Raw genomic sequence first — 56769 nt, 5'->3', positions numbered from 1 at the left:
CGTTCTGGGCCTGTTGACGGCGACCTTTGCCATGCCTCTGCTGGGCTTGCTGGGCGCGCATGGCGAGGCGCAGGAGCATGCCGCCACGTTCCTGCACATCGTGTCACCGGCGCTGCCGCTTGTGTGTCTTGGGATGGCGCTTTCATCGCTGCTGCGGGCAGTGGGAGATGCCAAACGCTCGATGCGGGTGACGCTGACGGGGGCGGCTGTGTCCGCGTGTCTGGACCCGATCATGATTTTCGGGCTGCATCTGGGACTTGAGGGGGCAGCGATCAGCACGGTTCTGGCGCGGCTGGCCATTACGGCAAGCGGATTTCTGAATCTTCGGGGCCATGCCATGCTGGAATGGCCACAGCGTTCCGCTTTCGGGCCGTCCACGCGGCTGATTGGCGGGATTGCGGTTCCGGCGATTGCGACCAATCTGGCGACCCCGACGGGCGCGCTGTTCGTGACGCATGCGATGGCGCGGTTCGGGCTTAATGCCGTTTCGGGACAGGCGACCATTGACCGGATCGTACCGGTAGCATTTTCGCTGGTTTTCGCACTGACGGGGTCGGTCGGGCCGATCATGGCGCAGAACCTTGGCGCACGGCAGATCCATCGCGTGCAGGAGGCGCTTCTGGCGGCGCTGAAGCTGACGGCGCTATGTGTGGGCGTGACATGGCTGGTTCTGGCGGGGGCGCACACTTATATCATCCAGCTTTTTGAGCTTCAGGGTGTGGGCGTGGACATCGTGCGGCTGTTCTGCTGCTGGCTGGTGCTGAGTTACATGTTCGTCGGATTGCTGTTTGTGGCCAATACGGCCTTCAACAATCTGGGGCACCCGTTCTATTCCACGGGTTTCAACTGGGGCCGGGCGACGCTGGGGACCATTCCGTTCGTCTGGATCGGGTCGGCTTATGGGCCGGTCGGGATACTGGTCGGGCAGTCGCTGGGCGTGGTGCTGTTTGGTAGTCTCGCGGTCGTGACGGCATTCCGGGTGATCCGGAAGCTGGAGCCAGGGATTATAGAGCCGTCATCAGGCGTGCCGCCGCGTCTCTGAAAGTCAGCATTCTGACCCGCATGCGCAGCGGCGGAACGCGTGTTTAGCGAGTGGAGAGCGCGCTCTGCTTGGCGGCTTTGAGGTTTCCCTTGGCGACTTTACGTGCCTTGAGGCGTTCGAGACGCTCTTTCATCGCCATTTTTTCGTAGCGGATGCGCTGACGGATCCAGTTCAGCATACCTGATGCTGTCAGGACCGCGATGCCGACGAAAGTCCAGCGATCGAGCGGCTGTTTGAAGAGGAAGTAGCTCAGCGCGACACCCCAGGCCATCTGGCTGTATTGCGGCAGGGCGACGCGGTTAGCCGGTGCTCTGGCGGTTGCGAGCATCATGCAGAGTTGTCCGAGGGCGGCCAGGGAGCCGTAGCCGAACAGGTAGAACCAGATCTTTGTGCTGGAGGGCCATGTGGCGTGGGCGAGCATGAGGAGACCGTTGCCGACCAGCGCGCCCATCAGGCTGGACCCGAAGAGCGACAGGCGCACGGTTTCCTTGCTGGCGATCCGGTAGGCGATCACGCTGCCCGCATTGGCACAGGCTGCCAGAAGCGCGCAGAGATGGCCCAGATTGAGCGGGCGCACTCCCGGACGCAGCACGATCAGAACGCCCGCAAAGCCCAAAGCGACCGCAAGCCATGCCCAGAACGTCACTTTCTCCTTGAGCAGCACGACGGAGAGGATCGTGACGAACAGCGGCATCAGGAAGGTGATCGACAGGGCCTCGGGCATCGAGAGCAGCATGAAAGCTTCGACGCTGGCAGCCGTGGCGACGAAGACGCAGACAGCCCGCAGCAGCCACATGCCGCGAAGCTTCGGGCGCACGATGTCGAGGTAGGACTCGTTTGATTTGCGGATGAAGGGAAGAACGAGGAACCCGAACACCCCGCCAAAAAATGCAACCTCGAAGGGATCGAGACTCCCGTCCAGCAGTTTGGAGAAAGCGTCGCTGATGGCGAATGCGGAGTATGCTCCGAAGGCCAGCGCCATTCCGGAGAAGAGGGTTTTGGTGTCCATAAGGCTCGGGGACTCTGACGGGAGAGAGAAGGAATCGTGCCGAAAAAATAACCCTGTGCCCTCTGAACGCATAACAGAGCGTTCGGGCCTAAAAAGGGCATCGGTAATTGCGGTCAGGCTTCTTAGAAGAAGTATTATGGAAATTCAAACCTGTTTTCGGGACTTCGAATATTTTCTTTGACAATTACGGTATAGATTGAATTATAACATAATTTTATTTATTAATAACAATTATGTTGTTATTAATGCGGAACAGGGAGCGATTGAGTCAGGTTGAAGAAATCGACTCTGGTGTTCCTGTTCGTTATAGAGGCCGCACTCTTTCAATGTGATTTTCAGGGAAACGGTCTGTGCAGTGCGAATGGCGGAGGTCTTACGACAGGCTGGTTCCGATGTTGATTAAAGAACATTTCGGAGATCCGGGTGTGATGACCCGGCAGTTTCCCTACATGAAATCGACGTTCCTCTGGAAAGGGGATGATTTCATTCTCACGCCCGAAGCACTCGCCAATCCGAAAAACAAGTATCATGGGCTTGAGCGTCTGGCGCTGGAGCATCATGAGGCCGGAGACTGGCGACTGGCCGGGGAATACTGGCTGATTGCGGCGGGCTGGCGCCGGAACCTGATGGACCCCGAAAACGAGCGACATGTGGAAGCGCTGCAGTTCGCCCTGCGCCATGTCGAATATGACAGGGCGCTGGCGGACTGGAAAAAGAAGAAGCTCAGCCGCAACGCCATGCCCTATCCCAGCCAGTTTGGACTCTCTGACGACTGAAATCGGGATCTATGCACTAAAAACCTGCTGATAGAAGGCGAGTTCCCGTTGCAGGGCGTCTTCTATGGTTTCGCGGGCGCGGAAGCCATGAGCTTCCTCCGGATAGACGTGCAGGGCGGAATGTTCGAGTTTTGTACGCATGGACTCCGCCTGTGACAGGGGGACGACCTTATCTGCACCGCCATGCAGGAACAGGACAGGAACGGTAATGCTATCGGCCTGCGTGATGGGGGAACGTTTCAGATACACGGCCTCATCTTCGGGATAGGGGCCGATCAGCCCGTCCAGATAGCGGGCTTCGAATTTGTGGGTTTCTTCGGCGAGAGCACGCAGGTCCGTGACGCCGTAGAGGGAGGTTCCGGCGGCGAAGAGGTCCGACTGTGCGAGGGCGCCGAGGACCGTCAGGCCGCCGGCGCTGCTGCCGCGGATGACGCAGCGGGCGGGGTCGGCGAGGCCGCGATCGAGCACGGCCTGCACGCCGGCGAGGCAGTCTTCGATATCCGCGACACCCCATTGTCCGTCCAGTGCTTCGCGGTAAGCGCGGCCAAAGCCGGTTGAGCCGCGATAATTGACGTCGAGGACGGCAAAACCTCGCGACGTCCACCACTGCACTTTAAAGGCGAAGGACGGATTGGCGCGGCCGGTCGGACCGCCATGCGCCATGACGACGAGCGGGGGTTTTTCGCCGTCCCGCAGGGCGCTGGTGCTGCTGGCGGGGGCGTAGAACAGGGCGTGGGCCAAGGCATGAGCTTCTGCACCATTTGCAGTTGGGAAACTCAGGGGGGTGGGGGTTGCGATATCGGCTTTCGTGACACCGTGCGGGAGGGTGACGCTGATGCGAAAGCGGTCGCAGGCTTCGCCGGGGCGGCCGAAGGCGATGGCGGCGGGGGCATCGGCCGGGGCGTCGATCCATGCGAACTGCCCGTTTCCGAGAGGTTCGGGGACGTTGACGGGCGTGCCGAGCGCAAGGTCGGTCCAGTGTCCGTTGTCTTCCAGCAGGACATGGTTGAGGCCGTGGCGGATGCCGATGGCCAGCAGACGGTTTCCGGGCAAGGGCGCCATACTACGCTGTCCGAACACCCAGTGCGGCAGGCCGATTTCGGCGTTGGCGCCTTCGAGGGAATGGGGGTGCCAGCCTGTCTCGTCATGGGAAAAGCGGATGGGGGTCCAGCAGCCCGAGGCGTCGGACGTGGCGTAGAGCATGCCGTCGGCGGACCAGCAGGGTTCGATGATGCTGCAGGGTTCGGGTCCGGTCAGGTCGGTGACGGGGCCGAGTGTGCCGGTTGTGCGATCGAAGGGGGCGACGGAAAGGGTCGTGGCGGTCCAGGGCATGGCCGGGTCGTTCCAGCTGAACCAGGCCAGAAAGTTTCCATCGGGTGAGGGCCGGGGGGCGGCGTAGAAATCCGCGCCTTCGGCCAGCACGGTTTCGCGTCCGTCAGCCTGCACATGGACCAGCGTTGCGACGGGCACGCCGATGCCGTGGCTTTCGCGCACGCAGAACACGGCATCGGCAGCCAGATCGAATGTCAGGTCGGCGTAGCGGTGTTCGGGACTTTCACCCGCCGTAGCCCATTGCGTGGCGCTCGTGCCGTCGCTGAACCAGATGCCGCCGCGTTTGCGATCGCTGAAAACGACCTGCGGGGCGCTGTCTTTGGCATTGTCTTTCAGGCGCACGTCCCATGCGCCGCCGCCATATTCGTGCACACGGGTACCGACCGAGTATTCCGCCGGGATCAGGTCGCGGAGGATTCCTTCAGGGTCGCGGGCCGTGATGACGGAGCGGCCCTGTTCGTCCGGGCGACTTTCAAGCCAAAAGATCCACTCCCCAGCAGTGCGCAGTTCGGAGAAGGACAGCGTGCGTCCGGCCACGAGTTCGGGTGTGGCCCAGGACGGCCAATGTCCCGACAAGGCTGCGGAAGATGAGGGGGAAGGGGGCGTCATTTTTCATCCTGTCTCCGATGCCGTAGTATCGTAGCCGGTGGCACTCTCTTCCGCCACAGCTTGAACAGGACCAGGACACTGTTTCATCTCAGTCATTTTCTCGATCACATGCTGGTGCAGTATGGCTATGGCGTCGTCGGCATCACCGTCATGTTCGAGAGCATGGGACTTCCACTTCCGGCGGAGAGCGTCATTATCGCCGCTTCGCTTTATGCAGGCAGCACCCATCATCTTGAAATCCGCTGGATCGCGCTGGCAGCCGTGCTTGGCGCCATTATGGGCGACAATATCGGCTATCTGATCGGCCATCACTTCGGTTACGGCATTTTGAAAAAGCACGGTCAGAAAGTTGGTCTGACTGAAGAGCGGCTGATGCTGGGGCGGTATCTGTTCCGCAGGCATGGTGGGATCGTCGTGTTTCTGGGGCGTTTCGTCGCGGTGCTGCGCGTGTTCGTCGCATTGCTGGCGGGAGCGAACCGGATGCCCTGGCATTCGTTCCTGTTCTTCAATGCGCTCGGTGGCATCTGCTGGGCCGGTGGCTATGCCTTTGTGACCTATGAGCTTGGCAAGCAGATCGAGAAGATCACCGGGCCGGTCGGGATCGCCATGGCAGTCGTGGGGGTCTGCTGTCTGATCGGGGGGCTCGTTTTTCTCAAGAAGAACGAGAAGCGCCTGACGGATGAGGCGCTCCGGCAGGCCGAGGAAGACGAAAAGCGTGAGGAATCGCGTATGGACAAGAAACCGAGCTGACACAGACTGGAAGGACAGACGTCATGACACAGCCCTCCGCTCCCGCATGGTCTACGGACTCTCTTGACCGTCTGGACGGAAAGACGGCGCTCATCACCGGATCGACCGGAGGGCTGGGGTTCGAAGTCGCCTGCGGGCTGGCGAAGCAGGGTGCTGCGATCGTGCTGAGCGGTCGCAGTCATGACAAAGGACAGGCGGCGCTGGCACGGCTTCAGGAGCGCGTGCCGTTCGTCAAATCGCGGTTTGAACTGCTGGATCTGGCGTCTCTGGCCGGGATCGAGGCCTTTGCCTCCGCGATGCGCAGCCGGAGCGAGCCAATCCATCTTCTGGCGAACAATGCCGGGGTTATGGGGCCTGCGACGCGTCTGACGACGAAAGACGGGTTCGAATTGCAGTTCGGGACAAACCATCTCGGGCATTTCGCTCTGACCGGGCGGCTGCTGCCGTTACTGGCGGCGGGGAATGCGACGGTCATGACCGTGGCGTCTCTGGCGGCGCTGAAGGGCGAAATCCCGTTCGGTGATCTGAATGCGCGCCATTCCTACAATCCGATGGTGCGGTATCGTCAGAGCAAGTTGTCCAACCTGCTGTTTGCGCTCGAACTGAACCGCCGGGCCGCGAAAGCGCCCTGGCCCATCCATTCGCGTGCGGCGCATCCTGGCTGGGCGGCGAGTGATATTGTCGCGAATAACGGCAGTCTGGACCGGTCCGCCAACACAGCCGCGCGGTTCATGCGGAGTCTGGCGCGCAGTATCGCCGGGCCGGTGTTCCATGCGATGGGGCAGACGGTCGAGGAGGGGGCGTGGCCACTGCTCTATGCTCTTGCCAGTCCGCAGGCGCATGACGGCAGCTATTATGGTCCGCAGGGGCCGGGAGAACGCCGTGGCGTGCCGGGGATCGCGGGGCTGCCGGCTCTGGCGCATGTACCCGAACTGGCCGCGCGTCTGTGGACCGTCTCGGAACAGATGACCGGCGTAAAATACTGTCTGATCTGAAAGTGATAAAAGTTTTTGGGTGTCGCCTTTTTTCAAAAAGGTGACGGTCTTTTGAAGCTTTTTGGAAAAAGCTTCACCAAAAACTTTTATTCGGGATCTTTTTCAGGGGCGGACGATGATCATGATGACGATAACCATCATCAGGATGGTGGGGACTTCGTTGGCGATCCGGTAGAATTTTTCCGGATGCTGGTTGCGGTCTTCGGCGAAACCGCGACGCCATGTGCCGCAGGCACCGTGGAATCCGGCGAGACCGAAGACGCAGATGAGCTTTGTCCACCACCAGCCTGCGTTCCAGTCGATCAGTCCGGGAATGGAGGCCAGAGCACCGCCTGCGAGGAATGTCACGATCATGGCGGGCGTCATAATCTGGCGCAGGAGTTTGCGCTCCATGACCTTGAACCGCTCGCTCTCGGCAGACCCCGGTACCACCTGACAGTGATAGACATACAGGCGTGGGAGATAGAACGTCCCGGCCATCCAGGCGATGAACGCCATGATGTGTAGGGACAGTATCCAGCTCTGATAGGTCGCGAGAAAGTCGGTCATGCGTGTGTCTGGCTTTCAAGCGTCCGGCGCAACAGCGGTACCAACTCGTCCAGATGGGCGATGCGAACCGAGCCTTCGACGGGCCAGAAGGGCGGTGCGGGCATGTCTTCCGGGCGAAGAAGCACACAGGCCATGCCAGCCTTCCAGGCGGCTTCTGCTCCAGTATCGCTGTCTTCGATCACGACACAGCTTTCTGGCAGGACGCCCTCTACTTTTGCCGCGTACAGATAGACGTCCGGGGCGGGCTTGGGGCAGCCCATATCGTTGGCGGAGTGGACGCGGTTTTCGGGGAAATACTGCGACATCCCGGTTTTTTCGAACTTGGCTTCCATCTCACGGACGGAAGAATTCGAACCAACGCGAACCGGCAGTCCCAAAGACCGCACGCCTGCCAGCATTTCGGGCGCGCCGCTTACGGGTTCTGCGATTTTCTGCATCATCTGTACGAGATTTTCGCGTAGCATGACTGCCGTTTCTGCCGGTAGGGCATGACCGATTTCGTGTTCGAGTTCGGTTACGATCTGCGGCAGGGCCATGCCTGCGAAACGCTGATGCGCCTCTTCGTCGGAGATGGACATGCCTTTGGATCGGGCGAATTCCGCCGTGGCCCGGCAGGACGGACCTTCGCTGTCCACGAGCACGCCGTCACAGTCGAAAATGACCAGTTTCAGCTGGCCTGCTGGATCCAGAGCGGTTGTCATACGGACCGTACCGCCTCGACGAGGGCTGCCACGTTTTCAGGGGGCGTATGCTGCATGACGCCGTGTCCGAGATTGAAAACATGGGGTTTTCCGCGCATGGCGTCGCGGATGGCCTGGGCTTCACGGATCATTGTCTCACCGCCGGAGAACAGGATCATCGGGTCCATGTTGCCCTGAAGGGTGAGGCCCGGAACGGCTTCAGACAGGAGTTCGGAAATCTGGGCCGGGTCGGCGACCGTGTCGAGCGCCAGCGTGTTGATGCCGGTTTTCTGCGCGTATTCGCGGACCATGATGCCGCCGAGGCGCGGAAAGCCGATGAGCGGGGTGTTGGGGTGACGGGCGCGGATGTACGCGACGATCTGGCGCGTCGGTTCGATCACGTAGCGGCGGAATGCTGAAGGAGGCAGGATTCCGGCCCAGGAATCGAACAGCATCACGGCTTCCGCACCGGCTTCGATCTGGCCGCAGAGCATCTCGGCGGTACTCGAAGTCAGAGTGTCGATCAGGCGATCGAACAGGGCCGGGTTGATCTGCATCATGCGGCGGGTTTCGGCAAAATCCCGCGATCCACCGCCCTCGACCATGTAGCAGGCGACCGTGAACGGGCTGCCTGCGAAGCCCAGAAGGGTTGTGACGTCGGGAAGCTCTTTGGCGAGGCGGGACAAGGTCTCGCGCACGGGTGCGACGGCGTCCTGTACGCGCTTGGGATCGAGCCGGGCGAGATCAGCTTCGGAGCGAATGGCACCAAGGACCGGGCCGCGGCCTTCGATGAAGTCCAGAGACTGACCCATGGCCCAGGGCAGGATCAGGATATCGGAAAACAGGATCGCGCCGTCCATGCCGTAGCGACGGATTGGCTGGATCGTCAGCTCGGTGGCCATGTCCGGGGTCATGCACCGGGTCAGGAAGTCGGCCTTGTCGCGCATGGCGCGGAATTCGGGGAGATAGCGGCCTGCCTGACGCATGAGCCAGACCGGAGGCGGCCAGACGGCTTCACCACGGAGAGCCCGCAAAAGCGGTTTTGATGAGGGTGAGGAAGATGCGTTTTCCGAAATCATGCCGCCCACTAATCATAAAAGAAAAAAGAAAGAAATGCTGGAGGTTAAGATGATCCCTGTGGATACCGGGGTACCCGGCTTTCTGAAAATGTACCCCGTCTTGTTCACACTGTGTACAACTCTGAGGGCCGCAGTCTGCAAGGGAGTCGTTGATTCTATCCCGAATTGCCCACAGAGAGGCTGTGTACAACCCCCAGTTCCGGCTGGTGTACCGTACAATCCACGGTACTCGGTACTCCTTTCGGGAGGGCAGGTACTATCCCCATGTACCCCAGTACTGACGCAATGCCTTCACAGGGTTTCTTGCAGTACTCGTCCTTCTTTCCGCAGTCGATAGTACGGAGTCGTACATCATGATGTCTTTCAGTACTTCCCTGATTCTTGCCAGCGGGTCGTCAGCCCGGCGTATGTTGCTCGAAAATGCAGGTCTGACGGTGCAGGCCAGACCGGTCGATCTCGATGAGGAAGCGCTGCGGCGATCCTGTGAGGTACAGGGACAGACGCTTTCGGAAACGGCGATCGCTCTGGCAGATGCAAAAGCCAATCTCGCGACACGCGATGTGGGTTTCGAGGATCTGACTGTGGCTGCGGACCAGATTCTCGATCTGGACGGGGTGGCCTTTGCCAAGCCGGGTTCTGTGGCGGAGGCAGGGGAGCATCTGCGCCTGCTGCGGGGGCGGACGCATGTTCTGCGCACGGCGGTGGTTCTCTATAAGGGGGACGAGAAAATCTGGGAGCATCTGGCATCGCCGCGTTTGACGATGCGGGAGTTTTCGGAGGCATTTCTTGAGGCCTATCTGAAGCGGGAAGGGGCTGCCATCTTGTCCTGTGTGGGCGCGTATCGGCTGGAAGGCCCCGGAATACAGCTTTTTTCGGCTGTCGAAGGGGCACAGGATGCCGTTCTGGGGCTGCCGCTGCTTCCGTTATTGGAGGAACTGCGGAGGCTGAAGGCGATTTCTGCGTGAAAACTGCTGTCGAAATCTGTTTTTCAGGCTTGTCAGGGCGAAATCATGACGATATACCGCCCTCATCCGGCTCCGTCCCAAAGGGGCCGCAGATGAAACATGTGGGGCCATAGCTCAGTTGGGAGAGCGCCTGAATGGCATTCAGGAGGTCGTCGGTTCGATCCCGATTGGCTCCACCAGTTTCCTTCTCTCCTAAAAATATGAAATTTCCGGTCCGGCTCTGCTGTGGTTGATCTATGTCTGTTGACGCGGACGTTCAGCTCTCATACGGCAGTCAAATGCAGACCGGAACGCCTCACACTTCTTTGCCGACCCTCATGAATGCTGAGCAGCAGGCCCCTTGGGGCAGCTGGCTGACGCGGACGGTATTGCCGTTCTGGAGCGATGTGGGGTTTGATCGCACACGCGGTCTGTATCACGAGCGTCTGACATTTTCCGGAGAGCCTCTGGTTCTGGAAGCGTCGCGGCTGATGGTGCAGGCGCGGCAGATTTCGACATTCTGTCGGGCGGCGCTGGATGGGCTGCATGAGGCGTCCGAGCAGGCGCTGATGTGTCTGGAAAAGGTCGAGCGGCTTTATCGCCATCGGGACGGGCAGGCGGGGTGGATCTTTTCCGTCGCACCGGACGGAACGCCGGTCGGGACGAAACGGGACCTCTATGCGCATGCCTTCATTCTGTTTGCCTATGGCTGGGCGTATCGCCTGAGTGGCAATCCGGATTTTCTGGCAGTGGCGCGGCAGACGGTGCTGGAACTGCATCAGATTTTCCGGGCGGAGCATGGCGGCTTTCTGGACGAGGTGCCGCTGACGGGAGCGGTCCGGCATCAGAATCCGCATATGCATCTGCTTGAGGCGTTTCTGGTGCTGTTCGAGGTTTCGGGAGACAGCTTTTATCTGGACGAAGCGCGCTCTCTGGTGCGTCTGGCGCTGGGGAAATTTATCCAGCCCGGATCGGGGGCGCTTCTTGAAGATTTCATGACAGACTGGCGCCCGACGGCTCCTGTGGGGAGCAACCGGGTAGAACCGGGGCATCTCTTTGAATGGGCTTGGCTGCTGGGAGAGTATCTGCGTCTTGAGCCGGGAACGCCGGACGCCGGGGCGATTGGCCGGGCGGCGGACGGGTTGTTCGCGTTCGGAATAGCGCATGGCGTGGGGCGTGTCGGAGAGGGCGCTGTCGTGTGGGATGCCGTGACGGAGAGAGGGCAGACCGTTGAAAATGCAACGCGGATCTGGCCGCAGACCGAGCTTTGCCGCCTACTTGTCTGTCGGAATGAGAGGCCGGATATTCTGCGGGGGCTGACGGAACATTTCTTTGGAACGTTTAGTCCCGATCAGAAGAGCGCTTTGTGGGTGGATCGCTTCGACGCCTTTGGAAACGTGACAGTCTCGGACGTTCCGGCCAGTTCGCTCTACCATATTTATGGTGCGGCGCGGGAGTTCTGCGGACGTTAGACGGGTGAACCCGCTGCCATCCTATGTTAGCGTCACTTTCGGTAAACATGTCGGCAGCGACGGTGACTTCTGACAGGTGCTGCCCTGAGCGTCTTCTGAAGGAGAAATAGGATGCGTTACTCGAACGGTCTCTTCGCGGGTCTTGTGGCCGCTGCTCTTGTTGCGTCCTCGGCCCATGCCCAGTCCATTCCGGGTGTTGGCAGTGCGGGTAATGCCATGAGCGGCATGTCGGGCATGAGTGGCATGACCGGGGGCACCGGTATCATGGGCAGCATGCTGCCGAATGTGTCTTCCGCCAGCACGGGCAATGTTGCGGGTGTTCTGAGCTATTGTGTGCAGAACAACTATCTGAGCGGCAGCAGCGCCACTTCAGCCCTGAGCAGCCTGACGGGCAAACAGGACGTGACGTCCTCCAGCGATTATGCCGCCGGACAGCAGGGGCAGCTTCTGACAGGGGGCAGCAATCCGCTGTCGCTGTCGAGCCTCAAGGGCCAGTTGAAGCAGAAAGTATGCAGCATGATTCTTAGTCGCGCGCAGAATCTTCTCTGATCTGATGAGGATGTCCCGGCCTGTCATGGTTCAGCCGTGGCAGTCCGGGATGTTTCTGGAAAAAGGATAACTGGATCAGTGAAATATCTCGTTACGGGTGGGGCCGGGTTTGTCGGAAGTCATCTGGCACAGGCTCTGGTGGATGGCGGACATGAGGTTGTCGTTCTCGACAATCTGAGCACGGGCCATCGGGCCGCCGTGCCGCAGGGCGCGCAGTTCATTCATGTCGATCTGGCGGATGCAGAGGCGACGGACCGGGCGGTGGCTTCGGGGCAGTGGGATGCGGTTTTGCATTTTGCGGCGCTGTCGCTTGTGGGCGAAAGCATGAGCCAGCCTTTCCTCTATCTGCGCCGGAATTACATCACGGCTCTGAACCTGATCGAGGCCTGCACGCGGCATGGCGTAAAGCGCTTTGTGTTCTCTTCGACGGCGGCGCTGTTTGGTGGCGATGACCGCCCGCCGCTGATTTCGGCGGATGCGCCGGTGGATCCGGGATCGCCTTATGGCGAGAGCAAATATCTGATCGAGCGGGCGCTGGTCTGGGCGGACCGGATCTGCGGCATGAAGAGCGCGTGCCTGCGTTATTTCAATGCGGCGGGTGCGGATGCACAGGGACGTCTGGGTGAGGATCACCGGCCGGAGACGCATCTCATTCCGTTGACGATCGACGCGGCGCTGGGACGTCGGGCCGGGCTGAAGCTGTTCGGGAATGACTATCCGACGCGCGATGGCACCTGTGTGCGCGACTATATCCATGTGACGGATCTGGCCGATGCACATATCCGCGCGATGGGGCAGCTCGATGAGCGGTCCGTGACGTATAATCTGGGCAATGGTCTGGGCTTTACCAATCTGGAAGTCGTCCAGAGTGTCGAGCGCGTCAGCGGCCGGAAAGTGCCCTGGGAATGGGCGCCGCGCCGTGGGGGAGACCCGGCGGTTCTGGTGGCGGATTCTTCGCAGATCCGCAAGGAAACGGGTTGGGACCCGAAGTTCAGCCAGCTTGATGATATCGTCGAGACGGCCCTGCGCTGGCGTGTGGACCATCCCGACGGATATGGCGCTGCTTAAAGGGGTTTGACCAGATCGGCCACAAGGCCACCGGTGGCGGTCAGGGCGTCCTGCGGGGACAGTTCGATCAGGAGGCCCTGGCTTCCGCCGTTGATGACGACGGGGGGGCCGTCCATGCCGCATTGTTCGAAGGCCGTGGGGACAGCGCTGCGTTGTCCGAAGGGGCTCACGCCGCCGATGCGGTAGCCGGTGCGCTGTTCGGCGTCGGGGCGGGAGAGCATCTTGGCTTTTCGCCCTCCGAAGGCCTGTGCCACGCGGGCGAAATCCAGTTCGCGATCCGCGGGCAGCACCACACAGACGGGGCGTCCGTCGATCTGCACCATCAGGGTCTTGAGGACGTGATCCGGCGACAGGCCCAGCGCTGCGGCGGCGGCCACGCCAAGTTTTCCTGCTGAGGGGTCATACTCATAGACATGGCGTTCATAGGAAATGCCGAGAGCGTCCAGTGTCAGGGTCGCGGATGTGTCCTGCACGTGTCCTCCTGTCCTTTGCGGTCATCACGAGGGGTTCAGGATGGCAGGCAGGCGCTTCCGATGCTAGGGTCGAGGCATGATTCACCCTGTGGTCTGTTCATAATCATGGCTGGCGGTCTGCTGGCCTGCATGCTGGCTTCGGCTTTGCATTACCATCTGCCGCCGCGCATCCTGCCTGCAATCCAGCGGGTCGAGGGCGGGACGATGGGGCATGTCAGCACCAATACGGACGGTTCGGTAGATATCGGGCTCATGCAGATCAATTCGCGCTGGATTTTGCCGATCGCGTCCATGACCCATCAGCCGGTGTCGCAGGTTGCGGCGCGTCTGGCGCTGGAGCCGTGTTTCAATATCGCAGCGGCGGCGATGATCCTGCGCAGGGCGCTGAATGAGGAGCATGGCAATCTGATGAAGGCGATCGGGGATTACCATTCCCGCACGCTGCCGCTCAATCTGGATTACCAGCGCAAGGTTGTGGCCGCGGCGGCGGCACTTTATCTGCGTCAGGGATAAGACGATCCGGTGAGGATGGTCAGGCTGTAAATGTTACTTTATAACACCTGAGCCTTGACCCCTGCCCTGAGGACCATGATGCGTTTTTTTCCAGCTTTGTTGCTGGCTGCACTGATTTCAGGATCTGTAGCCGTCGCTCAGGCCGAGCCGTCGCCCGCTCCCGTGCGTGTGGTGTGCGTTGAAGCAGCCTGGTGCGATTTGGCGGCGCAGATTGGGGGGGCGGATGTGCAGACGCAGGCCCTTCTGGCGACACCGGGAATCGATCCGCATGATCTGACGCCCTCGCCCTCTATGGCGCGCGCTATGGCGGGGGCGACCATCGCGGTCGTGAATGGTGCGACCTATGACGACTGGGCGCTTCCCTTTACGGCTTCCGTGCCGGAGCGGATCGTGGTGGCGTCTCTGGCGGGGTGGCGGCCCGGCGATAATCCGCATCTCTTTCTCGATCCGGCGGCGGTGGGGAAAGTCGCACAGGTCTTTGCGGACAGGCTGTCGCATCAGCCGGGAATTTCCGCACCAGCCTTGGCGGAGAGGCTGGCGATATTCCGGAAGGAACTGGACGGCGTGACGGATCGTCTGGCGGCGATGAAGGCGCGTCATGAGGCCGTGCCTGTGGCGGCGGTGGAGCCGGTTGGGGAAACGTTGCTTCGGGATGCGGGGCTGGCTGTGCTGGATGAGAATTTTGCGCTTGCGATCATGAACCATGCGGAGCCGTCTCCGCGCGATGTGGCGCAGGTCGATATGTTGATTGACGGGCGTAAGGTGCGGATGCTGATGACCAATCCGGCGATTCATTCGCCGCAGATCGACCGGTTGGTGGATCGGGCGCAGGCTGTGGGCTTGCCGGTCGTGGCGATTGGGGAGACTTTGCCACCAGGCCAGTCCTGGCAGGGCTGGGTTCATGGCATTCTTCAGACGGTGGAGCAGGCGCTGGGTGATGGCGGAAAATAAGCGGGTCTGCTGTCAGCCGGAGCGCGGGCTGGCTCTGCGGGACGTGACGCTGACGGCGGGATCGACTTGTGTGTTGCGGGATGCATCCCTGACGGTGCCGCTTTCGGGCATCACGCTTCTGTCGGGGCGGAACGGTGCGGGGAAGTCCACGCTGCTGCGGGCCATGCTGGGTCTGATTCCGCTTCAAGGTGGCGAAATCCTGACGCATGGTCTGCCTCCGACACAGGCTCGGCAGCATATCGGTTACATGCCGCAGAGTGTGACGGATGCGGCGCTGCTGCTTCCGGCGGTCAGTCATGTGCGGGCGGCGGTGGACGGTGTGCGTTGGGGACTCCCGTTGCGTCTGCGGGCTCGGCGGGAGGAAGCGGACCGGCTTCTGGCGCTGACGGGGGCTGCGTCATTTGCGCACCGTCCTCTGGGATTGCTGTCCGGCGGGGAGCGTCAGCGGGTTGGGCTGGCGCAGGCTCTGACGGGCAGCCCGGATCTGCTGTTGCTGGATGAGCCGCTGGCGGCGCTTGATCAGGCGGGGCAGGAGCGGACGGTGCGTCTGTTGCGGGATTTGACGGATCGTCTGGGGATTGGGATTGTTCTGACGTCTCATGAAACCGAGGCACTGTCGGGAGCCGTGACGCGAGTTGTGCAGCTTGCGGACGGGGGGCTGCATGTTCGAGTTTGATTTCATGCGCCATGCCTTTGTGGGCGCGGCGGTTGTGTCTGTTCTGGCGGGGACGGTGGGCTGGTTCCTGATGTTGCGGCGTCAGGCGTTTGCCGCCCATGCGCTGTCACATATCGGATTTAGTGGGGCAGCCGGGGCGGTTTGGCTTGGCTTTCCGCCGCTTTCGGGAATGGTGGTGTTCAGTCTGATGGCGGGGTTCGTCATCGGGGCCGAGCGCGAAGGGGAGCGCGGCGTTCCCGCCCAGCGGGACAGTACGATCGGGCTTGTGCTCGCGGCCAGTCTTGGTCTTGGGGCATGGTTCCTGCACATGAGTAACCGGGGCTCCAGCCTTGCGACTACGCTGCTGTTCGGTGACGTTCTGGGCATTGACGTGCCGACGCTGGAGGCGTTGTGCGGGGTGGCCGTGCTGTGTCTTGGACTGCTGGCGTTTCTGGGGCGCAGGCTGCTGTTTGCCAGTCTGGCGCCGGAAGTGGCGCGGGCGCGGGGTGTTCCGGCGCGGCTAGTGTCGGTGGTGTTTATGGCCGTGGCGGCGCTGGCCTGTGCGGCCTGTGCGGAAGTGGCCGGGGCACTTCTGGCGTTCAGCCTGATGATCGGGCCTGCCGCGACAGCGCTGAAGCTCGGGCTGGGACCGCTCGCCGGGATTGCCGTTTCCGTCGGGCTGGCGCTGGGATTGTCGTGGGGTGGACTGATGCTGTCCTGGGTGACGGATGCGCCGGTTCCGTTCTGGATCGGGCTTGGGGCTGCCCTGTCCTATGCGCTGGCCGATCTGTGGCGGCGGTTCAGAAGTCCGTAGCGCTCGTCAGCTTGAAATGCACCAGAGCGATGAATGCAACCAGCATCACATGCATGATGATCAGCGCTTTCGTGCCAATAACGGGAACATCGTTGGTTGTATCGGGTGTCTGCATGACGTGTATCCTGAAGGGGTTATGAGGCGACAGTCAATCCTGAATGTATTTTGAGTGTATTTTTCGGCTGTTTTCTGCCGAACCTGAAAAACCAATCGTTTCGTGATATGTTATCCCCCTATGGAAAACGATACGAAAACAGTCCGAACCGGACGGGAGCATATTGATCCCGCGTCCATCGAAGTTTCTCCCAATGCCAAGCTGATGCTGATTCTGGCGGCTGTAGTCGCTGCGATCTGCGGCGGTTTGTATGGCTATGACACCGGCATCATCTCGGGCACGCTGCCTCTGATCGGGGATGATTTCCATCTGAATGCCACCATGAAGGAATGGGTGGCTTCCGCGATCCTTCTGGGGGCGATTTTCGGTGCCTTTGGTGCAGGAAGTCTGTCGGAGAAGTTCGGACGGCGGAACACCACCTGTCTGGTCAGTGGCGTGTTCGTGGCGGGAGCGACGGCCTGCTCGCTGGCGCCGGATGTCTGGAGCCTGATTGCGGCACGGTTTGTGCTGGGGCTGGCGGTTGGCGGTTCGACGCAGGTCGTGCCGATGTATATTTCCGAACTGGCGCCGCAGGAACGTCGCGGCACGCTGGTGACGCTGTTTAATGTGGCGATCGGTCTGGGCATTTTGATTGCCAACATCATCGGCTTTACCCAGCGTGTGGCCTGGGGCTGGCGCCCCATGGTGGGTATTGCGGCCATTCCGGCCGCGATCGTGTTCGTTTCCATGTTCTTCATGCCCAAGAGCCCGCGCTGGGTGGCAGAAAATGAGGGCATGAAGAGTGCCATCATCCAGCTTGGCCGCATTCGCACGACCAAGCGGGCCATCCGCCGGGAAGTCCAGACCATTCGCGAAAATGCTGAAGGGATCGAGCCGCAGAACCGGGGTTGGCGCGGTCTGTTCCAGCCGTGGGTGCGTCCTGCGCTTGTGGCGGCGCTTGGTGTTGCGTTCTTTACGCAGTGCGGCGGCCTGGAGATGATGATCTACTATACTCCGACCTTCCTGAATGATGCGGGTTTCGGCACGTCTTCCGCCCTTCTGGCGTCGCTGGGTGTGGCGGTGATTTACTGCATCATGACGTTTCTGGGCTGCATGTTCGTGGACCGGATCGGCCGTCGTCGTCTGATGCTCATTATGGGGCCGGGGGCTGCGCTGTCGCTCGTTGGGCTTGGCGTGATGTTCCTGAGCCATCCGGCTCCGGGCAGCACGGGGGCCTATCTGATCGTTGTGTTCCTGCTACTGTTCATGATGTTCAATTCCGGCGGGATTCAGGTGTGTGGCTGGCTGCTGGGGGCGGAAATGTTCCCGCTGTCGATGCGTGGACAGGCGACATCGCTTCATGCCGCGACGCTGTGGGGGGCTGATCTTCTGGTGACCAGCACGGCGCTGAGCATGGCGGAAGCCATCGGGCTGAGCTGGACGATGTGGTTCTATGCGTTCGTCAATCTGGCGTCCGTGATTTTCGTGTTCTTCTTCGTGCCGGAAACGGCGGGTGCCTCTCTGGAAGATATTGAAGAAGCGCTGGTTGAAAAGCGCTTTCGCCCCACCCGCGGGAATACGCGGATCGTGCAGAGCGAAGACGAGGACGTCGAAGTCGCTGCATGATACGCTCTCCCCTTCACGCAGAAGGGGAACCGACCATGACGGATGTTATCGCACAGAGGGTTGCTACCGCACGACGTGGCAGCAACCCTTCTGTTATCGGGCGGATGAAATCGGGCTGGCTGGTGATCGGGGAGACGCAGCCTCTGCCGGGATATTGTCAGCTCTTGGCCGACCCGGTTGTGCCGACGATCAATGACCTGCACGGCGAGGCACGGGCACAGTATCTGGCCGACATGGCGGCGGTCGGGGATGCGCTGCTGGCGATCACTGGCGCGGTGCGGATCAATTATGAGACGTGGTGCAATCTGGTGCCGTCCCTGCATACCCATATCGTGCCGCGCTATGCGTCCGAAGATCCCGAAAAAGCTACGCGCCCGGCGGGGACGGTCTATGATTACGACGCCGCACGTCCGTCCAGCCTGGAGCAGGATGGTGCGTTCATGGAGGCCATGCGCCGGTTTTTATTTCTGGCTCAGGATATAATAAACCTATGATCGTATCCGCTGAAAACACGTAAAGTTTTCTTTGTTGAGATAGTGAATCCAGGGGTTATTTTCTTGTTTTCTCAAGAAATGGTTATCTTTTCCAAGGCGATTGTTGGAGTAGATTTGCATACAGGTTTGATCTATTTAATAAAAACCACGCCGATTTTTTAAAGAAAGTTATTATGGCATATTATATAAAATCAGCAGAAGATGAATTCGTTATTAGATGCAACGAAGAATTTTCAAAAGATAAAAATCCAAAAAATCCGTTGCGTAAAATAATAATGCTTAAATTTAAGAAATTTCCGGCTTTAGGAATTATTTTTTCTCTGGAAAATTTTGATCCTGATATTGGAATTGAAAGTTTTACTAAATGTTTTAAGAAAGTTATTTCCATAGATGAAGCGTATTTAAGAGAAAGTATTGGAATAAATTTTTTAGAAACAGGAACTTATCTAAGATGTATACCGTCTAGTGAGACTGTTGATGATTTGGGGTTTCATTATTTAGGATGGGAAGAATTGAATGAATTATATTTTGATGAAAATAAATCTGATGAAAATATTAAATTAGTTTGCGAAGAAATTATAAAAGCATCTCACTTAGATGGAGATATTATTTTAAATTCAGATTTGGGTTGGGCAAGCTTTGTAAAGGATTTGTATATAATAAAGAATTTTATCAATTTAAACTTAGATATTTATCCACTTATTTTAAAAGAATATATTGTAAAGAATGAAAACTACCTAAGGATTATAAAGAAAAATATAGGAAATTCAATAAAAGAAGCAGTTTGTTTCTTAAAAAATCAAAAATCAGATAGTTTTGACATTGTTCCTGATCTTGGTGTTGGAATTCTCTCCGCTTCTTTAAGAAATTATATTGAAAGAGACAGAAATTCTCAAGTATTTGAGACAACTCCTATTGAGATCCCGGTGGGATTTATGTCTGCACATAAAGATGCGGTGATGGGGAGAAAGGGTCATGCTTTTTTGACCGGTGGTTCAAATAATTTGATTGAACAATATGATAATAAAAATGAAAAGGATCTAACGTCAGAAGCATGGTACTCCCTATTAAAAATAAGAAATAAAAAAGTAAGTAGTTTGAATTCAAAATTTATTCAAATAATAATACCAGAAAAAATATCTGTTTACCCTGATTTATTTCCGTTTGAAATTAGAACTCCAACAAATAATTTGTTTGAATTAGAAAAAAAACTTCATGAAGATGATTTTTACACGTCTATTTTGAGTACATTTTCTAGAAAAGACTTAAAAAATAAGGAAAATTTATATAAAAAGCTTGATACGCACCTTCAGCCAAGAGGAAGTTATGAAATATTCTCACACATATTGGGATTAATTTTTAATTTTATTTCTGGAGAAAAAGAATTTAATAAAGAAATGATTTTAAAAGGGGATTTGAGTGATCGAATTTTAGGTAATTTCATTTACGATAAATTCTATGAGACTGAAAATGATGAATTTATGTCTGACAGGATTAATGTGGAAACTTTCCATGGTGTTCCTGGAAAGCATACAGGACAATATTCAGTCTGGAACAATCCGTCAGCGCCTGTAAAAAAGAAAGTAATTGCTTTTGGAAATTCTTTTTTTGGAAACTGTCTTGACCAGGGATGTCTTGGGTGGTGGTTTTCCAACTATTTAGAAAATTTTTATTGCGTCTGGTCATCAAATATTGATTTTGATCTTGTGGAAAAAGAGAAACCCGATCTGGTTATCTGTCAGACGGCTGAAAGATTTATGAATATAGTCCCACAATATTAAAGTTAATCAAGATTTTATCTGGGAATATTACGGTCATTCCAGCCTCTCTCGGCTGAGAGCGTAGAAAATCTTATTGTCGTGTTGGTTGAGTTTCAATCATTCCTGGTCTGCAAATAGATACCAGAGCCGGAAGACAACATTCTCGGAAAATCTCTGGCGTTTGAGGTTCTGGTATCTGAACAGCAGGCTCAGGCGCGCAGGAAATGTTTGTGCCGCCGCGAGATCCTGCAGAAGACGCAGAGCTGGGGGAGACAGGTTTTCCGGCTGGCCCAGCAGATGTGTCACGTTGGTGTGGAAGATCGTCATGAAGGCCTTGGGGCCGCGGCGGCAGGCTGCCACGGCACGTCTGATGAAGGAGCCGGTTGCACCGACCGTATTCTGAGCGTGCTGCCGGTAGTAGCTGACGCAACGGTTGTCGAAAATGATCTCGCCGCCTGCGGCGGCTGTCAGGAGATAGGCCCACCAGTCATGCAGGATCGACGGCGGCGGAGAGTTGTTTCGCAGCAGCCTGTGTGTTGCGGCGTTCAGCAGAACCGTATGCCCTGTTGCGATGTTCTGTGTCAGGGAGGCCGGGAAGTCGGGTTTGCGTCGCAGGGTCGGGGATTTCTGGAGAATGGTGAGATTGGCATTCGTCAGATATTGCCGGGCACAATACAGGAGTGGTGTTCCGTTCGGGTATCGGCGGGCCGCGTCTTCGATTTCTTTCACGGCCCATTCGAGTTTCTGGTGTTCCCAGATGTCGTCCTGATCGGCGAAGGAGACATAAGGTGTGTCCGGGACGGCGTCGAGCAGATGGGCATAGGACCCGGCGACACCAAGGCGCTCATGCCGGTTTGCGATCTCGACGCATCGTCCCTGTCCGGGGCCTTCTGCAAAAGCGCGCATCCGGCTTTTGGAGCCGTCAGTGGAGGCATCGTCGCGCCAGTACAGGGTCCAGTCCGTATGGGTCTGGGCCAGGATGCTGGCGAGTTGCGCGTCCAGATAAACGGCACCGTTATATAATGACAGGAGGATGGCGACGTGGCGGGAAGGTTCGGCCCTTTTCTGTGTCATGTTTCGGCACCCGGGCTTAAGGCCGAAAGATGGAGAAAGGGAATCATTCGAACGCAACGCCAGAGAGAGACAGGCGGTTGCCCCCTGCCGGGAGAGGGCAACAGTCGGTCAGGCTTCAGAAAACAGCTTGTGAACGATACGCGTCACGCTGTGGCGCCAGTCTGGCATCTTTACGCCGAAAACGCGATGGAGCTTGTCATTGTCCATCCGGGAGTCCTGCGGACGCTTGGCGGGGGTAGGCCAGTCTTCGGTGCGGATGGCGTTGACCTGCGGCATGGTCTGGCCGTGTTTCGCGGCTTCTTCCAGAGCGGCGACGGCAAGGCCGTACCATGTGGTTTCGCCGGAGCCGCTGGCGTGGAAAATGCCCCTGTACTGCGGTTTCCAGCCATCGCGTTCGATCAGGGCGATGATGGCGAGAATGGCTTCGGCCAGATCGTCTGAACTGGTCGGATTGCCGCTCTGGTCTCCCACGACCTTAAGCACAGGGTTTTTGGCGCCTGCATTGATCATGGTGCGGACGAAATTTTTACCATGGGCCGAATAGACCCATGACGTGCGCAGGATGATACTTTTGATGTTCGCGGTCAGGACGGCCTGTTCGCCTTCGGCTTTGGTGCTGCCATAGACCGTCTCGGGAGAGGTGGCGTCGTCTTCGGTATAAGGCGCGCCCTTGTCGCCGGAGAAAACATAGTCCGTCGAGACGTGGATGAACGGAATGTCTGCCTGTGCACAGGCAGCAGCGAGTGCCGCCGGGCCGGAATTATTGGCGCGGGCAGCGCCCTCTTTTTCCGTTTCGGCCAGATCGACAGCCGTCCAGGCGGCAGCGTTTACGACGACGGAAGGTTTGTATTTTTCAACGGCGGCGGGGATCGTTTCCGGGTGGTCGAAATCAAATTCCGGCCGTCCGATACGGATGACGCGGCCATTGCCGAGCGTTTGGAGGGACGTGGCAAGCTGACCGTTGCCGCCTGTGACGAGAATGGGACCTGTGCCGGGCATGGTCATGCTCACTTTTCGTACTGGAACCAGCCTTTGGATTCCGAGAAATGCGGTGCGACCAGATCCTTGTCGGACAGGACGGCATCAGCTTCGGAAACGGGCCAGTCGATCTTCAGTTCCGGGCAGTTCCAGATGACCGCGCGTTCTGATGCCTTGCTGTAGAGCGCGGTGCATTTGTACTGGACTTCGGTATTTTCCTCGAGTGTCACGAAACCGTGCAGGAAGCCAGGCGGCACCCAGAGTTGGGACCAGTTTTCTGCGGACAGTTCAGCGGCTGCCCATTGGCCGTAGGTTGGCGATCCTGTGCGGACATCGACGGCGACGTCCCAGATAGCGCCGCGTGTGACGCGCACCAGTTTGCCCTGCGCATAGGGGGCCAACTGGCAGTGCAGGCCACGGACGACGCCTTTCTGGCGCGACAGGCTCTGGTTGTCCTGAACGAAGGGCAGGGTAATGCCAGCGTCGTTCATGCGATCAACATTGTAGGTCTCGGAGAAGAAGCCGCGATTGTCACCAAAACGGGGAGGCGTAACGAGAATGACCTCTGGAATGGAAAGACGTTCGACCTTCATGCTGAAATCCTGCCGTGAAAATTTCTAAAAAAGGGTTCCGGCCGCGTATTTCAGCGGACCAAGAACCCTGGGAACAAAATCAGCTGTTGGCCAGTTCCAGAAGCAGGCGGCCCAGTTCGGTTTTGCCCATCTTCTTGGCGTGATCGCGAAGCTGATCGGCATTGATGAACTTGTTGCGAAAGGCGACCTCGGCGGGAGAGCCGACCAGCATGCCTTGGCGGGACTGAATGGTCTGCACGAAAGTTCCGGCCTGCATCAGGCTGTCGGGCATACCGGCATCAAGCCAAGCGCAGCCGCGGCCCAGACGGTCCACCTGAAGCGTACCTTCTTCGAGATACATGCGGTTGAGGTCGGTGATTTCCAGTTCGCCCCGGGGGCTAGGCTTCACTTTTTTGGCGAAATCCACGACGCGGTGATCGTAGAAATACAGCCCCGTGATGGCCCAGTTGGAGTCTGGATGGGTCGGCTTTTCCTCGACCTTGAGGGCGAGGCCGCTCTCGTCGAAGGAGACCACGCCATAACGCTCAGGATCGCGGACCTGATAGGCGAAGACGGTGGCACCTTCGGGGCGGTTGGAGGCTGCGCGCAGCAGGACGCCGAGATGTTCGGAGAAAATCAGGTTATCGCCCAGCGCCAGCGCGCAGGGTGCACCCTGAATCCAGTCTTCGGCGATCAGGAAGGCCTGTGCCAGACCATCCGGGGAGGGCTGGACGCGATATTCGAAAGTCACGCCGAACTGCGAGCCGTCGCCTAGAAGACGCTGGAACTGGGGCATGTCATGGGGCGTCGTGATGATCATGATGTCCCGGATTCCCGCCAGCATCAGCGTGGAAAGGGGATAGTAGATCATCGGTTTGTCATAGACCGGCAGCAGCTGCTTGGAGGCTGCCATCGTCATCGGATACAGGCGTGTGCCCGAACCGCCGGCGAGGATGATGCCCTTCATGGGCTTGGTCTCGATGGTGCTCACTTGCTGGCTCCCAGTCTCTGGCCTGTGTAGCGCTTGGAGCGGATACCTTCCCACCAGGCGCGGTTGTCGAGATACCACTGGACCGTCTTGCGGATGCCGCTTTCGAAATCGTGCGTCGCTTTCCAGTCGAGTTCCTTCTCGGCGTGGGACGGGTCGATTTCGTAGCGGAAATCATGGCCGGGGCGGTCGGTGACGAAGCGGATCAGGCGTTCGCGCGGGCCAGCCGGGTCCGGCTGAAGCTCATCGAGGATGGCGCAGATCTTCTTGACGACTTCAAGATTTGTGCGGGGCTGGCGGGCGCCGATGGCATAGGTTTCGCCCGGTTTGCCGGTTTCGACCGCCTTGACCAGAGCTTCGGCGTGGTCTTCGACAAACAGCCAGTCGCGGACGTTTTCGCCTTTGCCGTAAACCGGAAGGTCGCGGCCTTCGATCGCATTGATCGTGACCAGCGGAATCAGCTTCTCGGGGAAGTGCCAGATGCCGTAATTGTTGGTGGTGTTGGTGACGAAGGTTGGCAGGCCGTAGGTATGGAACCAGGCGCGGACCAGATGGTCGGACGACGCCTTGGAGGCCGAATACGGGCTGCGGGGATCGTAGGGGGTTGTTTCGGTAAATGGCGGATCGTTCGGCTCCAGATGGCCGAAGACTTCGTCCGTGGAAATATGATGAAAGCGGAAGGCCTTCTTTTCAGCGTCTCCCAGCGTGTTCCAGTATTTGCGTGCCGCTTCGAGGAGGGAGTAGGTGCCGACGACGTTCGTCTGGATAAAAATGCCGGGGCCGTCGATTGAGCGGTCCACATGGCTTTCCGCCGCGAGATGCATGACGGCGTCGGGGCGATATTCCTCGAACAGGCGCTGCATTTCCACACCGTTCACGATGTTCGCACGCGCATGGGAGTAGCGGGGGTCGCCTGCGACTTCGCTGATGGTGTCTTCCGAGGCTGCATAAGTCATGCAGTCAACATTCAGGACCGAGTGGTCCGTGTTCCGGATCAGATGGCGTATAACGGCCGATCCTATGAAGCCGCAACCGCCTGTCAGCAAAATCCGCATTTGAACCTCTTGGTTAAAATCAGGGTCTGGACCCCTGCAGAGTCATTTGATCTTACAGTGTTGTTGGAACAGCGCAAATAACGCTGCGGGAGCTTCTGTAAAATCATGAAGATGATTTTCACGGACTGTTTTCGCCTCTCGCGCTGGCCGGGCTGATGGGCTAATCCCACAGTCGTGCGGAGGCAGGAGAGGCAGGCATGCTGGCTGATACTTTGACACGCTCTTTGACGGATGTTCTGGAGCGGCCCGATCTGCGGGTGATTGCGGATGGGCTGGTGCCGATTCTGGATGTGTCACTGCCGCTTCCGTTCCGGATCGAGGGAGAGTTGGTGCCGGGGCAGGCTTTCTGCCTGCGTACAGCGACGCTCAAGCTCGGCGGACTATGTCTTGAGGCCCCGCGCCTTGCGCCGACTTTCCTGCGGCATGCCATTGAACTTATGCGGTTGCTGGAGCCGGGCGCCAATCCGTTTCTGGCCAGCTTTGCTGCGGCGCGCGTGGCGGCGTTGTTTCATGCGCTGGATACTGGTGATGTTGCGCCGCTTCCGGCTTGGTTGGCCGTGTTTGCGGGCGACGTGCCTGACGCTCCGGCCCTTTTGCAGAGCTGGGAGACGCTGAGCGCGTTTTTGCCGGATCTGCCGCCTTTCACACAGTCTGAAGCCGAGCGTCTGCAAGGGGTTCTGAGCCGGTTGTGGCCCGTTCTGGCACCCGCCGAGAGCCTGATGAGCGGGGGCGGGGATTCCCGGCTGGCCGTTGATCCGCATACCGGGTTGAACCGGTATTCCAGCTCCCATCGTCCTCGGCCCTGGGCGATCACTTTTGGTTCATCGACGGCGTCTTCGCTGTCCGAACGCGGTTTTGGAGGGGCTGAATCCGCTCGACGCACCATGATGAGTGCGCTGCTTGCCAAGCAGGACCCGGATCTGGTTCAGGAAGGTGTCGTGCGCCGGGCTCGTGCGGCGATCGGGGCTCATTATGGTCTGCCGGAGGATGCGGTTCTGCTGTCGGCATCCGGGACGGACTGTGAACTGGCGGTTCTGGCGCTTGTGGCGGCGGGAACGCAGCGTCCGGTGACGTCCATTCTTCTGGCCCCGGATGAAACGGGCAGCGGGGTGCCTCTGGCGGCTTGCGGTCGACATTTTGCGACGGACAGTGCGTGCTCCACGCTAGTGGGCAAGGGCGAGGTGATCGAAGGATTTTCGCCGGAAACGCGGCTGATCGGTGTTGATATCCGTGCGGCTGACGGGACGGCGCGGCCTGTTGCGGAGATCAATGCGCAATGTGCGGCTCTTGTGCGACGCGAAGCTGCTGAGGGGCGTCATGTGCTGCTGCATCGGCTGGATCAGTCCAAGACCGGGCTTGCGGCACCGGACATGGATCTTGTCTGGGAATTGTGTACCGAGCTGGGCGATCAGCTCAGCGTCGTTATCGATGTCTGTCAGGCGCGCCTGAGTCCGTCGCGGGTGGCGGACTGGGTGGAACGAGGAATCATCGTCATGGTGACCGGCTCCAAGTTCTTTACGGGCCCACCTTTCTGTGGGGCCATTCTTCTCCCTCCTGAAATCCGCAATCGTTTACCGTCCCTGTCGCTTCCGAAGGGATTGCGGGCTTATGGCAACCGCGATGAGTGGCCGGAAGGCGCGGATGCGTCGGCGCTCAATAACGGTCACAATATCGGGCTGGCCCTGCGTTGGTATGCGGCGCTGGCCGAAATGGACGCGCTGTTTGCGCTGCCCGATCCGGTCATTCGCAGTCGTCTGACGCGGTTCATGACGGAGGCCGTTGCCATGGTGCGGGCCCGTCCTGTCCTGACTATGCTGCCCATGGGGACGCCTTTTGATGACGGGCGCTGGGATGCCGTTCCGACCATCCTGTCGTTTCTGGTGGAGGACCCGCATGCGCCCGGCCAGCCCCTTGCGCTGGAAGATGCGCGACGGCTGCATCGCTGGCTGAATGCGGATCTGTCGCCCTGGGTGGCGGAAGGAGAGGGCAGTTTGCTCTGTGTTCTGGGTCAGCCCGTCCCAGTGCCGCATCCGATGCTGGATGGACCGGCGGGCGCGCTGCGTCTGTGTGCGGGGGCGCGGCTGGTTTCGGGTGAGCCGTCGCATGAAGGGCTGGACGAGGAGCGCCGCTTACAGCGCGAATGCATGGATGCGCGCCGGGTGCTTGGAAAACTGGAACTGATCCTCAAACACTGGGATGTTCTGCTGGACGCGAACCCCGTCCCTCGTTACGCCCCATTAGCATGACCCAGACAGATAAAGCGGTCCCGCACGGGCATTTTCTCGATACGCCGGAACTGCCGAAGGGCGTGACCCGGTTCTGGATGATTCGCCACGCGGTCGTGGAAGCCAGTGCGCGCAAGACGATGTATGGGGCGCTCGATGTGCCACTGTGCCGGGAAGCAATGGCAAGCCAGCAGGGCGGCTATGCCACGCTGGCGCGACGTCTGCCGACTGATGCGCTGTGGTATAGTTCGCCGCTCCAGCGCGCGCGTGATACTGCAAGCGAGATCCGTAAGGCAGGGGCGTTTTCGCAGGATGTGACGATTGACGGCCGTTTCATCGAGCAGTCGATCGGGGAATGGCATGGAACGCCGCATACGGAGTTCATGTCTCTGCTGCGACTGCCACCCAATCCGTTCTGGTCCATTTCCGCGTGTGAACTGCCGCCGGGCGGAGAGAGCATGCTGGATGTCTGTGCGCGCGTGGCGCATGGTCTGGAGGATCTGGCGAACGCTCATGAAGGTGAAGACATGGTTGTCGTCAGCCATGGGGGAGCCATCCGCGCGGCTCTGGCGCATGCGCTGGGCGTGCATCCCGATACGGCACTGCGGTTTTCGATCCAGAACCTGTCCATTACCATTCTGGAGCGTATCGACTGCCTGTGGCGTGTCGTGACGGTTAACGAACTGCCAGATTTCCGGGGCTAAACTTACGCGGTAGTCTCTGGATTTCAGAGGCTGCCGAAAAGCACGAAAAGAGCCTTGGCGGGCTTCGGAAATTCAGCATGAAATTTTTGGGAAATAACCGGAGACGGGCATGGTGGGCACACAAGGGCTCGAACCTTGGACCCGCTGATTAAGAGTCAGCTGCTCTACCAACTGAGCTATGTGCCCATGGCCCGTCTACCGGTGGAGCGGCTTATAGCGGGATTCGGTGGGAAGCTGCAAGAGGTTTTTCTTCTTTTCTTCGTGGCTGGTCTGAAAAAGAAGAAAAACCTTATTTTTCAGTGTCTTATTTGCGGTTGAGGAGGCGCATGACGCTTTCGAACTGCTCCAGAGACGTATAGTCGATCTTCAGGGAGCCGCCTTTTTTGCCGTTATAGGAAATATGGACTTTCAGGCCGAGGCGGGAAGAGAGATCGTTTTCGATCTGGAGAATTTCCGCGTCCCGCGATTTTTTGGCCGGGGTCGTGGTTTCTTTGCCGCTGGTGAGCGCTTCTGTCTGGCGGACGTTCAGGCCGCGGGCGATAACGAGTTTGGCGGCAGCGACCGGATCGGGATGGGTCAGCAGGGCGCGGGCGTGACCGGCTGTGAGGTCGCCGTTGCGGACATGCGCGCGGACTTCCGGCGGCAGGTTCAGCAGGCGCATGGTGTTGGTGATGTGCGGGCGGGACTTGCCAACGGCGCCGGCCAGTTCTTCCTGCGTCAAGGTATAGTCCGTGACCAGACGTTGCAGGCCTTCGGCTTCTTCGATCGGGTTGAGATCCGCGCGCTGGAGGTTCTCGACCAGAGCAGCGGCCATCGCGTCCGTGTCGTCCAGTTCGCGGATATGGACGGGGACGCTGTGCAGGCCTGCGAGCTGTGAGGCGCGCCAGCGGCGCTCACCGGCAATGATCTGGTAATGACCCTGCTTTTCCGGATCGGGGCGGACGAGCAGGGGTTGCAGGACGCCGCGTGAGCGGATGGAATCGGCCAGTTCGGACAGGCGTTCGGGATTCATGTCCTGTCGTGGCTGGAAGGGGCTTGGGGCCAGAACATCCACGGGCAGGGAGGAATGCTGCTGCGGCTGGGCGTTTGCGCGTGTGGCGCGGGCCAGTTGCGGCGCCTGATCGCCCAGAAGGGCTGCGAGGCCGCGACCAAGACGCGGGGAACTGTCCTTTTTGGCCATCGCCGGTTACGCCTTTGTCTTGTTCTTGTTGCGTTTGATCAGTTCGTCCGCCAGCGCCAGATAGGCGATGGCTCCGGTGGACCTGGCGTCGTAATCCAGCACCGGGCTGCCGTGGCTCTGGGCTTCGGAAATGCGGATATTGCGCGGGATGATCGTTTCGAACACCTGATCGCCGAAGAAGCCGCGCGCATCCTGCGCCACGAGTTCGGACAGGTTGTTGCGTCGGTCATACATCGTCAGGATGATGCCTTCGAGATGCAGGTCTGCGTTGAAGGCGCGGCGGATGCGGTCGATGGTGCGGACGAGCTGGCTGATACCTTCGAGCGCAAAGAACTCGCATTGCAGCGGCACGATCACGCTGTCGGACGCGACCAGAGCGTTGAGCGTCAGCAGACCGAGGCTGGGCGGACAGTCGATCAGGATCGTGTCGTAATCGCCTTCAAGCGCATGCAGGGCATCGCGCAGACGGTATTCACGGCGCTCGTCCCCGATCATTTCAAGCTCTGCACCGGCCAGTTCGTTGTTGGCCGTAATGATCGAGAGATTCTCGAACGCGGTCGGCTGGGGCAGCGCATGAGGTTCGGCTTCAACCATCAGCGCGGCATAGGTACCGGTGTTGCGCTGGTCGTAGTCGATGCCCAAGCCGGTTGAGGCGTTGCCCTGCGGGTCCAGATCCACGAGCAGAACGCGCTGTCCCTGACGGGCGAGGCCTGCTGCCAGATTGATGGTGGTGGTGGTCTTGCCGACGCCTCCCTTCTGGTTGGTGACGGCAATGATCCGGGTGGTGGGGGATTCGGTTTTAGACGACACGCTTGAAATCACTGACCTTGATGATGGCTCCGCCGGGGTCGGTGCGGCTGGGAACAATGGTGTGGCTCATGTGCCAGTCGGCGCTGGCCTCGGTCAACTCGGCCTGCGCCTTCTGACCTTTCAGAAACAGGCAGAACCCGTCTTCTTTCAGCAATGGCCGTGCCCAGTCCAGGAGCCTGTTGAGGGGGGCCAGCGCCCGGGCCGTGATGATGTCGGCCGGAGGGGGGCTGGCGGCTTCGATACGTTTGGCAATGACCGTGACCTTCGCGTCGCAGATGCGTCCGGCTTCCCGCAAGAAGGCACATTTGCGCTGGTCCGATTCGATCAGGGTGACCGGGTTGCCTGTGGCGATGGCCAGAATGATGCCCGGAAAACCGCCGCCCGACCCCAGATCGGTGATGGTGGCCCCTTCGGGGATCAGCTCGGCAAGCTGGAGGCTGTCCTCGATATGGCGGGGCCAGAGCTGGGCAATGTCCCGCGGGCTGACGAGATTGATTTTCGCGTTCCACTGCACGAGCAGGTCGGCGAAGCGCTCCAGCCTTTCGTGTGTTTCACGTGAAACGGTGGTCATGACAGGGTCCTTACATGGGCCAGCAGGGCGACCAGCGCGGCAGGTGTAACCCCGCGCACGCGCTGTGCTGCGGCGAAACTGGTCGGGCGGGCCTGAGAAAAACGCTCGCGCATTTCGCTGCTCAGGCCACCGATGGCAGTGTAATTCAGATCGGCCGGAAGGGCGATGGCACTTTCCGATGCGAGCTGTCGAATTTCACGATCCTGCCGGTGAAGATAGCCGCCATAGCGGGCTTCGGTCTCGACATGACGGCGCACACGCAGCGGAAGTTCGGCGAACCACGGGGACAGCGCGTTCAGGATCGTATGGTCGCCGTTACTGGCAAGGACGTCCAGAACCGTGCGCCGACGACCATCCAGAGAGACTTCGAAACCGACATCGCGGAGGGCCTGCGGCAGGAAGGTTGTTCCGGCTGCGCGGGCCATGGCGGCGTCGAGTTCGGCTTTCTGGGCGGTGAAAGCGGCTTCGCGTTCGGGCAGAACGCAGCCTGCGGCGATGCCTTTGGGCGTCAGGCGTAGGTCAGCGTTGTCGGCGCGCAAGGTGAGGCGATACTCGGCGCGGGACGTGAACATGCGATAGGGTTCACTGATGCCGTGCAGCGTCAGGTCGTCGATCATGACACCGAGATAGGCGTCGCTGCGATCCAGCGTGAGGGCCTCGTTTCCAGCCGTGGCGCGGGCGGCGTTCAGGCCTGCGAGGAGGCCCTGTGCGCCGGCTTCTTCGTAGCCGGTCGTGCCGTTGATCTGTCCGGCAAGATACAGGCCCGGCAGGCGGCGCAGTTGCAGGGACGGCAGAAGCTCGCGCGGGTCCACGTAATCATATTCGACGGCATAGCCTGCGGTGACGATGCGGGCGTTTTCCAGACCGGGCATGGTGGCGATCATGGCGGCCTGCACGTCGGCGGGCAGGCTGGTGCTGATGCCGTTGGGATAGACCAGATCGCCACCCGGATTGCCGGGCAGGGCTTCGGGTTCGAGAAAGACCTGATGCGAACTGCGGTCGGCGAAGCGGACGACCTTGTCCTCGATGGACGGGCAGTAGCGGGGGCCGCGTCCGGCGATGGCGCCGCCATACATGGCCGAGCGGTGCAGGTTCTCGTTAATGATCCTGTGGGTCTCGGCGGTAGTCTGGGTAATGCGGCAGACGACTTGCGGGTTGGTGATGGCCGTCGTCATGGGGCTGAAGGCCTCGGGTTCGGCATCGCCGGGATCGGCCGGGAGGTTTTCCCAGTCGATGCTATCCTTGGCCAGACGGGGCGGTGTGCCGGTCTTGAGGCGGCCCATCTGGAGGCCGAGCGCATAAAGCCGTTCGCCCAGACGCTTGGCCGGAGCTTCGCCGATGCGACCGGCCTCCGTCTGGGTGTGACCGACATGGATGACGCCGCGCAGGAAGGTTCCGGCGGTTAGTACTACGGCGCCGCAGTGGAACGCGCGGCCGTCTTCGCAGATGACGCCTGTGATGTGGCCGTTCTCTTCGATCAGGTCTCCGGCAGCGCCTTCAAGGATCGTCAGATTGGGGGTAGCGGCGAGTAGATCCTGAATGGCGGCGCGATAGAGCGAACGGTCGGCCTGCGCGCGGGGGCCGTGAACGGCTGGACCCTTGGAACGGTTGAGCAGTTTGAAGTGGATGCCTGCGCGGTCTGCGGCTTTGCCCATCAGGCCGTCGAGCGCGTCGATTTCGCGCACAAGATGGCCTTTGCCGATCCCGCCGATGGCGGGGTTGCAGGACATAGCGCCGATCGTTTCCAGCCGATGGGTGAGCAGCAGGGTGCGCGCGCCGAAACGGGCCGATGCCGCTGCAGCTTCACATCCGGCATGACCGCCGCCGATCACGATGACGTCGAAATCGCTCACAACCTACTTCCCGATACAGAACTGCCCGAAAATCGCATCGAGCAGGGATTCAACATCTACACGTCCGGTCAAACGCCCGAGAGCCAGCATGGACAGCCGGAGTTCTTCGCCCCGCAGTTCCGGCCATGTCGCGGTCCGGGCATGGTCCAGATGGTTTGCGGCCTCCTGGATTCCGGCGCGGTGTCTGGCGCGGGTCAGAGGAGGCGCGGCCGAACCGGCCATGAGAGCGGACACCCGTTCGGACAGAACCTGACGCAGCGCATCAAGTCCTTCGCCGGACTGCGTGCTGATCCCTAACATGCGGGGCAAGGCTGGTGCGATGTCGATTTTCGTCCGGATGGGGATTTCCTGTCCGGAGAGGGTCTCAAGGCTCTCATCCGGGCCGATCAGATGCAGTACGACATCCGCCTGTTTCACGTGAAACAATGCGCGGCGGATGCCTTCGGCTTCGATTTCGTCTTCCGTCTCCCGCAGGCCCGCCGTGTCTATCAGGCGCAGGCGGACGCCATCCAGAATCCAGTCTAGCGCAATGGCATCGCGGGTCGTGCCGGCGCGATGCGTGACGATTGCGGCGTCTGTTCCGGATAACGCATTGAGAAGGCTGGACTTTCCGACGTTTGGCGACCCTGCGATCACGACGGTCAGGCCCTGACGCAGGAGTTCGCCGCGATTGTCCTGAAGGTGGGCGGACATTTCGGTGTGGAGCTTCGAGAGTTCCTCGACCAGTCCGTCTTCCACGTCCTGCGGCAGGTCTTCGTCCGGGAAGTCAATCAGGGCTTCCTGATGGGCGAGGACGAGGCGCAGGCGCTGCGCCCAGTCGTCATACAGGCGGCTCAGGGCGCCGTCAGCCTGACGCAGGGCCTGTTTGCGCTGGCTTTCGGTTTCAGAATCCACGAGATCGGCGATGGCTTCGGCCTGAAGCAGGTCCAGCCGTCCTTTCTGGACGGCGCGCCGGGTGAACTCGCCCGGTTCGGCAGGGCGGGCTCCGAGATCGGTCAGGGCGTCGGCGACGCGGGCGATGATGGCAGGACCGGCATGGAGGTGCAACTCGAAGCCGTCTTCCCCGGTATAGGACTTCGGGCCGGGGAGCCAGAGGGCGACGGCATGGTCGAGCACCTCTGCGTTATGGCGCAGGGTTCGCAGGCTGGCGCGGCGGGGTTCGGGGAGATGTCCGTTGCACAGCGCGCGCAGGATTGTATCGCTGCCGGGGCCGCTGGCGCGCATGATCGCGATGGCGGCGCGGGAGGGACCGGTTGCCAGTGCGAAAATGACCTGCGGGGTGTGGTCCGGGCGGGAGGAGCGCGTCATGGGGTTCTATGTAGTGCAGGAGGCCCCGTGGTGAAAATGGTTAGCTTGCAATGATGGGCGTGCGAGCATGAAAAAAGGGCGGATCGTTTCCGATCCGCCCCTTTTATTCAGACTGTCAGAGAGTGGGAAACGCTTACTGTGCGTTGTCCACGCCCGTGTGGGTCTGCGGAGAGAAGGTCCAGCCTTCGCCGTAAGGCTGCGGCATGTAGGCCATCCAGCCCCTGCTGGAGACGTTCCAGCCAGCCGTGGAGACCGGTGCTCCCGTCGTACGCAACTTCTGCATATCGGCAGCGGATACGGTTCCCGGTGCCTTGTTGCCCCAGCCCTTGCGCATGAAGTTCACGACATCGGCCATCTGCTGGTCGGTGAGGTGGTTCTTGAAGCCGGGCATGGCAATGGCGGACGGTGCCGTGTTGGTCGGGGGCAGGATGCCACCGAAGGCCACGACATTGGCGAGCGACGTCGGATCATCCGTCAGGACGACCGGGTTGCCAGCCAGCGGCGGGAACATGCGGTTGACGCCCGTACCATCGTTCATGTGGCAAAGGGCGCAGTTGTGCAGATAGACTTCCGCACCGGCGTTGCCCTGAGCACCCTTGTCCAGCAGGGCGGTCGTCTGACCGTCATCCTGGCCGAGGTTATTGCCTTCCGGAACGGCCGGCATGCTCTTCAGGTACTTGGCCGTGGCGCGCAGGTCGTCGTCTGTCCAGTGCTGCGTGCTGTAGGCCACCACGTCGGCCATGCCACCGAAGACGGCGGAGTGGTCGATACGGCCGCTCTTGAGGAAGGTGACGATGTCATCTTCAGACCAGCGACCCAGGCCTGTGTCGCTGTTGCTGCGCAGGCTCGGGGCGATCCAGTTGTCGATCGGTGCACCGCCGGACAGATAGACGTTGCCGCCGCTCGTTCCGTAAGCCTTGAGCTGCATTGCGAAGCCGCGGGGCGTATGACATTCGCCGCAATGGCCCGGACCGTCGACGAGGTATTCGCCGCGTGCGACTTCCGGATCACTGATGCTCTTGTCTTCGCCCGGCGTCATGCTCGGAACGAACATGGCGCGCCACAGGGCCAGCGGCCAGCGCATGGAGAGCGGCCAGCTGATGTCCGGTGCCTTGTTGGCAAGGGCGACCGGCTTCACGCCATGCATGAAGTAGGCATACATCGAGCGGATGTCGTCGTCGGACAGACGCGCGAATTCAGGATAGGGCATTGCCGGGTAAAGCGTTGCACCATCCTTGCGGATGCCCTTGCGGATGGCCTTCGTGAAGTCCTCAAGGGTGTAGCTGCCGATCCCGTGTTCCGGGTCCGGCGTGATGTTGGTCGAATAGATCGTGCCGATCGGGCTCTTGATTTCCAGACCGCCCGCATAGGGCTGTCCGTGCAGAGCCGTATGGCAGGCGATGCAGTCTGACAGGCGGGCGACATATTCGCCACGCTTGATCAGGGCTTCATCAGCGTCCTGGGCATGGGCGGCGCCGAACGACACCGCCATGAGGCCGATTGCGGCCGCGAATTTCCATCCCTGTTTCATCTCAGATACCAGCCTGTCGCGAATTGATGCATTGAGCATGTCACGTGCCTCCTTTTACCGTAACGGTCGCCCGTTACGGATGGTCCGCCGTTGCAGGCTCAACCGGACCCTGGGGTACGTTGAGGAACTGGTCGTTGGGGACGCCCTGCTTGTTGTCGCGGGCTTTCACTTCGTCCTCATAGGACTCGTTGGACCGCTTCACGAGATAGTTACGGATGTCTTCAATCTCGGCCGGGGACATGGACGTGTCGAAGCGATCCATGCCGTAGGCGGTCAGAGCGCCCTTAGCGACGAGCTTGTAGAACTTCTCCTGTCCGCGGATCGCACCGGACCAGCGCAGGTCAGGCAGAACGCCACCCGAGATGCCGTTGTCGCCATGGCAGGCGGCGCAATACGTCTGGAACTGGAAATAGCCGTTCTTCGTACGGGCTTCATCCCACTTCTCAGGCGGCTTGACCGGCAGGAAGCCGAGTTCGTTCTTCGGCGGCAGTGCGTCCTTGCCGTCCAGCGCGAAAGCAATCACGCGGGAATGGTTGACGGTCCAGCCGGATGTCCGGGCCACGCCACCGAGGAAGAACGGATAGATGCCGCCCCAGCCCACTTCCACCGCGACATACTGCTTGCCGTTGGCGGTATAGGTGATGGGAGGCGCGATGATGGCGCTCTGTGCCGGGAAGCTGAAGAGATCCTTGCCGTTCGTAGCGTCGTAGGCATGGAAATCGCCGGTTGCGAGGCCCTGGAAGAGGAGACCACCACCCGTTGCGAGCAGACCGCCGTTCCACGGACCCTTGTGGTCAACCCGGAAGGCTGCCTGCTGCTTTTCCGGATCCCAGGCCAGAATCCAGCCCTTCAGATCCTTCAGGAACTGTGCCTTGTCGGCCTTGTGCTGCGGATCGGCGTCGTCGAACAGGCCGATCTTGTTCATGTCCAGCCCAAGATTCCAGCTGTCATGATGGGCCTTGAAGCCACCCTTCTGCGGATCGTAGAGGAACGGAACCTGCTGGGCGGGGATGTAGACCAGCTTCGTCTGCGGGCTGTAGGCCATGGAGGCGAAGTTATGGCCGCCCAGATCACCCGGAATGCCGTACCAGGCCTTGCCCGTCAGCGTCCACAGAGCGTCAGGCACGTAGTTCGGACGGCCCGTGACAGGGTCCAGACCATTGGCCCAGTTTTCGTAGGTGTAGGGCTTGCCCGAGATGAATTTTCCGGTCTTCGCATCGATGATGTAGAAGAAGCCGTTCTTCGGGGCATGGACGATCACATGGCGCATTTCGCCGTTGACCGGCATGTCGAGCGTCATGATCTGCTGGACCGAGGTGTAATCCCACTGGTCCATCGGCGTTTCCTGGAAATGCCAGACGTACTTGCCGGTATCCGGGTTGATCGCGACGATGCTGCCGAGGAAGAGGTTGTCGCCCTTGCCTTCGGAGCGGAACTTGTAGTTCCAGGGCGAGCCGTTGCCGACGCCGAGATAGACGAGGTCCGTCACGGGGTCATAAACCAGCGAATCCCAGACGGTACCGCCGCCGCCCTGCTGCTTCCAGGCGCCGCCCTTGCCCCAGGTCGGATAGGCCTTGGACATCAGGATGTCGTCGGAGGCTGCGCCGTCGGGCTTGTTGTCGGGGTTCGGAACCGTGAAGAAGCGCCAGTCCATCTTGCCGGTTTCGGCGTCATAGGCCGTCACGAAGCCACGGGCACCGAATTCGGCGCCGCCGTTGCCGATGATGACGCGGCCCTTGGCGATGCGCGGTGCGCCGTCAACCGTATAGGAGCGCTGGTGGCCGAGCTGGGCTTCCTTGGGGATCGTGTAGACGCTCCAGACCAGCTTTCCGGTCTTGGCGTCGAGAGCGATCAGACGTCCGTCGAACGTGCCGAAATAGACTTTGCCGTTCCAGTAGGCAGCACCGCGGTTGACGGAGTCACAGCAGCCGCGATCGGCGATGTTACCCGGAACCTTGGGATCATAGGCCCACAGGAGCTTGCCGGTCGCTGCATCCAGCGCCTTCATCTTGCTCCAGTTGGTCGTGGCGTACATGACGCCGTTCACGACCAGAGGCGTGCCTTCCTGACCGCGGTTCGTATCCAGATCGTAGTGCCAGGCGAGCTTTAGCTGGCCGACATTGTCCTTGTTGATCTGGTCGAGCGGGCTGAAGCGCTGCTCGGAATAGGAGCGCCCGTAGGACATCCAGTTTCCGACATTGCCGCCGTTATCGGCACTTGTAATTGCTGCGCCCGTATCTTCCTGCGCAAAAGCGACGGGAACAGCAGCTGAGAGTGCCAGTACGGCTGCGCAGCTGAGAAGGCGCTTTTTCGTAACCTTGATCGGCGTCAGTAGACCAGAAGTCATGATCCAACTGTCCTTTTTGTAAAGACTGTTTCCGCTGTGATATTCTGGACCTATGCAGTCTTGAAAGGGGCAGGGGAAAATCCTGTCCTCTCAATCCAACGATCAGTACCAGACACCGCCAGCATGAGAACTTACTGACCCTATTTTATTGTTTAAGACAAACACGGCTTCTGACGTTTCCGTGAGGGATGGGGCGTAGTGATCCTGAAACGGGCTATGATGTGGTTCGGGGAATGATTACACAGGCGTTCCGGATAACGTCCTGTCGCGTTTCTGATACAAAAAAGGGCAGTTTTCCAACACATTACAGAGTATTGCTGGAAAGCCTACTGAAGTGGTACAATATGTTTATTTTGCATATTGGGGTTAATCGATATGCACAAATCGCATGGCTAAAAAGCATCGGTCTCAATGGCAACACTGCCGGATTGACGGTTTTGAGCCGCTCGGGCACCGTGTCGTTCATGCCACAGCTATCCTGCCACTCACCTTTCGGGGCCCTTACCATCAGTGAAGATGAGGGCCAGATCGTCGCTCTGGACTGGGGTTGGGGGCGCGATCAGGAGGAGACTCCACTTCTTCTGAAGGCCCGCGATCTTTTGGAGCGCTATTTTGATGGGGAATCGGTCGATTTCGACACGCTGCCCTATCGTCCTTACGGGACTCCGTACCGCCAGAAGGTCTGGGACGCGTTGCGCCGGATTCCCTACGGCAAGACCCGGACTTATGCGGATATCGCGGCCGAGGTCGGCGGGTCTGCGCGGTCGGTTGGTGGGGCGGTTGGAGCGAATCCGATTCCGATCCTGATCCCCTGTCACCGTGTTGTTGGTCGAGCGGGGCTTGGCGGATATTCGGGGCTTGGCGGCACCGCGGACAAGCATGCCATGCTGCATCTGGAAGGCGTGCTGTAACCGGCAGGTTTTCCCGTCATTCCGATAGACCGGACAACAAAAAAGGGGAGCCGGAGCTCCCCTTTTTCATGTCGGCCGTGCTGATTCGGGATCAGTTGTTCATGGCGTCGAAGAAGTCCTGATTGGATTTGCTGTATTTGAGCTTGTCCAGCAGGAAGTCCATGGCGTCCATCGTGCCCATCGGGGCGAGGATGCGGCGCAGGACCCACATCTTGGACAGCTCGGCGCGATCGACCAGCAGTTCTTCCTTACGCGTGCCCGACTTGGTGATGTCGATGGCGGGGAAGGTGCGCTTGTCGGCCAGCTTGCGGTCCAGAATGAGTTCGGCGTTACCGGTGCCCTTGAACTCTTCGAAGATCACTTCGTCCATTCGCGAGCCTGTGTCGATCAGGGCTGTTGCGATGATCGTCAGTGAGCCACCTTCCTCGATGTTACGCGCGGCGCCGAAGAAGCGCTTGGGGCGCTGCAGGGCGTTGGCGTCCACACCGCCGGTCAGTACCTTGCCCGAGGAGGGGACGACGGTGTTGTAGGCGCGGGCGAGACGGGTGATGGAATCCAGCAGGATGACCACGTCGCGCTTGTGCTCGACGAGGCGCTTGGCCTTTTCCAGCACCATTTCCGTCACCTGGACGTGGCGGGTTGCCGGTTCGTCGAAGGTGGAGGAGACGACTTCGCCGCGCACCGAGCGGGCCATGTCCGTCACTTCTTCCGGGCGTTCGTCGATCAGAAGGACGATCAGGAACACTTCGGGGTGGTTGGCGGAGATGGACGCTGCGATGCTCTGGAGCATCACGGTCTTGCCGGTGCGGGGCGGGGCGACGATCAGGGCGCGCTGGCCCATGCCGATCGGCGTCACGAGATCGATCACGCGTGGGGTGTAGTCGCGCTGGTCTTTCTTGCCCTTGCCGCGCGGAGAGGATTCCGTGACGGCGGCTTCGGGCTGTTCGACTTCCATCTTCAGGCGACGCTCGGGGTAGAGCGGCGTGAGGTTGTCGAAGTTGATGCGGGTCCGGACGGTTTCCGGCGCCTCGAAATTGATGGTGTTGACCTTCAGTAGCGCGAAATAGCGCTCGCCGTCGCGCGGGGCGCGGATCTGGCCTTCAACCGTGTCGCCCGGGCGCAGGCCGAAACGGCGGACCTGCGTGGGGGAGATGTAGATATCGTCGGGGCCGGGAAGATAGTTGGCTTCCGGGCTGCGCAGGAAACCGAAGCCGTCCGGCAGGATTTCGAGCGTACCTTCGCCGTAGATCGCCTGATCGCGCTCGGCAAGGGCCTTGAGGATGGCGAACATGATGTCCTGCTTGCGCATGGACGAGACGTTCTCGATCTCCAGTTCCTCTGCGTAATCCAGAAGGTCGGCTGGGGATTTTTTCTTGAGTTCGGCAAGATGCATGAAAGACGCGCCTTGATGTGCCGGTAGTGGCAGACCTGATAGGGGGAGGGATGCGCGACCGTACAGAAGGCGGGGCTACTGAACGGGAACTGCTTGTGTCAGGCGGTGATCTGTGAGGATTTCGCAGGACGATGGAAGCAGGAAGCATCCGTAAGGAAAGGGAGACCGGGTGACAGGACGCCACCGGAAAGTCGTCCTTCGCTTACCGGAGCGCGCAAAGCAGTGTCAAGACTGCTGAGCATGCTCCGGATCACTTTGATCTATGTCAGATTTCAATCAGGCCTTCAGCATGGCCTCCGCAGTGCGGAGGGAGAGCGCCATGATGGCCAGGGCCGGGTTGGCGGCGGCGGCGCTTGGGAAGATCGAATGATCGGAGATCCACAGATTGTCGATATCAAAACTGCGGCCCACCGGATTGACGACATTGCTGTCGGCGTCGGTGCCCATGCGGCAGGTGCCGATCATGTGGGCGGCGCGGTCGATGACGCGGATATCCTTTGCGCCGACGGCTTCCCACATCTGCGTCAGCAGGCGGGCGGCATGGTGGTGCATGGCCCATTCATTGGAGCCGTAGGAATGTTCGATCAGCGGTTTGGGAATGCCGAAAGCATCTTTTTCGTCCGAGAGCGTGACGCGGTTTTCGGGGCGGGGCAGGCATTCGCCGTTAATGCCCATACCGGCGGAGCGGTTGTATCCGGCGAGCGCACGCGCGAAGGCCGGGCCGCGTGTTGTGGTGCTGCGGGCGAGGTTCTGGCCCCATGTTGCGGGCATCATGCCCAGCGACTGAACGAGGTAGCCGCCGACGAAATCCGCGTCTTTGGGGCGCATCATGTCTTCGGTGATGGTCAGGGACGGGTAGCCGCGATTGGGGCGGATATCTTCGTCGAACTCGCCCCAGACCTGTGTGGAGACATGGGTCATGTAGTTCTGGCCGACCTGACCGGAGCTGTTGGCGAGGCCGTTGGTCAGGAGCAGGCGCGGGGTTTCGACGGCACCGGCGGCGAGGACGAGGGTCGCGCATTTCTGGCGGTGTTCGACGCCGTTCTGGCGATAGACCACACCGGTCACGCGGCCGGAGCTGTCGCGTTCGATTGTGTGGGCGAAGCAGCCGGGGCGGAGTTCGGCACCATAAGCGACGGCCATGGGAAGCCATGTGTTGTCCGTGCCTGACTTGGCGCCGTTGCGGCAGCCCTGATGGCAGGCTCCGCAGTTTGCGCAGGCATGGCGGGTGCCGAAATGCGGCTGTTCGATATCGCGCGTGATGAGGGCAGCGGGGCCGTCTGCGTGGCGGAGGCCGAGTGCGTCACAGCCTTCGCGCATCTTGAGTGCGGCGGAATTGGCTGGCGGTGGGGCGTAGGCGTAGCGGCGCTCCGCGTCCCAGGGGTAATGGGCGGGGCCGGAGACGCCGATGAAGGATTCCACGCGCTCGATATAGGGGAGCAGTTCGTCCAGACCGAAGGGCCAGTCCACGCCCTTGCCGGTTTCGGTGTGCAGGTGGAAGTCGCGGGCGTCCATGCGCGGCATGAAGGCACCGTAATGGAGCATGGAGCCGCCGAGGCCGGTGCCGCTGTTATTGCCACCGAAAGCCTGCGGGTTTGTGCCTGCGGAGAGGCGTTCGTGCAGCCAGTACAGTTCGCGGGCAGCCACTTCGTCGGGCGTGTGTCCCGTGGCGGGGAAAGCGGGGCCGGCTTCCAGCACCACGACGCTTTTGCCGTTGCGGGCGAGTTCTGCGGCCAGCGGCGCACCACCGGCACCGCTGCCGATGATGAGGGCATCGACGATGTCCGTTTCGGCGAATGTCTTCATGACGGTCGTACTGCTCATTCGCTGGAGTCTGCCATCTGGAGAAGGGGGGCGGTGGCTTTGGGTTCAAAGGACTCGCGGCTGTCGGGGCCAACGTTGGTGAAGCCCTGAAAGACGGCATCTCCGCCGGTGAGGCTGGAGGAAATGCCGAGGGCCTGCTGGATGCGCGGGTCGCTCATGAGGCAGTCCACGACCTCGCCACGCAGGTCTCCAGACCAGCGTTTCATCTGGGAAGCCGTGAGGCGGCCGTCGCGTTCGAGACCGATCTGTCCGTCCATGACGGCGTCAAGCAGGGTGCCGCGCAGGTCCGCGGCCAGATGGATGAAGGCGAGTCCGTGCTGTTCGGCTGCGACGTCGTCGAGCGTCAGGAGGGCGGATTCCCAAGCTTCGGCATCGGGCGGGAGGTCCGCGAAGCGCCAACCGTCGCGGGGGCCGGAGAGCGCGGCGTCGATCCGGGCTGTCATGGCGATGTCGGTGGCGGGAGGCAGGATCTCGTCCAGTGGGAGCAGGACGGGCAGCAGCGCGTCTAGGACGGCATAGGCCCGAAGCGACAAGGTGCACGGCTGTGCGGTGGAGACCGAAAGCCGCGATGTCAGGATCTCGCGGGTGCGAGTGGAAAGATGATCGGAGTCCAGAATTTCAGGACGGTCGGGCGGGTGGGACATTGCGGCCTCCTGTGTTTTGGTTTCAAAGTCCGGCGACGGGGATGGTTCCGCCTCCCGCTGGGAACGAAGATGCAGTATCCTACATTCTTAACCTTTTCCGGACAGAGTGCCGGGTACGGCACAGACATTTCCCCGCTTCGCGGCGGGACGCAAGACAGGGAAGCAGCATGACGGTCGAAATCAGGGTTCCGGCGCTTGGAGAAAGCCTGACGACTGCGACTGTCGCGCGGTGGCTTAAAAACTCCGGCGACTATGTGCAGCACGACGAGACCATCGTGGAGCTGGAGACGGACAAGGTCAGTGTTGAAGTGACCGCGCCGTCCGCCGGGCGTCTGGAAGACTGTGTGGCGGTGGGCACGGAAGTCGAGATCGGCGGGTTGCTCGGGGCTGTGGATGAGACGGCGGAGGCACCGGCTGTGCCTGAACCTGTCGCGGCTGAACCGGCTCCTGTTCCCAAGGCTGCGGCTCAGGAACCTGTCGCATCCCCTGCGCGCGTCACGCCTCCCGCTCCGGAAGCGCCGAAGCCCGTTTCTGTCGCACCGGCCCCCAAGCTGTCTTCGCATGAGGCGCGGGAGCGTCGGGTTCCCATGAGCCGTCTGCGTCAGACGATCGCGCGGAATCTGAAGGCGGCGCAGAACACCGCGGCCATTCTGACGACGTTCAACGAGATCGACATGTCCGCCGCCAAGGCGCTGCGGGCGGAATACAAGGACGAGTTCGAGAAGAAGCATGACGGGGCGCGTCTGGGCTTCATGTCCTTTTTCGCGCGGGCCGTGGTGGGTGCGCTGAAGGATTATCCGGCGATCAATGCGCAGATTGAAGGCAATGAGATCGTCTATCGCGATTTCGTCAATCTGGGCATTGCGGTGGGGACGGAGCGCGGGCTGGTGGTGCCGGTGCTGCATGACGCCGATCAGATGAGCTTTGCCGAGTTGGAGCGTCGCATCGCGGATTATGGCAAGCGGGCGCGGACGGGCGGGCTGAAGCTGGAGGAACTGTCGCACGGGACGTTCTCAATCACGAATGGCGGGATTTTTGGATCGCTGCTCTCCACGCCGATCCTGAACACGCCGCAGTCGGGCATTCTGGGGATGCATGCCATTCAGGACCGTCCGGTCGTGCGGGACGGGCAGATCGTGATCCGGCCGATGATGTATGTTGCGCTGTCTTACGATCACCGGATCGTGGACGGACGGGAAGCGGTGAGCTTCCTCGTCCGAATCAAGCAGCTTGTGGAAGATCCGAGGCGCCTGCTTCTGGATCTGTGATGCCTTTTGCGTGGCTGCTGCGTTGAAGACGTTCCAGTCATGCCGAACGCCGGACAGGTTCCTGTTCCCTCGCGTTCTGTCTGTTGTTCCGAACCCGAGGATGGTGCCCTGAAGATGCGTGATGTTTCCAGACTGACGCGGTTTGCAGTTCTGTTATGTGCGTCCACAACAATGATTGTGGGGTTGGCACCGCTGGCGGCCTGTGCGCGGCCGGATGGCGCGGGCCCCGAACTGTCCGGCCATCAGCCGGATACGACGCCGTCTCTGGGGGTATCGGTTCCGCCGCCAGCCAGCAATCCGCCGACCGATACACCACCACGGCCCGATCTGGCACCGCCGCCTCTGGATATTCCGGATCTGCCGGTTGTGTCCGATGAGGCCGCGCGGGAGGAGGCGTCGCGTCTTGCTGTGCTGATGAAGCATAATATCAAGGGGTTCAGCACCTATACGCCCGAACGCCGCCGGGCGTTCCTGACGCTTGCAAAGGAGCAGGTGACACAGGCGAACATGCCTATTTCGCGGCCGCAACTCATTATGGTTGTGGATCGCAACGAGCAGATCCAGCATCTGGATTACGTTCTGGCATTACCGGATGCGCCGTGGGAGTCTCTTGGGGGGACGCCGGTTTCAACCGGGACGACGGGGCGTAAATATTATTACATTACCCCGGTCGGTGTTTTTCAGAACACGGCGGACCGTCTGGGCTACCGGGCGGAAGGCACCAAAAACAAGAACGGCATCCGTGGCATCGGCGCGAAGGGATCGCGCGTGTGGGACATGGGGTGGCAGACGGCGATGAAGGGCTGGCTGCCGCGACATGAAACCGGGCAGATCCGGCTGGAGATCCATGCGACGGACCCGCAGTTTCTTGAATGGCGTCTGGGGCATCCGGCGTCGGAAGGCTGCATTCGTATTCCGGCGACCATGAACAAGTTCATGGATCATTATGGCTTGATTGATGCTCTCTATGAACAGGCTGCGAGCTACGATCAGCGTTTTCAGGCATTGCTGCCTAAAGATCGGCAACCCACGCCGATTGCGGGAGATTTGGTGGTTGTGGTGGATTCAGGACCACTAACTGAACCGAAGATTGACCCTATTGCAGATAAAAGGCCGTTACCGTAAATATAAAATAAGAAATATTTCAAAATAAGTATGAAGATTTGAAGTAAAACGTGTGAATGTTTTATTTCAAGAACGGTAAAGCGGTTTTCCTGACCTGAAGCCTTCCGTATGGAGTGCGCGCCAATCACTGGAGCCCACTCCCCATGACGTTCAAGATGCGTAACCATATCCTGCTTTCCGGGTGCTTTGCCGGTGCCCTGTTTCTGGGAGGAGGCGCGCAGGCTGATGTTCCTGATGCAAAACAGAAAAAGCATGAGGAGCATAAAAGCAGAAAAGAAAAAGACGCGATGCCCAGTGTGGAAAATCTGACCGTTCTGGGTCATGCGGCGCGAATTGCGCCTGCGACAGTTCCGCTGGACATTACGGAGCCGACATCAAAAATTCAGTCCGGCTTTCTGAGCAACAACATTATTCCGCTTGCCAGCATCGACGACATTATCCGCTTTCAGCCGAGCGTTTATTCCCAAAATCCTAACGGTCCCGGAATGGGTAAGGCAGAGGCGATGAGCCTTCGTGGTTTTCAGGACGGTCAGTATAACATGACGTTCGACGGCATTCCGTTTGGCGATGCTACCGATCTGCATCACACGACATCGTCTTTGTTTATTTCGCATTTCCTTGGAGAGGCGCAGATTGATCGCGGTCCGGGAACGGGCTCGACGATCGGTAATGCCACCTTTGGTGGCACGATGGGTTTCACGTCCAAGATGCCTCCGGCCAAGAGGGGGGTGTCGCTGTATGGGACCTATGGCAGCTTTAATACGCGTGCAGGCGGTATCGAATTTGATAGTGGCAAGACGCGCTTTGGTCGTGCATTTCTCGATATGCAGCATGAGGAAACGAACGGATATCTGACCAATTCGGCAGAACGCCGGAGCAATCTGATGTTCAAAGACGTGATTGACCTTGCGCCTGAGACGACGCTGACATTGGAGACGACCTATAACAAGGAATGGCAGTTTACGACGCAGGGCGCGACGCTCGCGGAATATGCGAAATACGGAAAGAATTACGGGCTGTGCAACGACTCGTCTAAGCAGTGTTATTATGGATATAACCCCAGCACCTACACGTCCGATTTTGATTACGTCAGTCTGAAAAGCCGTCTTGCGTCGTGGCTGACGATGGAGAACCAGCTTTATACGAGCGGTTTTGAGCATGATTATACGGAAAGCACGGATGCCAGCCAGACGAGCACGGCTGCGAACGGGGTGACGTTCTATAATACGGCCGGGAAGAAGGTGGCGACCTATGCCAATGATATTCCCGGGAAATATGCGGACGCCAAATTCCGTTCCTATGGCGATACGTTACGATTTAAAGCGCATACGTCTTACGGGGATGTTCTGTTCGGTGTGTGGGCGGATGTGCAGAAGGATCGCCGATACACCTATGCACTCGATCTGAGTAAAAATGCGATACCGGTTCCGTCCAAAACAGGGTCGGCTTACAGTTATGATATTTCGGATCTGAACACGACCATTCAGCCCTATCTTGAACTGGATATTCACCCCTGGAAAGGGGCAGTTATCAAGCCGGGTGTGAAATATTCCATGTTCACAAGGGACTATGATGCAGCCATTAACAAGTCCACGAAGGTGCCGCTGAATGATACGCAGCATTATGGATCCTGGCAGCCATCCATTGCGATCAATCAACGGATTATGAAAAACTGGAGCGCTTATGCGCAGATCGCGCGAGGCTTTCTGGCACCTCCAATGTCGGTTTTCCAGGTGAAGTCGGTTGGAAACGTGAAGCCCGAAACGACACTGAATTATCAGGTGGGGTCGGTCTATCACGGCAAGAACTGGATGCTGTCACTGGATGGATATTATATCGATTTTTCCAATTATATCGCATCCGCACAGATCAAGGTTGATGGTATCGGAACCACGTCTACATACGTGAACAGTGGCGGCGCGATTTATAAGGGGATCGAGCTTGAGGGGCAGTATGTCATTGGATATGGCTTCTCGCTTTACGGCAATTACAGCGTAAATGATGCGCGCTACAAACATAGCACCGTGCGCGTTGCGACGACGCCGGATTCACTGGCATCGTTCGGTCTGCTTTATGAAAATCCGAAGGGGCCGTATTTCTCGCTGATGGGGAAATATGTCGGGCATCACTGGGGGCTGGACAGTACCACAAATGCGGCTGGAAATGCTGTGTTTGAAAACCAGTACAAAATCCACAGCAATGTGACTGCGGATCTGGCACTGGGGTGGCGCATTCATAATATCGGTGGTTTCATGCGCGACGTGACGCCGAGCCTCAAGATTTCCAACCTCTTCAACAATCGCTCCATCAGCGATTTTGCGGGCAACCAGTCTTATGGTGATGCGCCGCTTTACTGGCGCCTGGCCGGGCGCAGCGTCTTCTTCAACATGACGGCGACCTTCCCGTGAAAAAGACGCATTCTATTCTTCTGTGGGCCTTGTTCCTGACGGGATGTTCGGGGAGTGCTTCCGTGCCGTCGGGGCCTGTTCTGGAAAAAGTCGTGCTGCTGTCGCGGCACGGGATCCGCAGTCCGACGGCGTCTGCAACGGCGTTGCGGGAGAAGACCGGTTTCAACTGGCCTGAATGGTCTGTCGCGCCCGGAGAAATGACGCCGCATGGGGCTGTGGCGCTTGGGGCCATGGTTCAGGCTGTCCGGACGCATTATATGGGTCTCGGGTTTGATCCGTTACGATCCTGTTCCAATAGCGTGCGGATCTGGGCGGATGGCGCGGATCATCGGACGCAGCAAACCGGGGGGGTCTGGGCGCGTGGTTTGGCTCCGGACTGTCATGTTTCTGCGCAATGGCAGGAGCATGGGCCGGACCCAGTGTTCAATGCCATTTCGGCTGGACGCGCGGTGCCGTCGAAGCAGGAGACGGAGCAGGCGTTTGCCTCCATGCTGCCTGTCTCGAAGCGTTCGGATGTTCGGGGTGGTTTGCAGGCTTTGCAGACACTGATGGCGCCCGGCGCGTGTGATGGTGTTGCGCATACGGCGTGGTGTCTGAGCGACGATGCGGTGCTTGAATGGAAGAAAGGCGCGCCGCGTCTCTCGGGAGGGGTGGCGACGGGTGGCATGGCGGCGGAAAGTCTGCTGCTGCTGTATTCAGAGGGCTTTGCAGAGGGTGTTTTCGGGTCTGCGAAAGCGGATGTTCCGGGGCTGCTGAAAACCGTTCTGCCGGTTCATGAAGCAGAGAGCCGGATGTTGCGACGTCTGCCTGTTGTGGCGGCGGCGCGTAACGGGGTGATGGCCGAGAGCGTCCGGGCGTTTCTGGCGGACCGTTCGGTGACGGAGATTCCGGGTGTGACGGATTCCACGCGGCTTCTGGTTCTGGCGGGGCACGATACGAACCAGGATGCGCTGGCGGCGATTTTCGGGCTGTCATGGACGTTTGACGATCAGCCGGACAGCACGGCGCCGGATACGGTTCTGGCGTTCGAGCAGTGGCGTTATCCGGACCGGCATATTGAGGTCAGGGTGCGGATATTCCATCAGTCTCTGGAGGAACTGCGTGCGGGGCAGGCGTCCTGGGTGGAGCGTTCGATGCAGACGCTTGAGCCGGGGAATGCGATCCTTCCCTGAGATCAGCGTTTCATAAAAAAAGCCCGGCTGGTGACAGCCGGGCTTTTTTTATGGTGTCCGTGCGGACTGGACGCGGATCAGTGCGTCCAGTCAGCCGGAACCTTGCCGCCATTTTTGGCCAGCTCGGCATAGACCTGCTTGATGAGCCAGACGTTCATCGTCGCGGTGTCGTCCGTGCTGCCCGAATAATGCAGCTCACCGGCCAGTTCCTTGCGGGACTGGAGCGAGCTGTCGAGGCCGAGCAGCTTCAGGAGGTCCACGATGGAAGTCTTGTAGTTCAGCGGCTGGCCTGCATTTGCGGCCAGACCGGACAGGACGGCGTCCACATCCACGGGCGCTGCTGCCGGGGCTGCTGCTGCGGTGGCCGGAGCTGCGGCTGCTTCAGCCGGAGCGGCTGTGGTGGACGGTGTGGCGGCTTCTGCATGTCCGAAGATCTTGGACATGATCGTGCTGAAAAGACCCATGAGTGTAACTCCTGTTGGTTAAGGAAATCCGGAAAGGGCGCAACCGGGGTTCCGCCCTTCCTGATCCGCCTCGTCTTAGTAGCGGTATTCTTCGTGCTTGAACGGACCGTTGACGGGAACGTCGATGTAGTCCGCCTGTTTCTGTGACATTTTGGAAAGTTCTGCGCCGACCTTCGCGAGGTGCAGGGCAGCGACCTTCTCGTCCAGAGACTTCGGCAGGGTGTAGACCTTGACTTCGTACTGGCCGGGCTTTGCCGTCCACAGTTCGATCTGCGCCAGGGTCTGGTTGGTGAAGGATGCGGACATCACGAAGGACGGGTGGCCCGTTGCGTTGCCCAAATTCACCAGACGGCCTTCGGACAGAAGGATGATGCGGCGGTTCGGAGCCAGTTCGATCTCGTCGACCTGCGGCTTGATGTTGTTCCAGCGATAGTTGCGCAGGGCTTCGACCTGAATTTCGCTGTCGAAGTGACCGATGTTGCAGACGATCGCGCGGTCTTTCATCTCACGCACATGGTCGATCGTGATGATGTCGACGTTGCCGGTGCAGGTGACGAAAATGTCGCCGCGAGGGGCTGCGTTTTCCATCGTGACGACTTCATAACCTTCCATGGCGGCCTGAAGAGCGCAGATCGGATCGACTTCTGTCACGAGCACGCGGCAGCCTGCGTTACGCAGGGAGGCAGCGGAGCCCTTGCCCACGTCACCATAACCGGCAACCACGGCGACCTTGCCAGCCATCATGACATCCGTGCCGCGACGGATCGCGTCCACGAGGCTCTCACGGCAGCCATACAGGTTATCGAACTTGGACTTCGTGACGCTGTCGTTCACGTTGATGGCCGGAACCTTCAGCGTGCCCTTCTTGGACATTTCCCACAGACGATGCACGCCGGTCGTCGTCTCTTCGGAGATGCCGCGCACGTCCTTGAGCATTTCGGGGTACTTGTCGTGCATCATGATGGTGAGGTCGCCACCATCATCGAGGATCATGTTCGGCGTCCAGCCATCGGGACCGTGGATGGTCTGCTCGATGCACCAGTTGAACTCTTCTTCCGTCAAGCCCTTCCAGGCGAAGACGGGGATGTTCGCTGCGGCGATGGCGGCGGCGGCGTGATCCTGCGTGGAGAAGATGTTGCATGACGACCAGCGGACCGTGGCGCCGAGGTCGATCAGCGTCTCGATCAGAACGGCGGTCTGGATGGTCATGTGCAGACAGCCGGCGATGCGGGCGCCCTTGAGCGGCTGTGTGTCCTTGTACTCTTCGCGAAGAGCCATCAGGCCCGGCATTTCGCCTTCGGCGATGGAGATTTCCTTGCGGCCCCAATCTGCCAGAGTAATGTCGCGAACCTTGTAATCCTGCGTCGTCATGAAATGGCCCTTGCTGCCCATCTTTGGATGGCTGCCTGTATAAAGGCTTGGTGGACCCGCGCAAAGGGCGGGCCCGGCAATAGGCTTTTACCTCTTATTCCGGCGCGGACGTCTTGCTTGGGGCGGACGTCTTTTTATGCGTGTGATGGTGCTTGCCGGGAAGCGTGTGTACGTCCTTCTGGTTCGACGGGACGGGACCGGTTTCGTTCGTGCTGCGGGTCATGGGGCTGGGGGCTGCGGGAGCGGGCTGGTCCGGCTGTTCCGTTATGGTGCGCGGGTTGGTCGGCAAGGCGTTGTTCGGCTGGCTGATTGTGGAGTTCTGCGCTTTCTGGATCGCGGAGGTTGAGGTCTGTGGCTGATCGTTGCTGGGTGCGCTGACAGCCTGAGCCATTGCAGGAGCGGCGATTGCGGTGCCGAGCAGAAGGCTTGTGGCGAAAAATGCTGTGCGGATGGACATGGATATTCCTTTCCGGAGGAGCGTGCCCGTATGTCGGGGCAGACTCATTGCGATATGGTGTTTTAACTGTCTGTTTGGGATGGAGTTGCATTTCCGTGACGGTTTGGGTGCGGAAATACGGGTATATTGCGTCTGTATGCAGGGCATGCGAGAAGCCGGAGAGGGCGTGTCGCCCTGTCGTTTCTGTTGAACCTGCATGCCGGTTCTGCCGGTCCTGAACCCCCTGAAAACAGGAGGATGTCGTGTCAGACAGCACTGCCTACAACTTCCCCTTCACGGTTCTGGACCCACAGCATCAGGAAACCGGCGCGCCTGCGTTCGCAAACGGGCTTGTCTGGGCGGTGCATGCCGTTCCGGGGCAGGAACTGCGGACGCTGGGATCGGCTGAGGTGGAGGCGCTTCTGGCGCCGGGACGTCCGCTTGAGAATGAAGGCTGGTACTGGCTGCATTTCGATACGGTGCACAGTTCGGCGCGGGGGTATGTCGCACATCTGCCGGATCTGCCTGAAGATGTTTGTGCCATGCTGGCCGAGACGGAATATGGCATTGCGCTTGAGGCGTTCGAGGATCTGATCTGGGGCGCGCTGCCCGCTTTTGACGATGCGCTGTCCGAAGAAGACCGGGAAATCTGTGCCTGGCGGTTTGCGATGCGCCCGGATCTGTTGATTACGACGCGACGCAATCCCATTCCGGTGCTGGGGGCGGCCTATCGCTCCCTGAGGCCGGATCAGATCCCTAGGACGCCTGCAGGGATTATTGACCGTGCGTTGCGGGAATTTACCGGAACCGTTCGACGTCAGCTCGGGCATCTGGATGATGAGCTAGATCGTGCGGAAGATGTGCTCCTGCTGATCGAGCATCGCTCCGATCTGGGGCATCTGGGTAGTATCGTGGGCAAGGTGCGCCGTCGTGCAACCGAGTTGCGCCGGGTTGTGACGCCAATTGACCGCGTTCTGAAAGACGAGGATCTGGATCTTCCGGACTGGGCGGAGGACGAACTCCGGGACCGTGCGGAGCGGCAGGTTCATGCGGCGCTGGACGATCTGATCGCGCTTCAGGACCGTGCGCGGTCGTTGCAGGACGAGCTTGGGTCTAATCAGGCGGAAGAGACCAACCGGCGGCTGTATATCGTTTCCGTCGGGACCACGTTGATGCTGCCCGCGACATTTGTAACCGGCTTCTTCGGGATGAATACCGGTGGGATGTTTCTGGCTCAGGGGTCTTTGGGGACCGTGGAGGCAGGCATTGTCTGTTTCGTCTTCATGAGCGTGACGTTTCTATTCATGAAGGTTGCGCGTCTGCTCTGATGGTTGTCAGGTTTTTATACGGTACAAAAGAAAAACCCCCCGTGTCTGACACGGGGGGTTTTCGTTAGAGACCTGCTTATGATCAGGTATTTTGGGGCTTGCGGGAGTTTGCGGCTGCAACAGCCTTGCCCCACTGGACCAGTGTCTTGGTGCAGTCCGTCCGGTCGAGTTTGCACTCGATGAGGGTCGGGCCGCGGGTGTTCTTCTTGGCCTGGGCGATGGCTTCGGCCAGTTCTTCGCCCGTCGTGGCATGCAGGCCGAGACCGTACTTGCCGCTTTCCTCGCCGGGGACGCCCTGATTGAAGCACTGCATCAGAGCGGCGTAATCCCAGTTCTGGATGTAGTTGTACGGGCCGTCATGGATGGCGATTTCGATGACGTAGCCGTGGTTGTTCACCAGGAAGATGATGACCGGCAGTTCGTAGCGGACCATCTGGGCCACTTCCTGCGCGGTGAGCTGGAAGGAGCCGTCACCGACCATCAGCACATGCTTGCGCTCCGGCGAGCCGGTGGCGTTGCCGAACATGGACGGAACGGACCAGCCGATATGGCCCCACTGCATTTCCGTCTCGACCTTCGCACCTTCGGGAAGGTGCATACGCATGGCGTTGAACCATGAGTCGCCGGTCTCGGCGAAAAGGGTGGTGTTGCCGTCGACCAGTTCGTTGATCTGGCGGGTCATTTCGTCGTTGGTTAGCGGTTTGGCCTGATCGGCCTTCGGCAGGATGACGGGCTTGTATTCGCCGGTCAGAGCTGCGGACTTCTTCGGGGCCTTCTCGCTCAGGGCTTTGACGAATTCCTTGAGGCGGAAGCCGTCGAAGGTCTTGCCGTTGACGGTCACGCGGTCCGGATCGATTTCGAGAACCTTTTCGCCGCGGATGATGCTCTTCCAGCCGCCCGAGGAGTAGTCGTTCCAGACGGGAGCAAGGCAGATCACGGCGTCGGCGCCTTCGATGATCTCCTGCGCACCGGGGCTGCTGACATCGCCCCAGTAAACACCACGGAAGCCGGGATGCGTTTCGGGGAAGTAGCTTTTGGCGGCGGCCATGACCGTCACGGGGCAGCCGAGCTTGTCGGCCAGCTCGACGGTTTCTTTGAGCGCTTCGGCGGCGCGCAGCTTGGTACCGACGAGGATGGCGACCTTGCTGGCCTTGTCGAGGAAGCTCAGGCTCTCGTCCAGAGCGGCCTTGAGGCTGGCTTCGTCGGGGCGTGGGTGGGCGTGCAGGGACGACACCGGACCCGGACGGACACAGGGTGCGGCGGAGAGGTTACAGGCGATTTCGAGATAGGCCGGCTTCTTCTCGCGCAGCATGGTGCGGATGACGTGGTCGATCTTTGCCGGAGCTGTTTCGGCGGAGGTGATGCTTTCGGCGGCGCAGGTGACGTGCTTCGCCATTTCCATCTGGTAGCTGTATTCGGTCGTGCCGATCGTGTGATGCAGGACGTGGCCCGAACCGTGATCGTTGGTGTTTGGCGCACCGGAAATCACGAGGATCGGCAGGTTTTCGGCGTAAGCGCCGCCCAGACCGTTCATGGCGGAAATCGCGCCGACGCTGAAGGTGATGATGGCTGCGGCGGCGCCATTGGCGCGGGCATAGCCTTCGGCGGCGAAGGAGCAGTTCAGCTCGTTACAGTCATAGATCTGCTTGGTGCCGCCCTGTTCGATCATCTGGTCGAGCAGAACGAGGTTGTAGTCACCTGCGACGGCAAAATGATGCTTCAGGCCGATCTGCGTCAGGCGTTCGGAAAGATAATGTCCGACAGTGTAGGTCATGATTTCGATACCTCAAGAGCCATAGGGACGGTCAGATGACTGGATGGTCTGGCGTGCTGACAGGACCATGCAGTCATCTGACCAGAGACAGGCGGATGGCAGGTTGCGGGCTGGTGTCTGAAGCAGGGTTGCGAGGGATGATGTACTGTCAAGGAGAGCGGAAAATTATAAAATCCGGGATAGCGATTGTCTGTCGTTAAATAATGGGTGGGGTAAGACAATAAACGGTCCGGTCCGTTGAGACGGTCCCTGAAAACGGCAAGAAAAGAACCAGTTGGCGACATATCTTCCCATGACAGCCGGAAAACAGACCGGCTTCGTATGAAATACCCGCCTGCTTCAGACGCACAAATGTTTAGAACAAAAATTCTGTCTGTGAAGGACATCGATCAAAAATTACAATTAATTGAAAAAACCCTTTCACGTGAGGGAGAATACAATACAGACAGACAATTTCTGTGAAAATGATAAGGACTGAAATGGTCTTGCTTAGGTATTTTAAATAGCAGAATTTGTTATGGTGTGTCGAATATATAGGAGAAATCTTTCCATATATTTCGTTTATGGGGATATTTTTATACTATTTCTGATTGGGTGGGTGTTTCGCGGGATACGGTAAAATTGACAGGTTGGGCGTCGGCATCCCATGTCAGTGCGATTTTGGCGATGGCGCCTGGCATGATCTGGCCGATCTGGATCAGGGTTGTCGTGTTCAGGAACAAGGGGAGGTTCCTGTCGCCAAACTGGAGCACGAATCCTTGCTGGAGGGTGGGGGTAGGCAGGGCATTCCCCGCGTCGTCTTGCAGTTTTACGGTGTTGGGTTTGAGGATCAGAGACAATCCACGCAACATTTCGACGGTCATGGGAAAGAAAATTTCCCATTCCCCTGGCTTAGGAGCCAAAAAATCTACGGGCTCTGGACCAAGAGGAGAGCTTCTTAGATAGGTGCCGGTCCGCGGAATAAAAAAAACCACGCGGTTTGGGGGGAATTCCTGCATTTCCATTTCTGGAAAAGGGCGGGGCATTGAAACCCGTTTTTCCAGAACCGGACGGCAGGGAAGCTGGAAAGGTAATGGAACGGCGATGCTGAGGCCCGGAAGGCGGCCTTCCTGAAAGGGGGTGCGGTCGAGGGCGTCCCTTACGGAATTATGATCGAGCATCCAGCCGAACCAGTCCATGAACCAGAGGCGGAGTGTCGGAGGGGTCTCAGTCATCATGTCTCCGAAGGCTGTTGGGTGAGGGCCAGACATTTCTTCATGACGCCGGGCAGGGCGGCGCGCTTCGTTGAGCGGAACGTGCCGAAAGAGGAATCGATCCCTGCATTATGGCCCTGTGGAAGGCAAGCCTCATAGACCGTGAGGAACAGGGTGAAATGAGTGAAGACATGGCGGATTTCGCCTCTGCGGGTCCAGTCGGTCAGGCCGGGGGCATGGGCGAGGGCTTCGTCTTCGCTCCAGGGTGTGCTGCGCCAGTCGGTTCCGGGGAGTTCGTCCATGCCGCCCAGCAGGCCTGTGGGAGGGCGGGTTCGCAGCAGGATCTGGCCGTTGGAATCGTGCAGGAGGAAATGTGCGCCGTAGCGGGTGGGGCGTGTCTGTTTGGGCTGTTTGGCCGGGAGTTGGGATGCGATTCCGCGGGCATGGGCGATGCAGGAGGTCTGCCAGGGGCAGGTCAGACAGGCAGGGTTGCGGGGTGTGCAGATCGTTGCGCCGAGGTCGAACAGGGCCTGTGCGAAGTCGGAGGGACGGCTTTGTGCGATAGGATTGGCGTTCAGGAGTGCGGCCTGTTTTGCCAGAAGCGGGCGTGCAGCCGGGAGCGGCTCTTCGGTTGCGTTGAGGCGGGCCGTGACGCGTTCGACATTGCCGTCAACGGGGACGACGGGGCGCCCAAAGGCGATGGCGGCGATGGCGCGTGCCGTGTAGGAACCGATTCCGGGAAGGGTTAGCAACTCTGTGACTGTGTCTGGGAAACCGCCGCGTCCGGAGACGCGTTTTGCACAGGCATGGAGATTGCGGGCACGGGCATAGTAGCCGAGGCCGGCCCAGAGGTGCAGGACGTCTTCGAGCGGAGCCGCCGCGAGGTCCTGAACTGTAGGGTAATGCGTGAGAAAGCGCTCGTAATAGGATATGACGGCTTTGACGGTTGTCTGCTGGAGCATAATTTCGCTCAGCCAGACGGCATATGGGTCTGGACGCTGGCCGGGCAGGCTGCGCCAGGGAAGGGCGCGGCGGTGGTGGTCGTACCAGCGCAGCAGGGCGGATGCATCAGGAGTCACGGGAACGGATATGACGAAGGATCGCGGTTCGGACAAGCGCCCGTTGCGAAATACGGCCCGAAAGAAACCAGCGCAGGAGCCTGATGGCTGGGTTCCCGCGCCTGATCGCAACTGGACGCCGCGCCGTTCGGGCACGAAGCAGATCGGGTCTTTCGTGCAGGCGCTGACACAGCCTGTCTTCAAGAAGAAGCCACCGGTTCTGGCGCGTCTGATGATGGACTGGGCGGATTTTGTCGGTCCGCGTCTGTCCAAACAGACTGAACCGCGCCGTCTGTCGGCGGGAACGCTGACGCTGGCCTGTGCGGGACCGATTGCCATGGAGCTTCAGCATCTGGCGCCGCAGATCATCGAGCGCATCAATGTGGCCTGTGGGCTGCGGGGCGAATATGGGATCGAGCGTTTGAAGATTGTTCAGGATCTGGTGGCGTTCGAACGGCCGACGCCGAAGCGTCCGAAACCGTTGCAGATTGAAGTGCCGGATATTGAGGATGAGGAGCTTCGTCTGGCACTGGAAAGCCTTGGGGGGCATCTGGGCGCGAAGCGGAAGCGAAGGTGACAGAAGTGTTTCACGTGAAACAAGTTGTTTCGTCATGGAAAGGCCCTCTTCCTACACGATCTGGTAATGCCGATATGGAAAACATGATCGGGATTTCCCGCAGGAGACTTGCCATGATCTTCACATACAAACCGGCCGCTGCACTGATGCTGGCCTTGCTGGCGTCCACGATTTCCGTTCCCGCTTTTGCCCAGCATGGGGGCGGCCCGGGCGGAGGTCCGGGTGGCGGAGCCGGTGGATTTCATGGTGGCGGAGGCCCCGGTGGGGGATTCCACGGTGGTGGCATGGGCCCCGGTGGTATGGGCAGGGGTATGAGGCCCGGCGGTATGGGGGGCGGCTTTCATGGTCCGGGCGGCGGCGGGTTCCGCCCTCCCGGTGGTGGCTATCATGGGG

The 56769-nt window shown here is 59.6% G+C and carries 53 protein-coding genes and 2 tRNA genes (1 of these 55 only partly in view); 26 read left to right on the top strand and 29 right to left on the bottom strand.

Annotated features, from left to right (window positions below; all coding sequences use genetic code 11):
- Positions 1-1042: the 3' portion of an MATE family efflux transporter gene (locus tag JK208_RS05805; RefSeq protein ID WP_211575221.1), read on the top strand. 281 nt of this gene lie to the left of the window's left edge; the window shows 1042 of its 1323 coding nt (coding positions 282-1323); its start codon lies beyond the left edge, outside the window; it ends in the stop codon at positions 1040-1042.
- 43 nt (positions 1043-1085) lie between these two features.
- On the opposite strand, the gene JK208_RS05800 is transcribed toward JK208_RS05805, so the two are convergent.
- A complete protein-coding gene (locus tag JK208_RS05800) occupies positions 1086-2051 on the bottom strand; it encodes a DMT family transporter (RefSeq protein WP_249194442.1) in 966 nt (321 codons plus the stop codon).
- A gap of 428 nt (positions 2052-2479) precedes the next feature.
- Here JK208_RS05800 and JK208_RS05795 point away from each other — a divergent pair, with 428 nt between their 5' ends.
- Positions 2480-2827, top strand: a complete 348-nt coding sequence (locus JK208_RS05795) for a hypothetical protein (RefSeq protein ID WP_249201969.1) — start codon at positions 2480-2482, stop codon at positions 2825-2827.
- A gap of 9 nt (positions 2828-2836) precedes the next feature.
- Here the strand turns inward: JK208_RS05795 and JK208_RS05790 are convergent, their stop codons facing one another.
- The gene (locus JK208_RS05790; RefSeq protein ID WP_211574848.1) at positions 2837-4768 is read right to left on the bottom strand and encodes a prolyl oligopeptidase family serine peptidase; all 1932 of its coding nucleotides are present in this window, start codon (positions 4766-4768) and stop codon (positions 2837-2839) included.
- Positions 4769-4918: 150 nt separating this feature from the next.
- Here JK208_RS05790 and JK208_RS05785 point away from each other — a divergent pair, with 150 nt between their 5' ends.
- A complete protein-coding gene (locus tag JK208_RS05785) occupies positions 4919-5518 on the top strand; it encodes a DedA family protein (protein WP_194261309.1) in 600 nt (199 codons plus the stop codon).
- A 23-nt stretch (positions 5519-5541) separates the two neighbouring features.
- The gene (locus JK208_RS05780; RefSeq protein ID WP_211574846.1) at positions 5542-6513 is read left to right on the top strand and encodes an SDR family oxidoreductase; all 972 of its coding nucleotides are present in this window, start codon (positions 5542-5544) and stop codon (positions 6511-6513) included.
- A gap of 102 nt (positions 6514-6615) precedes the next feature.
- Here JK208_RS05780 and hemJ read toward each other — a convergent pair whose 3' ends face one another.
- Genes hemJ through hemE form a run of 3 tightly spaced genes read right to left on the bottom strand, consistent with a single transcriptional unit; the run spans position 6616 to position 8821 of the window.
- A complete protein-coding gene (gene hemJ, locus JK208_RS05775) occupies positions 6616-7062 on the bottom strand; it encodes a protoporphyrinogen oxidase HemJ (protein ID WP_194260998.1) in 447 nt (148 codons plus the stop codon).
- Positions 7059-7763, bottom strand: coding sequence for an HAD family phosphatase (locus JK208_RS05770; protein WP_211574838.1), 705 nt, complete (start codon positions 7761-7763; stop codon positions 7059-7061). The genes hemJ and JK208_RS05770 overlap by 4 nt, the downstream gene beginning before the upstream one ends.
- Positions 7760-8821, bottom strand: coding sequence for a uroporphyrinogen decarboxylase (gene hemE, locus JK208_RS05765; protein WP_211574836.1), 1062 nt, complete (start codon positions 8819-8821; stop codon positions 7760-7762). The genes JK208_RS05770 and hemE overlap by 4 nt, the downstream gene beginning before the upstream one ends.
- 353 nt (positions 8822-9174) lie before the next feature.
- On the opposite strand from hemE, the gene JK208_RS05760 reads away from it, so the two are divergent.
- From JK208_RS05760 to galE, 5 genes are all read left to right on the top strand, one after another.
- A complete protein-coding gene (locus tag JK208_RS05760) occupies positions 9175-9786 on the top strand; it encodes a nucleoside triphosphate pyrophosphatase (RefSeq protein ID WP_211574834.1) in 612 nt (203 codons plus the stop codon).
- A 103-nt stretch (positions 9787-9889) separates the two neighbouring features.
- Positions 9890-9965: transfer RNA gene (locus JK208_RS05755), tRNA-Ala, on the top strand.
- 57 nt (positions 9966-10022) lie between these two features.
- On the top strand, positions 10023-11237 hold the full coding sequence (locus tag JK208_RS05750; protein ID WP_249201968.1) for an AGE family epimerase/isomerase: 1215 nt from the start codon (positions 10023-10025) through the stop codon (positions 11235-11237).
- Between the two features lie 111 nt (positions 11238-11348).
- The gene (locus JK208_RS05745; RefSeq protein WP_211574832.1) at positions 11349-11786 is read left to right on the top strand and encodes a DUF2501 domain-containing protein; all 438 of its coding nucleotides are present in this window, start codon (positions 11349-11351) and stop codon (positions 11784-11786) included.
- A 78-nt stretch (positions 11787-11864) separates the two neighbouring features.
- Positions 11865-12854 carry a UDP-glucose 4-epimerase GalE gene (gene galE / locus JK208_RS05740; RefSeq protein WP_062032730.1) on the top strand — a complete coding sequence of 330 codons (990 nt, stop codon included), beginning with the start codon at positions 11865-11867 and terminating at the stop codon, positions 12852-12854.
- Here the strand turns inward: galE and JK208_RS05735 are convergent.
- Positions 12851-13327 carry an aminoacyl-tRNA deacylase gene (locus JK208_RS05735; RefSeq protein WP_211574830.1) on the bottom strand — a complete coding sequence of 159 codons (477 nt, stop codon included), beginning with the start codon at positions 13325-13327 and terminating at the stop codon, positions 12851-12853. The two genes, galE and JK208_RS05735, sit on opposite strands and share 4 nt — an antisense overlap.
- Before the next feature lie 105 nt (positions 13328-13432).
- Between JK208_RS05735 and JK208_RS05730 the strand changes: the two genes are divergently transcribed.
- The 4 genes from JK208_RS05730 to JK208_RS05715 all read left to right on the top strand — a co-directional run bounded on the left by JK208_RS05730 (position 13433) and on the right by JK208_RS05715 (position 16260).
- A complete protein-coding gene (locus tag JK208_RS05730) occupies positions 13433-13840 on the top strand; it encodes a lytic transglycosylase domain-containing protein (protein WP_194260992.1) in 408 nt (135 codons plus the stop codon).
- A gap of 75 nt (positions 13841-13915) precedes the next feature.
- A complete protein-coding gene (locus tag JK208_RS05725; RefSeq protein WP_249201967.1) occupies positions 13916-14791 on the top strand; it encodes a metal ABC transporter solute-binding protein, Zn/Mn family in 876 nt (291 codons plus the stop codon).
- Positions 14778-15467: an ATP-binding cassette domain-containing protein gene (locus JK208_RS05720; protein ID WP_211574828.1), complete on the top strand. Its 690-nt coding sequence runs from the start codon at positions 14778-14780 to the stop codon at positions 15465-15467. The genes JK208_RS05725 and JK208_RS05720 overlap by 14 nt, the downstream gene beginning before the upstream one ends.
- The gene (locus tag JK208_RS05715) at positions 15454-16260 is read left to right on the top strand and encodes a metal ABC transporter permease (protein WP_086647949.1); all 807 of its coding nucleotides are present in this window, start codon (positions 15454-15456) and stop codon (positions 16258-16260) included. Before JK208_RS05720 ends, JK208_RS05715 begins: the two co-directional genes overlap by 14 nt.
- Here the strand turns inward: JK208_RS05715 and JK208_RS16065 are convergent.
- Positions 16247-16375 (bottom strand): hypothetical protein, encoded by a 129-nt coding sequence (locus JK208_RS16065; RefSeq protein ID WP_264815894.1) that lies wholly within the window; start codon positions 16373-16375, stop codon positions 16247-16249. The genes JK208_RS05715 and JK208_RS16065 overlap by 14 nt on opposite strands.
- Before the next feature lie 120 nt (positions 16376-16495).
- Between JK208_RS16065 and JK208_RS05710 the strand changes: the two genes are divergently transcribed.
- The 3 genes from JK208_RS05710 to JK208_RS05700 all read left to right on the top strand — a co-directional run bounded on the left by JK208_RS05710 (position 16496) and on the right by JK208_RS05700 (position 20255).
- Positions 16496-17980: a sugar porter family MFS transporter gene (locus tag JK208_RS05710; protein WP_194260989.1), complete on the top strand. Its 1485-nt coding sequence runs from the start codon at positions 16496-16498 to the stop codon at positions 17978-17980.
- A 35-nt stretch (positions 17981-18015) separates the two neighbouring features.
- On the top strand, positions 18016-18474 hold the full coding sequence (locus tag JK208_RS05705; RefSeq protein ID WP_211574826.1) for an HIT family protein: 459 nt from the start codon (positions 18016-18018) through the stop codon (positions 18472-18474).
- Positions 18475-18647: 173 nt separating this feature from the next.
- Positions 18648-20255, top strand: a complete 1608-nt coding sequence (locus JK208_RS05700) for a hypothetical protein (RefSeq protein WP_211574824.1) — start codon at positions 18648-18650, stop codon at positions 20253-20255.
- 96 nt (positions 20256-20351) lie between these two features.
- Here JK208_RS05700 and JK208_RS05695 read toward each other — a convergent pair whose 3' ends face one another.
- The 5 genes from JK208_RS05695 to rfbB form a co-directional block, all read right to left on the bottom strand.
- The gene (locus tag JK208_RS05695) at positions 20352-21308 is read right to left on the bottom strand and encodes a glycosyltransferase (RefSeq protein WP_211574822.1); all 957 of its coding nucleotides are present in this window, start codon (positions 21306-21308) and stop codon (positions 20352-20354) included.
- Between the two features lie 108 nt (positions 21309-21416).
- Positions 21417-22307 carry a dTDP-4-dehydrorhamnose reductase gene (gene rfbD / locus JK208_RS05690; protein ID WP_211575217.1) on the bottom strand — a complete coding sequence of 297 codons (891 nt, stop codon included), beginning with the start codon at positions 22305-22307 and terminating at the stop codon, positions 21417-21419.
- An 8-nt stretch (positions 22308-22315) separates the two neighbouring features.
- Positions 22316-22879, bottom strand: a complete 564-nt coding sequence (rfbC, locus tag JK208_RS05685) for a dTDP-4-dehydrorhamnose 3,5-epimerase (RefSeq protein ID WP_194260985.1) — start codon at positions 22877-22879, stop codon at positions 22316-22318.
- Between the two features lie 79 nt (positions 22880-22958).
- Complete coding sequence (gene rfbA / locus JK208_RS05680; protein ID WP_194261305.1) at positions 22959-23825, bottom strand: glucose-1-phosphate thymidylyltransferase RfbA; 867 nt, start codon at positions 23823-23825, stop codon at positions 22959-22961.
- A gap of 20 nt (positions 23826-23845) precedes the next feature.
- A complete protein-coding gene (gene rfbB, locus JK208_RS05675) occupies positions 23846-24901 on the bottom strand; it encodes a dTDP-glucose 4,6-dehydratase (protein WP_194260984.1) in 1056 nt (351 codons plus the stop codon).
- Between the two features lie 197 nt (positions 24902-25098).
- Here rfbB and JK208_RS05670 point away from each other — a divergent pair, with 197 nt between their 5' ends.
- Positions 25099-27147 (top strand): hypothetical protein, encoded by a 2049-nt coding sequence (locus JK208_RS05670; protein WP_211574820.1) that lies wholly within the window; start codon positions 25099-25101, stop codon positions 27145-27147.
- On the top strand, positions 27144-27830 hold the full coding sequence (locus JK208_RS05665) for a histidine phosphatase family protein (protein ID WP_062107145.1): 687 nt from the start codon (positions 27144-27146) through the stop codon (positions 27828-27830). The genes JK208_RS05670 and JK208_RS05665 overlap by 4 nt, the downstream gene beginning before the upstream one ends.
- Before the next feature lie 110 nt (positions 27831-27940).
- On the opposite strand, the gene JK208_RS05660 is transcribed toward JK208_RS05665, so the two are convergent.
- The 8 genes from JK208_RS05660 to JK208_RS05625 all read right to left on the bottom strand — a co-directional run bounded on the left by JK208_RS05660 (position 27941) and on the right by JK208_RS05625 (position 37430).
- Positions 27941-28016: transfer RNA gene (locus JK208_RS05660), tRNA-Lys, on the bottom strand.
- A gap of 118 nt (positions 28017-28134) precedes the next feature.
- Positions 28135-29010, bottom strand: a complete 876-nt coding sequence (locus tag JK208_RS05655) for a ParB/RepB/Spo0J family partition protein (protein ID WP_211574818.1) — start codon at positions 29008-29010, stop codon at positions 28135-28137.
- Between the two features lie 6 nt (positions 29011-29016).
- A complete protein-coding gene (locus JK208_RS05650; RefSeq protein ID WP_211574816.1) occupies positions 29017-29820 on the bottom strand; it encodes an AAA family ATPase in 804 nt (267 codons plus the stop codon).
- Positions 29810-30391 (bottom strand): 16S rRNA (guanine(527)-N(7))-methyltransferase RsmG, encoded by a 582-nt coding sequence (gene rsmG, locus JK208_RS05645; protein WP_077803621.1) that lies wholly within the window; start codon positions 30389-30391, stop codon positions 29810-29812. Before rsmG ends, JK208_RS05650 begins: the two co-directional genes overlap by 11 nt.
- Entirely contained in the window at positions 30388-32244 is a 1857-nt protein-coding gene (gene mnmG / locus JK208_RS05640) for a tRNA uridine-5-carboxymethylaminomethyl(34) synthesis enzyme MnmG (RefSeq protein WP_211574814.1), read from the bottom strand. Before mnmG ends, rsmG begins: the two co-directional genes overlap by 4 nt.
- Before the next feature lie 3 nt (positions 32245-32247).
- Positions 32248-33552: a tRNA uridine-5-carboxymethylaminomethyl(34) synthesis GTPase MnmE gene (gene mnmE, locus JK208_RS05635; RefSeq protein WP_211574812.1), complete on the bottom strand. Its 1305-nt coding sequence runs from the start codon at positions 33550-33552 to the stop codon at positions 32248-32250.
- A gap of 133 nt (positions 33553-33685) precedes the next feature.
- Complete coding sequence (locus tag JK208_RS05630) at positions 33686-35122, bottom strand: cytochrome c (protein ID WP_211574810.1); 1437 nt, start codon at positions 35120-35122, stop codon at positions 33686-33688.
- A 34-nt stretch (positions 35123-35156) separates the two neighbouring features.
- Positions 35157-37430, bottom strand: a complete 2274-nt coding sequence (locus tag JK208_RS05625; protein WP_211574808.1) for a PQQ-dependent dehydrogenase, methanol/ethanol family — start codon at positions 37428-37430, stop codon at positions 35157-35159.
- A gap of 464 nt (positions 37431-37894) precedes the next feature.
- Between JK208_RS05625 and JK208_RS05620 the strand changes: the two genes are divergently transcribed.
- The gene (locus tag JK208_RS05620; protein WP_211574806.1) at positions 37895-38341 is read left to right on the top strand and encodes a methylated-DNA--[protein]-cysteine S-methyltransferase; all 447 of its coding nucleotides are present in this window, start codon (positions 37895-37897) and stop codon (positions 38339-38341) included.
- Between the two features lie 91 nt (positions 38342-38432).
- Here JK208_RS05620 and rho read toward each other — a convergent pair whose 3' ends face one another.
- The 3 genes from rho to JK208_RS05605 form a co-directional block, all read right to left on the bottom strand.
- Complete coding sequence (rho, locus tag JK208_RS05615) at positions 38433-39734, bottom strand: transcription termination factor Rho (RefSeq protein WP_211574804.1); 1302 nt, start codon at positions 39732-39734, stop codon at positions 38433-38435.
- A 276-nt stretch (positions 39735-40010) separates the two neighbouring features.
- Complete coding sequence (locus JK208_RS05610) at positions 40011-41540, bottom strand: GMC family oxidoreductase (RefSeq protein ID WP_211575216.1); 1530 nt, start codon at positions 41538-41540, stop codon at positions 40011-40013.
- A 14-nt stretch (positions 41541-41554) separates the two neighbouring features.
- The gene (locus JK208_RS05605) at positions 41555-42202 is read right to left on the bottom strand and encodes a gluconate 2-dehydrogenase subunit 3 family protein (protein WP_211574802.1); all 648 of its coding nucleotides are present in this window, start codon (positions 42200-42202) and stop codon (positions 41555-41557) included.
- A gap of 167 nt (positions 42203-42369) precedes the next feature.
- Between JK208_RS05605 and sucB the strand changes: the two genes are divergently transcribed.
- The 4 genes from sucB to JK208_RS05585 all read left to right on the top strand — a co-directional run bounded on the left by sucB (position 42370) and on the right by JK208_RS05585 (position 48175).
- Complete coding sequence (gene sucB, locus JK208_RS05600; protein ID WP_211574800.1) at positions 42370-43470, top strand: dihydrolipoyllysine-residue succinyltransferase; 1101 nt, start codon at positions 42370-42372, stop codon at positions 43468-43470.
- 114 nt (positions 43471-43584) lie between these two features.
- Positions 43585-44595 (top strand): L,D-transpeptidase, encoded by a 1011-nt coding sequence (locus tag JK208_RS05595; protein ID WP_211574798.1) that lies wholly within the window; start codon positions 43585-43587, stop codon positions 44593-44595.
- A gap of 143 nt (positions 44596-44738) precedes the next feature.
- Complete coding sequence (locus JK208_RS05590; protein WP_211574790.1) at positions 44739-47003, top strand: TonB-dependent receptor; 2265 nt, start codon at positions 44739-44741, stop codon at positions 47001-47003.
- Complete coding sequence (locus JK208_RS05585) at positions 47000-48175, top strand: histidine-type phosphatase (protein ID WP_211574788.1); 1176 nt, start codon at positions 47000-47002, stop codon at positions 48173-48175. Before JK208_RS05590 ends, JK208_RS05585 begins: the two co-directional genes overlap by 4 nt.
- Positions 48176-48252: 77 nt before the next feature.
- Here the strand turns inward: JK208_RS05585 and JK208_RS05580 are convergent, their stop codons facing one another.
- The 3 genes from JK208_RS05580 to JK208_RS05570 all read right to left on the bottom strand — a co-directional run bounded on the left by JK208_RS05580 (position 48253) and on the right by JK208_RS05570 (position 50467).
- Positions 48253-48639, bottom strand: coding sequence for a DUF3597 domain-containing protein (locus JK208_RS05580; RefSeq protein WP_062032594.1), 387 nt, complete (start codon positions 48637-48639; stop codon positions 48253-48255).
- Between the two features lie 75 nt (positions 48640-48714).
- Entirely contained in the window at positions 48715-50010 is a 1296-nt protein-coding gene (gene ahcY / locus JK208_RS05575) for an adenosylhomocysteinase (protein WP_062107190.1), read from the bottom strand.
- Between the two features lie 94 nt (positions 50011-50104).
- Complete coding sequence (locus JK208_RS05570; RefSeq protein WP_211574786.1) at positions 50105-50467, bottom strand: hypothetical protein; 363 nt, start codon at positions 50465-50467, stop codon at positions 50105-50107.
- 242 nt (positions 50468-50709) lie between these two features.
- Between JK208_RS05570 and JK208_RS05565 the strand changes: the two genes are divergently transcribed.
- On the top strand, positions 50710-51774 hold the full coding sequence (locus JK208_RS05565) for a transporter (RefSeq protein WP_099285912.1): 1065 nt from the start codon (positions 50710-50712) through the stop codon (positions 51772-51774).
- An 82-nt stretch (positions 51775-51856) separates the two neighbouring features.
- On the opposite strand, the gene JK208_RS05560 is transcribed toward JK208_RS05565, so the two are convergent.
- The 3 genes from JK208_RS05560 to mutY all read right to left on the bottom strand — a co-directional run bounded on the left by JK208_RS05560 (position 51857) and on the right by mutY (position 55820).
- Complete coding sequence (locus JK208_RS05560) at positions 51857-53548, bottom strand: alpha-keto acid decarboxylase family protein (protein WP_211574784.1); 1692 nt, start codon at positions 53546-53548, stop codon at positions 51857-51859.
- Positions 53549-54123: 575 nt separating this feature from the next.
- Positions 54124-54762 carry a hypothetical protein gene (locus tag JK208_RS05555; RefSeq protein ID WP_211574782.1) on the bottom strand — a complete coding sequence of 213 codons (639 nt, stop codon included), beginning with the start codon at positions 54760-54762 and terminating at the stop codon, positions 54124-54126.
- Positions 54762-55820: an A/G-specific adenine glycosylase gene (mutY, locus tag JK208_RS05550; RefSeq protein WP_211574779.1), complete on the bottom strand. Its 1059-nt coding sequence runs from the start codon at positions 55818-55820 to the stop codon at positions 54762-54764. The genes JK208_RS05555 and mutY overlap by 1 nt, the downstream gene beginning before the upstream one ends.
- Before the next feature lie 10 nt (positions 55821-55830).
- Between mutY and JK208_RS05545 the strand changes: the two genes are divergently transcribed.
- Positions 55831-56376, top strand: coding sequence for a DUF721 domain-containing protein (locus JK208_RS05545; protein WP_062032570.1), 546 nt, complete (start codon positions 55831-55833; stop codon positions 56374-56376).
- Positions 56377-56489: 113 nt separating this feature from the next.
- The coding region (locus tag JK208_RS05540) for a hypothetical protein (protein ID WP_211574777.1) at positions 56490-56769 on the top strand (280 nt) is incomplete at its 3' end.

Origin of the sequence: Gluconobacter sp. Dm-74 (genome assembly GCF_018256135.1) — a bacterium.
GTDB classification, from domain to species: Bacteria; Pseudomonadota; Alphaproteobacteria; order Acetobacterales; family Acetobacteraceae; genus Gluconobacter; species Gluconobacter cadivus.
This window is presented reverse-complemented; position numbering and strand designations above follow the sequence as displayed.

Bases quoted from the DNA above. Each gene is read 5' to 3' on its own strand.
- JK208_RS05800 (WP_249194442.1), bottom strand. From the start codon at position 2,051: ATGGACACCAAAACCCTCTTCTCCGGAATGGCGCTGGCCTTCGGAGCA.
- JK208_RS05795 (WP_249201969.1), top strand. From the start codon at position 2,480: ATGACCCGGCAGTTTCCCTACATGAAATCGACGTTCCTCTGGAAAGGG.
- JK208_RS05790 (WP_211574848.1), bottom strand. From the start codon at position 4,768: ATGACGCCCCCTTCCCCCTCATCTTCCGCAGCCTTGTCGGGACATTGG.
- JK208_RS05785 (WP_194261309.1), top strand. From the start codon at position 4,919: ATGTTCGAGAGCATGGGACTTCCACTTCCGGCGGAGAGCGTCATTATC.
- JK208_RS05780 (WP_211574846.1), top strand. From the start codon at position 5,542: ATGACACAGCCCTCCGCTCCCGCATGGTCTACGGACTCTCTTGACCGT.
- hemJ (WP_194260998.1), bottom strand. From the start codon at position 7,062: ATGACCGACTTTCTCGCGACCTATCAGAGCTGGATACTGTCCCTACAC.
- JK208_RS05770 (WP_211574838.1), bottom strand. From the start codon at position 7,763: ATGACAACCGCTCTGGATCCAGCAGGCCAGCTGAAACTGGTCATTTTC.
- hemE (WP_211574836.1), bottom strand. From the start codon at position 8,821: ATGATTTCGGAAAACGCATCTTCCTCACCCTCATCAAAACCGCTTTTG.
- JK208_RS05760 (WP_211574834.1), top strand. From the start codon at position 9,175: ATGATGTCTTTCAGTACTTCCCTGATTCTTGCCAGCGGGTCGTCAGCC.
- JK208_RS05750 (WP_249201968.1), top strand. From the start codon at position 10,023: ATGTCTGTTGACGCGGACGTTCAGCTCTCATACGGCAGTCAAATGCAG.
- JK208_RS05745 (WP_211574832.1), top strand. From the start codon at position 11,349: ATGCGTTACTCGAACGGTCTCTTCGCGGGTCTTGTGGCCGCTGCTCTT.
- JK208_RS05730 (WP_194260992.1), top strand. From the start codon at position 13,433: ATGGCTGGCGGTCTGCTGGCCTGCATGCTGGCTTCGGCTTTGCATTAC.
- JK208_RS05725 (WP_249201967.1), top strand. From the start codon at position 13,916: ATGATGCGTTTTTTTCCAGCTTTGTTGCTGGCTGCACTGATTTCAGGA.
- JK208_RS05720 (WP_211574828.1), top strand. From the start codon at position 14,778: ATGGCGGAAAATAAGCGGGTCTGCTGTCAGCCGGAGCGCGGGCTGGCT.
- JK208_RS05715 (WP_086647949.1), top strand. From the start codon at position 15,454: ATGTTCGAGTTTGATTTCATGCGCCATGCCTTTGTGGGCGCGGCGGTT.
- JK208_RS16065 (WP_264815894.1), bottom strand. From the start codon at position 16,375: ATGCAGACACCCGATACAACCAACGATGTTCCCGTTATTGGCACGAAA.
- JK208_RS05710 (WP_194260989.1), top strand. From the start codon at position 16,496: ATGGAAAACGATACGAAAACAGTCCGAACCGGACGGGAGCATATTGAT.
- JK208_RS05705 (WP_211574826.1), top strand. From the start codon at position 18,016: ATGACGGATGTTATCGCACAGAGGGTTGCTACCGCACGACGTGGCAGC.
- JK208_RS05700 (WP_211574824.1), top strand. From the start codon at position 18,648: ATGGCATATTATATAAAATCAGCAGAAGATGAATTCGTTATTAGATGC.
- JK208_RS05695 (WP_211574822.1), bottom strand. From the start codon at position 21,308: ATGACACAGAAAAGGGCCGAACCTTCCCGCCACGTCGCCATCCTCCTG.
- rfbD (WP_211575217.1), bottom strand. From the start codon at position 22,307: ATGCCCGGCACAGGTCCCATTCTCGTCACAGGCGGCAACGGTCAGCTT.
- rfbC (WP_194260985.1), bottom strand. From the start codon at position 22,879: ATGAAGGTCGAACGTCTTTCCATTCCAGAGGTCATTCTCGTTACGCCT.
- rfbA (WP_194261305.1), bottom strand. From the start codon at position 23,825: ATGAAGGGCATCATCCTCGCCGGCGGTTCGGGCACACGCCTGTATCCG.
- rfbB (WP_194260984.1), bottom strand. From the start codon at position 24,901: ATGCGGATTTTGCTGACAGGCGGTTGCGGCTTCATAGGATCGGCCGTT.
- JK208_RS05670 (WP_211574820.1), top strand. From the start codon at position 25,099: ATGCTGGCTGATACTTTGACACGCTCTTTGACGGATGTTCTGGAGCGG.
- JK208_RS05665 (WP_062107145.1), top strand. From the start codon at position 27,144: ATGACCCAGACAGATAAAGCGGTCCCGCACGGGCATTTTCTCGATACG.
- JK208_RS05655 (WP_211574818.1), bottom strand. From the start codon at position 29,010: ATGGCCAAAAAGGACAGTTCCCCGCGTCTTGGTCGCGGCCTCGCAGCC.
- rsmG (WP_077803621.1), bottom strand. From the start codon at position 30,391: ATGACCACCGTTTCACGTGAAACACACGAAAGGCTGGAGCGCTTCGCC.
- mnmE (WP_211574812.1), bottom strand. From the start codon at position 33,552: ATGACGCGCTCCTCCCGCCCGGACCACACCCCGCAGGTCATTTTCGCA.
- JK208_RS05630 (WP_211574810.1), bottom strand. From the start codon at position 35,122: ATGCTCAATGCATCAATTCGCGACAGGCTGGTATCTGAGATGAAACAG.
- JK208_RS05625 (WP_211574808.1), bottom strand. From the start codon at position 37,430: ATGACTTCTGGTCTACTGACGCCGATCAAGGTTACGAAAAAGCGCCTT.
- JK208_RS05620 (WP_211574806.1), top strand. From the start codon at position 37,895: ATGCCACAGCTATCCTGCCACTCACCTTTCGGGGCCCTTACCATCAGT.
- rho (WP_211574804.1), bottom strand. From the start codon at position 39,734: ATGCATCTTGCCGAACTCAAGAAAAAATCCCCAGCCGACCTTCTGGAT.
- JK208_RS05610 (WP_211575216.1), bottom strand. From the start codon at position 41,540: ATGAAGACATTCGCCGAAACGGACATCGTCGATGCCCTCATCATCGGC.
- JK208_RS05605 (WP_211574802.1), bottom strand. From the start codon at position 42,202: ATGTCCCACCCGCCCGACCGTCCTGAAATTCTGGACTCCGATCATCTT.
- sucB (WP_211574800.1), top strand. From the start codon at position 42,370: ATGACGGTCGAAATCAGGGTTCCGGCGCTTGGAGAAAGCCTGACGACT.
- JK208_RS05595 (WP_211574798.1), top strand. From the start codon at position 43,585: ATGCGTGATGTTTCCAGACTGACGCGGTTTGCAGTTCTGTTATGTGCG.
- JK208_RS05590 (WP_211574790.1), top strand. From the start codon at position 44,739: ATGACGTTCAAGATGCGTAACCATATCCTGCTTTCCGGGTGCTTTGCC.
- JK208_RS05580 (WP_062032594.1), bottom strand. From the start codon at position 48,639: ATGGGTCTTTTCAGCACGATCATGTCCAAGATCTTCGGACATGCAGAA.
- ahcY (WP_062107190.1), bottom strand. From the start codon at position 50,010: ATGACGACGCAGGATTACAAGGTTCGCGACATTACTCTGGCAGATTGG.
- JK208_RS05570 (WP_211574786.1), bottom strand. From the start codon at position 50,467: ATGTCCATCCGCACAGCATTTTTCGCCACAAGCCTTCTGCTCGGCACC.
- JK208_RS05560 (WP_211574784.1), bottom strand. From the start codon at position 53,548: ATGACCTACACTGTCGGACATTATCTTTCCGAACGCCTGACGCAGATC.
- JK208_RS05555 (WP_211574782.1), bottom strand. From the start codon at position 54,762: ATGACTGAGACCCCTCCGACACTCCGCCTCTGGTTCATGGACTGGTTC.
- JK208_RS05545 (WP_062032570.1), top strand. From the start codon at position 55,831: ATGACGAAGGATCGCGGTTCGGACAAGCGCCCGTTGCGAAATACGGCC.